This window comes from Romboutsia lituseburensis, from assembly GCF_024723825.1.
Classification (GTDB): domain Bacteria; phylum Bacillota; class Clostridia; order Peptostreptococcales; family Peptostreptococcaceae; genus Romboutsia_F; species Romboutsia_F lituseburensis_A.
In genome coordinates this window covers 3,633,306-3,690,976 of the sequence record NZ_JANQBQ010000001.1, presented here as the reverse complement: position 1 = coordinate 3,690,976, position 57,671 = coordinate 3,633,306, and the positions used below count along the sequence as shown (strand labels likewise).

The 57,671-nt window shown below is 26.2% G+C and carries 57 protein-coding genes and 1 riboswitch (2 of these 58 cut by a window edge); of the genes, 12 read left to right on the top strand and 45 right to left on the bottom strand.

All coding sequences use genetic code 11. The annotated features are described in order from the left end of the window. From NWE74_RS17780 to NWE74_RS17755, 6 genes are all read right to left on the bottom strand, one after another. Window positions 1-715, bottom strand: partial view of a M20 family metallopeptidase gene (locus NWE74_RS17780; protein WP_258244305.1) — the 5' portion only. Its footprint begins 491 nt before the window's first position; only the first 715 of its 1,206 coding nucleotides appear in the window; the start codon lies at window positions 713-715; its stop codon lies off the left edge, out of view. Between the two features lie 31 nt (window positions 716-746). Next, window positions 747-1,559, bottom strand: coding sequence for a MetQ/NlpA family ABC transporter substrate-binding protein (locus NWE74_RS17775; protein WP_258244304.1), 813 nt, complete (start codon window positions 1,557-1,559; stop codon window positions 747-749). Window positions 1,560-1,580: 21 nt separating this feature from the next. After that, window positions 1,581-2,261 carry a methionine ABC transporter permease gene (locus NWE74_RS17770; RefSeq protein WP_258244303.1) on the bottom strand — a complete coding sequence of 227 codons (681 nt, stop codon included), beginning with the start codon at window positions 2,259-2,261 and terminating at the stop codon, window positions 1,581-1,583. After that, window positions 2,221-3,288 carry a methionine ABC transporter ATP-binding protein gene (locus NWE74_RS17765; RefSeq protein WP_258244302.1) on the bottom strand — a complete coding sequence of 356 codons (1,068 nt, stop codon included), beginning with the start codon at window positions 3,286-3,288 and terminating at the stop codon, window positions 2,221-2,223. Before NWE74_RS17765 ends, NWE74_RS17770 begins: the two co-directional genes overlap by 41 nt. Window positions 3,289-3,375: 87 nt before the next feature. Next, window positions 3,376-3,485: riboswitch (SAM riboswitch) on the bottom strand. Between the two features lie 148 nt (window positions 3,486-3,633). Further along, window positions 3,634-6,432: a DEAD/DEAH box helicase gene (locus NWE74_RS17760; RefSeq protein ID WP_258244301.1), complete on the bottom strand. Its 2,799-nt coding sequence runs from the start codon at window positions 6,430-6,432 to the stop codon at window positions 3,634-3,636. Between the two features lie 45 nt (window positions 6,433-6,477). Further along, the gene (locus NWE74_RS17755) at window positions 6,478-7,191 is read right to left on the bottom strand and encodes a cyclic nucleotide-binding domain-containing protein (protein ID WP_258244300.1); all 714 of its coding nucleotides are present in this window, start codon (window positions 7,189-7,191) and stop codon (window positions 6,478-6,480) included. Window positions 7,192-7,314: 123 nt separating this feature from the next. Between NWE74_RS17755 and NWE74_RS17750 the strand changes: the two genes are divergently transcribed. Then, window positions 7,315-7,746, top strand: a complete 432-nt coding sequence (locus tag NWE74_RS17750) for a DMT family transporter (RefSeq protein ID WP_258244299.1) — start codon at window positions 7,315-7,317, stop codon at window positions 7,744-7,746. A 16-nt stretch (window positions 7,747-7,762) separates the two neighbouring features. Next, window positions 7,763-8,233, top strand: coding sequence for a DMT family transporter (locus NWE74_RS17745; protein WP_258244298.1), 471 nt, complete (start codon window positions 7,763-7,765; stop codon window positions 8,231-8,233). A gap of 74 nt (window positions 8,234-8,307) precedes the next feature. Here NWE74_RS17745 and nrdF read toward each other — a convergent pair whose 3' ends face one another. Continuing rightward, entirely contained in the window at window positions 8,308-9,279 is a 972-nt protein-coding gene (gene nrdF, locus NWE74_RS17740) for a class 1b ribonucleoside-diphosphate reductase subunit beta (protein WP_258244297.1), read from the bottom strand. Between the two features lie 12 nt (window positions 9,280-9,291). Further along, window positions 9,292-11,391, bottom strand: a complete 2,100-nt coding sequence (gene nrdE / locus NWE74_RS17735) for a class 1b ribonucleoside-diphosphate reductase subunit alpha (protein WP_258244296.1) — start codon at window positions 11,389-11,391, stop codon at window positions 9,292-9,294. Window positions 11,392-11,640: 249 nt separating this feature from the next. Here nrdE and NWE74_RS17730 point away from each other — a divergent pair, with 249 nt between their 5' ends. Then, window positions 11,641-11,928, top strand: a complete 288-nt coding sequence (locus tag NWE74_RS17730; RefSeq protein ID WP_258244295.1) for a hypothetical protein — start codon at window positions 11,641-11,643, stop codon at window positions 11,926-11,928. A gap of 307 nt (window positions 11,929-12,235) precedes the next feature. On the opposite strand, the gene NWE74_RS17725 is transcribed toward NWE74_RS17730, so the two are convergent. From NWE74_RS17725 to modA, 6 genes are all read right to left on the bottom strand, one after another. Beyond that, window positions 12,236-12,748, bottom strand: coding sequence for a superoxide dismutase family protein (locus NWE74_RS17725; protein ID WP_258244294.1), 513 nt, complete (start codon window positions 12,746-12,748; stop codon window positions 12,236-12,238). 69 nt (window positions 12,749-12,817) lie between these two features. Beyond that, a complete protein-coding gene (locus tag NWE74_RS17720) occupies window positions 12,818-13,285 on the bottom strand; it encodes a threonine/serine exporter family protein (RefSeq protein WP_258244293.1) in 468 nt (155 codons plus the stop codon). Next, a complete protein-coding gene (locus NWE74_RS17715; RefSeq protein ID WP_258244292.1) occupies window positions 13,285-14,073 on the bottom strand; it encodes a threonine/serine ThrE exporter family protein in 789 nt (262 codons plus the stop codon). Before NWE74_RS17715 ends, NWE74_RS17720 begins: the two co-directional genes overlap by 1 nt. Before the next feature lie 220 nt (window positions 14,074-14,293). Then, window positions 14,294-15,349 (bottom strand): sulfate/molybdate ABC transporter ATP-binding protein, encoded by a 1,056-nt coding sequence (locus tag NWE74_RS17710; RefSeq protein ID WP_258244291.1) that lies wholly within the window; start codon window positions 15,347-15,349, stop codon window positions 14,294-14,296. Further along, on the bottom strand, window positions 15,350-16,033 hold the full coding sequence (modB, locus tag NWE74_RS17705) for a molybdate ABC transporter permease subunit (protein WP_258244290.1): 684 nt from the start codon (window positions 16,031-16,033) through the stop codon (window positions 15,350-15,352). A gap of 132 nt (window positions 16,034-16,165) precedes the next feature. Next, a complete protein-coding gene (gene modA / locus NWE74_RS17700) occupies window positions 16,166-16,960 on the bottom strand; it encodes a molybdate ABC transporter substrate-binding protein (RefSeq protein WP_258244289.1) in 795 nt (264 codons plus the stop codon). 276 nt (window positions 16,961-17,236) lie between these two features. On the opposite strand from modA, the gene NWE74_RS17695 reads away from it, so the two are divergent. Next, entirely contained in the window at window positions 17,237-18,157 is a 921-nt protein-coding gene (locus tag NWE74_RS17695) for a helix-turn-helix transcriptional regulator (RefSeq protein ID WP_258244288.1), read from the top strand. Between the two features lie 429 nt (window positions 18,158-18,586). Here the strand turns inward: NWE74_RS17695 and NWE74_RS17690 are convergent, their stop codons facing one another. The 5 genes from NWE74_RS17690 to cooS form a co-directional block, all read right to left on the bottom strand. Further along, window positions 18,587-18,892: an MSCRAMM family protein gene (locus NWE74_RS17690; RefSeq protein ID WP_258244287.1), complete on the bottom strand. Its 306-nt coding sequence runs from the start codon at window positions 18,890-18,892 to the stop codon at window positions 18,587-18,589. Between the two features lie 97 nt (window positions 18,893-18,989). Then, window positions 18,990-19,601 carry an MATE family efflux transporter gene (locus NWE74_RS19235; RefSeq protein WP_330666420.1) on the bottom strand — a complete coding sequence of 204 codons (612 nt, stop codon included), beginning with the start codon at window positions 19,599-19,601 and terminating at the stop codon, window positions 18,990-18,992. 271 nt (window positions 19,602-19,872) lie between these two features. Next, the gene (locus NWE74_RS19230) at window positions 19,873-20,031 is read right to left on the bottom strand and encodes a hypothetical protein (RefSeq protein WP_330666419.1); all 159 of its coding nucleotides are present in this window, start codon (window positions 20,029-20,031) and stop codon (window positions 19,873-19,875) included. A gap of 169 nt (window positions 20,032-20,200) precedes the next feature. Beyond that, window positions 20,201-20,698 (bottom strand): CarD family transcriptional regulator, encoded by a 498-nt coding sequence (locus NWE74_RS17680; protein WP_258244286.1) that lies wholly within the window; start codon window positions 20,696-20,698, stop codon window positions 20,201-20,203. Between the two features lie 312 nt (window positions 20,699-21,010). After that, the gene (cooS, locus tag NWE74_RS17675) at window positions 21,011-22,918 is read right to left on the bottom strand and encodes an anaerobic carbon-monoxide dehydrogenase catalytic subunit (protein WP_258244285.1); all 1,908 of its coding nucleotides are present in this window, start codon (window positions 22,916-22,918) and stop codon (window positions 21,011-21,013) included. 235 nt (window positions 22,919-23,153) lie between these two features. Here cooS and NWE74_RS17670 point away from each other — a divergent pair, with 235 nt between their 5' ends. Continuing rightward, window positions 23,154-24,035, top strand: coding sequence for a LysR family transcriptional regulator (locus NWE74_RS17670; RefSeq protein ID WP_258244284.1), 882 nt, complete (start codon window positions 23,154-23,156; stop codon window positions 24,033-24,035). A gap of 306 nt (window positions 24,036-24,341) precedes the next feature. Here the strand turns inward: NWE74_RS17670 and NWE74_RS17665 are convergent, their stop codons facing one another. The 12 genes from NWE74_RS17665 to NWE74_RS17610 form a co-directional block, all read right to left on the bottom strand. Further along, window positions 24,342-25,250, bottom strand: a complete 909-nt coding sequence (locus NWE74_RS17665) for a sensor histidine kinase (RefSeq protein ID WP_258244283.1) — start codon at window positions 25,248-25,250, stop codon at window positions 24,342-24,344. 21 nt (window positions 25,251-25,271) lie between these two features. Then, the gene (locus NWE74_RS17660) at window positions 25,272-26,051 is read right to left on the bottom strand and encodes an ABC transporter permease subunit (protein WP_258244282.1); all 780 of its coding nucleotides are present in this window, start codon (window positions 26,049-26,051) and stop codon (window positions 25,272-25,274) included. Further along, window positions 26,044-26,964 carry an ATP-binding cassette domain-containing protein gene (locus tag NWE74_RS17655; RefSeq protein WP_258244281.1) on the bottom strand — a complete coding sequence of 307 codons (921 nt, stop codon included), beginning with the start codon at window positions 26,962-26,964 and terminating at the stop codon, window positions 26,044-26,046. Before NWE74_RS17655 ends, NWE74_RS17660 begins: the two co-directional genes overlap by 8 nt. Before the next feature lie 108 nt (window positions 26,965-27,072). Next, window positions 27,073-27,768: a response regulator transcription factor gene (locus tag NWE74_RS17650; protein WP_258244280.1), complete on the bottom strand. Its 696-nt coding sequence runs from the start codon at window positions 27,766-27,768 to the stop codon at window positions 27,073-27,075. A gap of 214 nt (window positions 27,769-27,982) precedes the next feature. Beyond that, the gene (locus tag NWE74_RS17645; protein ID WP_258244279.1) at window positions 27,983-28,696 is read right to left on the bottom strand and encodes a hypothetical protein; all 714 of its coding nucleotides are present in this window, start codon (window positions 28,694-28,696) and stop codon (window positions 27,983-27,985) included. 91 nt (window positions 28,697-28,787) lie between these two features. Next, complete coding sequence (locus NWE74_RS17640) at window positions 28,788-29,558, bottom strand: DeoR/GlpR family DNA-binding transcription regulator (RefSeq protein ID WP_258244278.1); 771 nt, start codon at window positions 29,556-29,558, stop codon at window positions 28,788-28,790. 410 nt (window positions 29,559-29,968) lie between these two features. Beyond that, window positions 29,969-30,898, bottom strand: coding sequence for a 2-dehydropantoate 2-reductase (locus NWE74_RS17635; protein ID WP_258244277.1), 930 nt, complete (start codon window positions 30,896-30,898; stop codon window positions 29,969-29,971). Window positions 30,899-31,231: 333 nt separating this feature from the next. After that, entirely contained in the window at window positions 31,232-31,942 is a 711-nt protein-coding gene (locus tag NWE74_RS17630) for a DUF434 domain-containing protein (protein ID WP_258244276.1), read from the bottom strand. 220 nt (window positions 31,943-32,162) lie between these two features. Continuing rightward, window positions 32,163-33,032 carry a pentapeptide repeat-containing protein gene (locus tag NWE74_RS17625; RefSeq protein ID WP_258244275.1) on the bottom strand — a complete coding sequence of 290 codons (870 nt, stop codon included), beginning with the start codon at window positions 33,030-33,032 and terminating at the stop codon, window positions 32,163-32,165. Window positions 33,033-33,223: 191 nt separating this feature from the next. Next, on the bottom strand, window positions 33,224-33,547 hold the full coding sequence (locus NWE74_RS17620) for a hypothetical protein (protein ID WP_258244274.1): 324 nt from the start codon (window positions 33,545-33,547) through the stop codon (window positions 33,224-33,226). Between the two features lie 151 nt (window positions 33,548-33,698). Continuing rightward, window positions 33,699-34,214, bottom strand: a complete 516-nt coding sequence (locus tag NWE74_RS17615; protein ID WP_258244273.1) for a DNA topology modulation protein — start codon at window positions 34,212-34,214, stop codon at window positions 33,699-33,701. A 71-nt stretch (window positions 34,215-34,285) separates the two neighbouring features. Beyond that, entirely contained in the window at window positions 34,286-35,095 is an 810-nt protein-coding gene (locus NWE74_RS17610; RefSeq protein WP_258244272.1) for a CZB domain-containing protein, read from the bottom strand. Between the two features lie 606 nt (window positions 35,096-35,701). Between NWE74_RS17610 and NWE74_RS17605 the strand changes: the two genes are divergently transcribed. Then, a complete protein-coding gene (locus tag NWE74_RS17605; RefSeq protein WP_258244487.1) occupies window positions 35,702-36,262 on the top strand; it encodes a DUF4179 domain-containing protein in 561 nt (186 codons plus the stop codon). Next, entirely contained in the window at window positions 36,259-36,429 is a 171-nt protein-coding gene (locus NWE74_RS17600) for a hypothetical protein (RefSeq protein ID WP_258244271.1), read from the top strand. Before NWE74_RS17605 ends, NWE74_RS17600 begins: the two co-directional genes overlap by 4 nt. 88 nt (window positions 36,430-36,517) lie before the next feature. Here the strand turns inward: NWE74_RS17600 and NWE74_RS17595 are convergent, their stop codons facing one another. The 6 genes from NWE74_RS17595 to NWE74_RS17570 all read right to left on the bottom strand — a co-directional run bounded on the left by NWE74_RS17595 (window position 36,518) and on the right by NWE74_RS17570 (window position 44,799). Next, on the bottom strand, window positions 36,518-36,763 hold the full coding sequence (locus NWE74_RS17595; RefSeq protein WP_258244270.1) for a hypothetical protein: 246 nt from the start codon (window positions 36,761-36,763) through the stop codon (window positions 36,518-36,520). A gap of 36 nt (window positions 36,764-36,799) precedes the next feature. Continuing rightward, on the bottom strand, window positions 36,800-37,666 hold the full coding sequence (locus NWE74_RS17590; RefSeq protein WP_258244269.1) for a hypothetical protein: 867 nt from the start codon (window positions 37,664-37,666) through the stop codon (window positions 36,800-36,802). Window positions 37,667-37,925: 259 nt separating this feature from the next. Beyond that, window positions 37,926-39,668, bottom strand: coding sequence for a methyl-accepting chemotaxis protein (locus NWE74_RS17585; protein WP_258244268.1), 1,743 nt, complete (start codon window positions 39,666-39,668; stop codon window positions 37,926-37,928). 1,047 nt (window positions 39,669-40,715) lie between these two features. Next, entirely contained in the window at window positions 40,716-41,336 is a 621-nt protein-coding gene (locus NWE74_RS17580) for a hypothetical protein (protein WP_258244267.1), read from the bottom strand. A gap of 260 nt (window positions 41,337-41,596) precedes the next feature. Next, the gene (locus NWE74_RS17575) at window positions 41,597-43,654 is read right to left on the bottom strand and encodes a methyl-accepting chemotaxis protein (RefSeq protein ID WP_258244266.1); all 2,058 of its coding nucleotides are present in this window, start codon (window positions 43,652-43,654) and stop codon (window positions 41,597-41,599) included. Between the two features lie 221 nt (window positions 43,655-43,875). Beyond that, entirely contained in the window at window positions 43,876-44,799 is a 924-nt protein-coding gene (locus tag NWE74_RS17570; RefSeq protein ID WP_258244265.1) for a chemotaxis protein, read from the bottom strand. 310 nt (window positions 44,800-45,109) lie between these two features. Between NWE74_RS17570 and NWE74_RS17565 the strand changes: the two genes are divergently transcribed. Together NWE74_RS17565 and NWE74_RS17560 are read left to right on the top strand one after the other, a co-directional pair. Next, on the top strand, window positions 45,110-47,050 hold the full coding sequence (locus NWE74_RS17565) for an OPT family oligopeptide transporter (RefSeq protein ID WP_258244264.1): 1,941 nt from the start codon (window positions 45,110-45,112) through the stop codon (window positions 47,048-47,050). Further along, window positions 47,043-47,384 (top strand): PqqD family protein, encoded by a 342-nt coding sequence (locus NWE74_RS17560; RefSeq protein WP_258244263.1) that lies wholly within the window; start codon window positions 47,043-47,045, stop codon window positions 47,382-47,384. Before NWE74_RS17565 ends, NWE74_RS17560 begins: the two co-directional genes overlap by 8 nt. Window positions 47,385-47,431: 47 nt before the next feature. Here the strand turns inward: NWE74_RS17560 and NWE74_RS17555 are convergent, their stop codons facing one another. The 4 genes from NWE74_RS17555 to NWE74_RS17540 all read right to left on the bottom strand — a co-directional run bounded on the left by NWE74_RS17555 (window position 47,432) and on the right by NWE74_RS17540 (window position 50,653). After that, window positions 47,432-47,584 carry a DUF4430 domain-containing protein gene (locus tag NWE74_RS17555; protein WP_258244262.1) on the bottom strand — a complete coding sequence of 51 codons (153 nt, stop codon included), beginning with the start codon at window positions 47,582-47,584 and terminating at the stop codon, window positions 47,432-47,434. Between the two features lie 314 nt (window positions 47,585-47,898). Beyond that, complete coding sequence (locus NWE74_RS17550; RefSeq protein ID WP_258244261.1) at window positions 47,899-48,549, bottom strand: response regulator transcription factor; 651 nt, start codon at window positions 48,547-48,549, stop codon at window positions 47,899-47,901. 36 nt (window positions 48,550-48,585) lie between these two features. Continuing rightward, a complete protein-coding gene (locus tag NWE74_RS17545; RefSeq protein WP_258244260.1) occupies window positions 48,586-49,236 on the bottom strand; it encodes a hypothetical protein in 651 nt (216 codons plus the stop codon). Then, window positions 49,226-50,653 (bottom strand): sensor histidine kinase, encoded by a 1,428-nt coding sequence (locus NWE74_RS17540; protein WP_258244259.1) that lies wholly within the window; start codon window positions 50,651-50,653, stop codon window positions 49,226-49,228. Before NWE74_RS17540 ends, NWE74_RS17545 begins: the two co-directional genes overlap by 11 nt. A gap of 175 nt (window positions 50,654-50,828) precedes the next feature. Here NWE74_RS17540 and NWE74_RS17535 point away from each other — a divergent pair, with 175 nt between their 5' ends. Beyond that, a complete protein-coding gene (locus NWE74_RS17535; protein WP_258244258.1) occupies window positions 50,829-51,713 on the top strand; it encodes a C39 family peptidase in 885 nt (294 codons plus the stop codon). A 61-nt stretch (window positions 51,714-51,774) separates the two neighbouring features. On the opposite strand, the gene NWE74_RS17530 is transcribed toward NWE74_RS17535, so the two are convergent. Continuing rightward, window positions 51,775-53,754: a sensor histidine kinase gene (locus tag NWE74_RS17530; protein WP_258244257.1), complete on the bottom strand. Its 1,980-nt coding sequence runs from the start codon at window positions 53,752-53,754 to the stop codon at window positions 51,775-51,777. Window positions 53,755-54,027: 273 nt separating this feature from the next. Here NWE74_RS17530 and NWE74_RS17525 point away from each other — a divergent pair, with 273 nt between their 5' ends. Then, window positions 54,028-54,465, top strand: coding sequence for a hypothetical protein (locus NWE74_RS17525; RefSeq protein WP_258244256.1), 438 nt, complete (start codon window positions 54,028-54,030; stop codon window positions 54,463-54,465). 65 nt (window positions 54,466-54,530) lie between these two features. Here NWE74_RS17525 and feoB read toward each other — a convergent pair whose 3' ends face one another. Continuing rightward, window positions 54,531-56,657 carry a ferrous iron transport protein B gene (feoB, locus tag NWE74_RS17520; protein ID WP_258244255.1) on the bottom strand — a complete coding sequence of 709 codons (2,127 nt, stop codon included), beginning with the start codon at window positions 56,655-56,657 and terminating at the stop codon, window positions 54,531-54,533. Window positions 56,658-56,680: 23 nt separating this feature from the next. Continuing rightward, on the bottom strand, window positions 56,681-56,908 hold the full coding sequence (locus NWE74_RS17515) for a FeoA family protein (RefSeq protein ID WP_092722608.1): 228 nt from the start codon (window positions 56,906-56,908) through the stop codon (window positions 56,681-56,683). Between the two features lie 184 nt (window positions 56,909-57,092). Between NWE74_RS17515 and NWE74_RS17510 the strand changes: the two genes are divergently transcribed. Then, on the top strand, window positions 57,093-57,542 hold the full coding sequence (locus tag NWE74_RS17510; RefSeq protein ID WP_258244254.1) for a metal-dependent transcriptional regulator: 450 nt from the start codon (window positions 57,093-57,095) through the stop codon (window positions 57,540-57,542). 45 nt (window positions 57,543-57,587) lie between these two features. On the opposite strand, the gene NWE74_RS17505 is transcribed toward NWE74_RS17510, so the two are convergent. After that, a protein-coding gene (locus NWE74_RS17505) for an SPL family radical SAM protein (protein WP_258244253.1) crosses the window boundary here: on the bottom strand, window positions 57,588-57,671 show its final stretch. Its footprint extends 810 nt past the window's final position; the window shows 84 of its 894 coding nt (coding positions 811-894); the start codon falls outside the window, past its right edge — the gene reads right to left on this strand; the stop codon is at window positions 57,588-57,590.

Sequence of the window (57,671 nt, the reverse complement as noted above, 5' to 3'; positions counted from 1 at the left end):
CTATATTAGGTGCATCACCTCCATCAGTTATGATTCCATGTATTCTAACATCATCAGTTAAATGCTGTCTTAATGCATTTATTCCGTTAAAAAGCTGTATAACTCCATCTAATGCATTTATTCCTTTTTCTGGGCAACCAGCTGCATGAGCTGATTTTCCTATAAATTCAAACTCAACTGGATCTACTGCTAAGCTAGTTCCTGTAACTGAATTTTCATTTGATGGATGTATCATTAAACATGCATCCACATCTTTAAATAAATTATATTTTACAAAACTTCCTTTAGCACTTCCATTTTTACCACCTTCTTCAGCTGGACACCCGTATACTCTCACTTCCCCACCTACAGTATCCAGTTGAGTTGATAATGCTATTGCTGCTGCACAGCTAGATACTCCAATTATGTTATGTCCACATGCATGCCCTAAAGATGGTAATGCATCATACTCTGCTAAAAAACCTATTACTGGACCTTCCCTAAATTTTGATTTCTTTTTTGCTATAAATCCAGTCTCATGCCCCGCAATATTAATTTCTACATCAAATCCATTTTCTTTTAGTAAAGTTGTTAGTATTTCACATGCAAAATATTCATTATTTCCAACTTCAGGTTTTTCGTGTATCTTATGGCTTATTTTTATATATTCTTGTTTTTGATTTTCTATTTCAAATAATATGTCTCTTTTTATTTTATCTATATTCAAATTTTCCATAATATCCCCTTTACATATATATTTTTAGTATCTAGAATGCAGGTATAGATTCTCCTTTATATCTTTTATTAATAGCTTCTTTTACTTCTTCTGATTGATATACTTTTACTACCTTTTTATAGATTTCATTATTTTTATTTTCTTCTTTAGCTGCTATTAAATTTATATATGGCTTTGAAGTTTCTAGATTTGAATCTTCTATAAATAGTGAATCTTTTGTAGGAGATAATTTTGCATCTACTGCTACTCCACTATTTATTACTGCTACATCTACATCTTGTAAAGATCTCGGAATTTGTGTTGCTGTTAATTCTAATATTTCTAGATTTTTTGGATTGTCTGCTATATCTTTAATTGTTGGTAAAAGACCTACAGTATCTTTTAATTTTATTAATCCTGCATTTTGAAGAAGTATTAATGCTCTTCCTAGATTTGTAGCATCATTTGGAACTGCTATTTTTGAACCTACTTTTAATGCTTCAAGTGATTTTAATTTTCCTGCATATATAGCCATTGGTGCAAATACAGTATCTCCAATTGACACTAATTTTAAATTTCTTTCATTGTTAAAATTATCTAAATATGCATGATGTTGAAATGCATTTATATCTATTTCACCTTCATCAAGTGCTATATTTGGCTTTATATAATCAGAAAAACTAATTATTTCTAAATTAATATCTTCTTTTGCTAACTTTTCTTTTACTAAATCCCAGATTTCATGTTCTTCACCTGTTACACCTAATTTTACAGTTTTTGTATCACTAATAGATGCATTATTACAACCTACTAGGGTACTTACAGATAATATTAATATTAAAAATACTGATAATAATTTTTTCATAACAAATCTCCTTTTATATTCTTAATTATTTAATTTTCTAAGTAAAAAATCTCCAATACTTTGAACTATATTAACTAAAATAAGCAATATTATAACTGTAACTATCATTACACCAGTTTGAAAATATTGATAACCATATCTTATTGCAAAGTCACCAAGACCCCCACCTCCAACAGTTCCTGCCATTGCTGATAAACCAATTAAACTTACTGTTGTAATTGTAATTGCATATATTATTCCACCTATTCCCTCAGGAAGCATTACTCTATATATTATCTCAAAAGGGCTAGATCCCATAGATTGAGCCGCTTCTATTACCCCCTTATCAATATCTAATAGGACAGTTTCTATTTGTCTTGCTACAAAAGGTGTAGATCCAAATACTAATGGTACCAGTGCTCCTTCTGTACCTATAGTTGTTCCAACTATAAATTTGGTAATAGGCATTATTGTTGCTAGTAAAATAATAAATGGTATAGATCTAAAAATATTTATTATTTTGCCTATAAGATTATTTATAACTACATTTTCTAATATTGAGCCTTTCCTAGTAACTACAAGAGTTACTCCTATTGGAAAACCTATTAAAATAGATATTAACCCAGATATAAATACCATATATATAGTTTCAAACAAAGCATTTACCATTTCAGGATATAAATTAACTACATTTGGTAGTAAGTTTGTTATTAAACTTTCCATGTTTTATTACCTCCAACTCTATATTATTTTCTTTAAGATACTTTTCTACATTTAAGATATTTTCAATTTGGCCACTTAACTTAACTACTAAATATCCAATAGGTGTTGATTGAACTATTTCTATATTTCCAAATAATATGCTTGCATCAATTTTAAACTGTCTTGATATTTTTGAAATAAACGCCTGACCTGTATTTTGACCTATAAATACTATTTTTGCTAATAGTTCATCTTCATTAATTTCTTTTAAAAAGTAATCTTTTTCTAGTAGTTCATAAATTTTATTTTCTTGAAATACAGTTGATATAAAGTCCTTTGTTACTTTTGTTTTAGGTCTAGTAAAAATATGAATTAAGTCATTTTGCTCTACGATATAACCATTTTCCATTACTGCGACCTTATCACAAATTTCTTTTACTACATTCATCTCATGTGTAATTATGACTATTGTTAACCCAAGCTTTTGGTTGATATCTTTTAATAACTTAAGTATCGATTGGGTAGTCTGCGGATCAAGTGCTGATGTAGCTTCATCACATAATAAAACCTTTGGGTTATTAGCTAATGCCCTTGCAATTGCAACTCTTTGCTTTTGGCCTCCGCTTAGATGATTTGGATAACTACTTGCTTTATCACTTAATCCTACTAATTCTAAAAGTTCATACACTCTAGTTTTAATTTCTTCTTTACTTAGCCCACTATGTTTTAATGGATATGCTATATTTTTAAAAACTGTTTTTGACTTCATTAGATTAAAGTGCTGAAAAATCATACCGATATTTTTTCTAGCTTCTCTTAATTCCTTTGATGTTAACGATGTAAGCTCTTTATTATCTACAAAGACTTTTCCTGATGTTGGCTCTTCTAATAAATTAATGCAACGTACTAATGTACTTTTTCCAGCGCCACTAAATCCAATAACTCCACAAATCTCACCTTCTTCAACTTCAATGTTTACATTTTTTAATGCCTCTACCTTAATATTTTCTGATGTGTACGTTTTACTTATATTTCTAAGTGATATCAAATTTATTCCCTCCTTATTTTATTAAATAAAAAAATCTTCTTCTCAAGATGAGAAGAAGATTTTAACGTTTATATATTAATATACTTCCCCTCATCTTTCAGAATTTCAAAAAATTCTGTTGGAATTAGCACCACACCAAACATTGGTAGGTTGCTGAGACATCATCGGGCCATTCCCTCAGTCTCTCTTGATAAGGTTTATTATTTAATTTTTATTAATTTTATAAAACAAATTGTATAGTTAATTAATAACATTGTCAACAACTTTTTTAAATTTTTCTAATTTTTAATTTTTGTAAAAAATATTCAATCTTATATTTTAATATATTATTTTTTACATAAATATTTATTTAAATAAATCTAACATTTCTTTTTCAGATAATCCTTTTAAAATATTTCCTTGGGATAAATCATTATTTATTATATCATCAATTAATTCTTTTTTATTTTCTTGAAGTCTTACAATCTTTTCCTCAATAGTACCCTTCGCTATAAGTTTTATAACTTCCACTACTTCTCTTTGCCCATATCTATGTGCTCTATCACTCGCTTGATTTTCTACTGCAGGATTCCACCATGGATCAAAGTGAATTACAGTATTTGCTGAAGTTAGATTTAGTCCAGTTCCCCCTGCTTTTAAGGATATTAAAAATACTTTTTTTTCTTTACTTTTATTAAATTCATCAACTAATTTTAATCTTTCTTCAGCTTTAGTTTGACCATCTAAATATAAATATTTTATATTATTTTTATCCAATCTTTCACCTATATTTTCAAGAACAGTTGTAAATTGAGAAAAGACTAAGATTTTATTATTTATTCGAATATAATCCCTTATAATTTCTAAGCAAGTCTCTATTTTAGCACTTTTTCCACTATAGTCATCTATTACTATACTTGGATCTAAGCAAAGTTGTCTTAATTTTGTCAGATAAGAAAATACCGTTATTTTATTATTTTGCTCTTCTAGTTTTTTCTTTGTATAATCTGCATATATTGCATATACCTTTTTTTGATCTCTATTCAATTCAACTAAAAATTCCTTTTCTATCTTATCAGGAAGCTCTTTTATAACTTGTTTTTTTGTTCTTCTTAGTATAAACGGTTTTATCATTTTTTTCAGATTTTCTAATTGACTTTCGTCTTTAATAAATATAGCATCGAATTTTCTTAGACTATACAAATACCCTGGCATTATAAAATCAAATATAGACCAAAGTTCCAATAAATTATTTTCTATTGGAGTTCCAGTAAGAGCAAATTTACTATGTGCATTTATAGATTTTACAGCATCTGTACTTATTGCAGTTGGGTTTTTTATATTTTGAGCTTCATCTATTATGCAATAATCGAAATTTATTTCTTCATATTTTTCAATATCATTTCTTAAAGATCCATATGTAGTTAAAATCACATCATAAGAATCTATATTGCTTATTATTTTTTCCCTTTCTTTTTTACCACCATGAGCTACTACGATTTTTAAGCTAGGAGCAAATTTTTCAAATTCTTTTTTCCAATTATATACAACTGATGTTGGAGTTATTATTAAACTTTTTTTATCCTTTTCTGATAATAAAAATGTTATAGTTTGCAATGTTTTACCTAATCCCATTTCATCAGCTAGTATCCCTCCAAACCCACATTTTTCTAATGTTTTAAACCAATTTAGACCATCTATTTGATAATCTCTAAGGGTTGCGTTTAAGTCTTTTGGAATTTCTGTTTTTTGCTCATCAAGTTTTTTTATCTTACCTGCAATTTCTCTTATTTTTTCTATACCCTCTATATAAGGTAATTTTTTATTAGTCATTAAATTTTCAATATATAATGCCTTGTTTGTATTTATCTGCATACGATTAAAATCACTAGTAAAACCTAAACTCTCCATCAATTTAAATGTATCTTTGGTTTCTTGCTCTTCTAAATTTATAAAGTTTCCATTTCCCAATTTATAAAACCTTTTGTCGTCTTTGAAAGCTTTTATTATATTTTTATATTCTTTTTCATTAACTCCATCTATTTTAAAATTAAACTCTAAATAATGGTTTATTTCTTCACCTAATCCTATTCTTATAGAACTTGAACCATATATTTTTTTTGCTTTTAACTTATCAGAATAATAAACTTCTCCTATATTTTTAAGTCTATTTATCTCAACTGTTAAAAAATCATATAACTGTTCATCATTTCCTGTAAATACATATTTATTATTGTCTTTTTCAAAATAGTATGTATAAAGTCTATATATTGCTTCTTCTTCTTTTTGCTCATTTTTAACTATAAATTTACCTTCATTTTCACCTTCATAGTTAAACTTAATATTACATGTTATTTTATCTTCTTCTAAATCAAAATAATATCTAACTAATAATTTTTCACTTATATTTTCTTCTATATTTTCATCAATAATTACATTATTAGTTATCTTTTCAAGCTTTGGAACTACATTTGTTAAAACTTCACTTACTTCTTCTGACTTAAAAGATATTTCATTATATTTTTCTAGTACAGTATATAATTTCTTATAATATATTCCATTTTCTCCACTTAATAAATATATATCTCCATTATAAAATACTACATCACCCCTTTGAGATATAGGAACTGGTAACTTATTCTCACTTTTTAGTAAAACTTTATTATTATCCATTTCTAAGGTTATACTTATAGGCAAATCTCCCTTAATTATTTTTGGAGTATAGTACAAGTTTCTATATTTAAATTCAAAGTCTTTATACTCAAGAGCTTCTATTAGTCTTTTTACTGATGCCCCATTTAAATACATTGATTGCTGTTCTCTTAACGACGATGTATAAGAAAGACTCATTCCATATTCTTCTATAATCTCAACTATTTTTTCTTCATCATATCCAAAATAGTTGTTTGATATATTGTACATAAAATCCGGTCCATATATTATATCCTGAGCGTTTAACCTAGCTTTGGAAAAGTCTCTAAGATTTTTTAATTTATACATATTATCTATTCCTATATAAAAATCACATCTTATGCTATCTTCTCCTATAAGTTCTAAACTCACGTCTAACTTTACTTCTTGTTTTGGCTTACTTTTAAAATAATTTAAAAAATCTTTATTTATAAAGTTCATTATCTCACCTGTTTTCATTATGCTAAATATCATTATATCATTAAAAACACCTTAACCAATTTAGGAAGTTAGTTTATTTTATAAAAATCTAGAATTTTGATATAAATCCCCTGCTAACTCTTTTAAAAGTTCTTTGTCAATTATTGAGTATCCATACTTATCTTTTTCTAAAACACCTTTTTTACATAGCCCATTAAAAGTTCTTAATAAATGTCTATAACTACTCCCTAGTAGTTCTGCTAAGTTAACTAAGTTATCTCCAAAGTCTATATAGTATTTTGAACTTTTTTTATTAAATACAGAAGATGTTTCATTTATATAGCTTGCTAGTCTATTTTCTAAGGGGTAAAGCAAATTTACAGAACTGTTCATAGTTATTACAGAAAGCTTCTCTGCTAGACTCTCACTTATAAATTTCAAAAAATTCATATCTTTAGTTAGCTCATTTCTTGCTTTATTCATTGGGATAGCTAAGCAGTAGCAATCACTTAGCGCTTGTATAGTTCCAGTTGTAACTTGATTCTTTACTAATTCTAAATCTCCAATTAATTGAGGAGGCTTATAAAAACTTAGTAGTAAACTTCTCCCGTTTGGTAATGTTTTAAATACTTTAGCTTTACCTGTTATTAAAACTGCAAAATAACTTATATCTTCATCCTCTGTACATAAATACTCATTTCTTTCAAATTTAAACACTTTCATATCATTTTTCATATTTTCACTAAAAATCTCTTTTATATTTAATTCATTATAATAACTTTCTATAAGAAATTGATCATTTATTATTTCCACTTTTTAAACCCCTTTCACTTTTTACTATATAATTTTTATTTTATATGTGCACATGACATATGTCATTCTTTTTATTAATTTTTTATGGTAATTTATTAATTATTAAAAGAAAATAATGAGGGGGTGTTAAATATAAATTATTTTATATCTATATTTACAGGAGTTTTGCTTTCTATAATGTTATACCTAAATGGATCAGTTGGAGAAGCCGCTGGAAATTATGCTTCTAGTGTAATAATTCATATTATAGGTCTTATTGGTATTATTTTAGTACTTTTAGTTACAAAATCTAAATTAAAAAATATTAAAGGTATACCATTGTATATGTTTTCAGGAGGGCTTATAGGAGTTTTAACTGTTGTATTTAGCAACATAAGTTTTTCTAACTTAGGGGTTTCCCTAACAGTATCTGTCTGCTTACTTGGACAATTAATTACATCTATAATTATAGACCACTTTGGATTTTTTAATTTACCTATAAGCAAATTTAATAAAAAAAAGATATTAGGTATTTCTGCTATCATTATTGGTATATGTGTAATGACAATTAAATAAGGAGGGAGTTGTTATTATGTTTTATATAATTATTGCTATTTTATCAGGTGTTACAATTGTTACTGCGAGAGTTATTAATTATGTCTTAGCTGATAAGATAGGCATGTATCAAAGTACCTTTTTTAATTATGTACTTGGATTAATAGGCTCTATTTTTTTACTAATTGTAAGTGGTGAAACATTCAAATTATTTAGTGTTGATTCTTATACTGCCTCATGGTTTACTTATACAGGAGGAATTGTTGGCGTTTTCGTTGTTACTTTATCTTCATATTTATCTGCTAAAGTATCTGCTTTTTACTTAACCCTTTTACTATTTATTGGCCAATTATTTACTGGTATTTTTATAGATTATTTATTTAGTGGGCAATTATCGGCTTATCAATTAATTGGAGGATTTTTAGTAATTTTAGGACTTGGATATAATCTATTTATAGATAAGGTAAAATCTGAAAAATCTACAGAAGTTTTAGATAATAATGTTTAACAATATAAATATAAAAATAAAGAATCACACAAAACGATTCTTTATTTTTATAGCTTTTTTAACTATATATCAATTTAGACTATAAAGTCTTCATCTTCTAATTCTTCATAAATTCCTTTTTGATATCCGTTACCTTTAGTTGAAAAAAAATCATGATTTTTGGTTTCTGTACTTAATCCATTTAAAACTATTGGATTTATATCATTCACTTCATAAAATTCTTCAAACCCTAGATTTTCTAAAGCTCTATTAGCATTATATTTTAAAAAGTTAATAACTTCATCTTCTAGTCTACTTTCTTTATATATGCATTTAGTATATTCTATCTCATTTTCCATAAGATTATTTAAAATAGTATACATGCGATTCTTTAATTTTAATTTGTCACTCTCATTAAAATTATTATATATTTCTTGCGCTAAAAGTCCTATATATTTTCCATGTAGAGATTCATCTCTAAGTATAAGTGATATTATTTCCCCACTAGCAACCATTTTTCCTTGACCCGCCAAGTATAGAGGGTAGAAAAATCCTGAATAAAATAAAAAGCTTTCTAAAAATACACTAGTAACCATTGATAAATACAAACTTTTTTCATCTTCGGTACTTTCATATTGTGCTAAAATAAGTTCAGCCTTTTTCTGTAATGTAGGCTCAGTTTCAATCCATTTAAATAACTCATCTATTTCACTGTTTGATAGAAGAGTCATAAATATAGATGAATAACTTTTAGCATGAATTTCTTCCATTGTTCCCATAAATGATAAAACAGCTTTTCTTTGAAGATTATCAGTTAAACTCATCATAGAAGGTATTCCATTATTACCTTGTTTTGTATCTAACAATGTTAATCCTGCTAATACTTTTTTATATAGTTCTTTTTCTTTTAGGCTTAATTCATTCCAAACAAAAATATCTTTAGAAATAGATATTTCTTCTGGTAACCAAAACTGTTTTACATTTTGTTCCCAGAAGGCTTGTGTAAAATTATCGTCTTCTTTATTCCAGTTAACAGCCTTATGTATTTTATTTAATGCAAATGTCATGAATCTTTCCTCCTATACTGAACATACTAAGCACTCATTATTTTCTCTAGTCATTTTAGTTCTTGTGTAATATAAACTTTTAACACCTTTTTTATATCCATATATATATAACTTAGCTATATCCCTAGTCGTTTTATCATCTGTAACAAATAACGTTGTAGATATTCCTTGATCAATATGTTCTTGCACAGTTGATACTATATCTATAACCTTTCTCATATCCATTCTATACGCTGATTGATAGTACAACATGTTTTCATTAGTTAAAAATGGCATTGGATAAATAGTAGTTGAATCTCCATAAGTCCTTACTTCAACAACATCTGTAATAGGCATTATACTTGATGTTGCATTTTGTACATAACTAATACTTTGAGTTGGTGCTATTGCTGTCAAATAGGCATTATATATACCATTTACTTTTACTTTATCTAATAAATTAGACCAATCTTTTCTTGTAGGTATGTATATTCCTTCAAATAATTTTTTCACTTTATCGTACTTTGGTAAATAAGAATTTGTATAATACTTTGACAATACCTCACTATCTTTACCCTTAGCATATTCTGATTTTTCGAATCCTTCAAATGTCTTATTTTTTTCTATTGCTATTTTCATAGATGACTTAATTGCATAATATCTAATCATTGCAAAAAATACATTACAAAAATCTATTGCTTCATCACTTGTATATAATATATCTTCCCTTACTAGGTACCCATGTAAATTCATTGCACCTAGGCCTATAGAATGTGATTTTTCATTTCCTATCTTTACAGTTGGAACTTGTTTTATATCTGTATTATCCGATACAAATGATAGAGCATATATTGCTGTTTCAACTGTATTTTCTATATCTTTATTATCCATAACATTTGCTATATTTAATGAACCTAAGTTGCAACTTATATCTTGCCCCCAAATATTTTCACCAGTATATCCTTCTATTTGTGAAGATTTTTGATACTGTAGAATTTCACAACATAAGTTAGACATTTTTATATTTCCAACATCTTTTAATAAATGCTCTCTGTTAGCTGTATCTATAAATAACACATAAGGATATCCACTTTCTTGTTGCATTTGAGCTATTTTAGTTAACATCTTTCTTGGATTTATTGTTTTCTTTTTTATATCATTATCTTGTGATAATTTATCATACCAATAATCCATACTTATATCATCTAAATTAACTTTATATTTTTTATATACTGAGTTAGGATAAAATGCATAAGCTTCTTCATTTTTTTCTGCAAGTTCCATAAATTTATCAGGTATAATAGCTCCTAAAGATAAACTAGCTAACCTAATTTTTTCATCTGCATTTATCTTTTTAGTATCTAAAAAGTTTTCAAAGTCAGGATGAAAAACTGATAAATATACAGCACCAGAACCTTGTCTTGCACCCATTTGGTTAAAGTAACTAAAAGATTGTTCTAACATCTTTGCAACACCTATAACTCCACCTGCAACGCCCTCTATATCTTTTATAGACTCACCTTTAGCTCTAAGTTTTGATAAATTTAAAGCTACTCCTCCACCTATTTTAGATAAATGATTTGCTGAAGATACTGCATAAGATATACCTTCTGTGCTATCTTCTACTGATAGTAAGAAGCACGACACCATTTCTCCAGCTCTCTTTCTTCCTGCATTCAAAAATGTCGGTGTTGCTGGTTGGAATTCTTGTTTTACTAATTTATCAGCTAAACTTAACGCTCTATTTTCATCTCCATTACCCAGTGCTAAAGATACTATTAACACTTTGTCATTATAACTTTCCAATATTTCTTTACCATCATTACTTTTTAGGGCATAGTTTTGATAAAACTTATTTGCACTCATATATGATTGAAATTTAAAATTATGCTTTTCTATAATTTTATATAATTGTTTGATAAAGTCTATATTATATTTATCTATTATATCCTTAGAATAATATTCTTTATTTATTAAGTAATCTAGTTTTTCTTCTATGCTACTAAACTGCTTTAACCTAGGGTATATATATTCTTTTATATATACCTCTAGTGCTTCTTTGTCCTTTTCTAATTGATACTTACCTTTAGCATCTTTTATAATAACTTGATTGTTAAGTTCTACCCAGTTCATCTTTATCACCTTTATCCAAAATATATAATCTATTTTTTAAAATAAAATCACAATATATAGATATCAATTTTATTTTAAACACCACATATTGTATATACACAAATATTCAAATATTTAAACTATTAATTTTTTATTTTACAAAATAAAATTTCATACAGCTAAACTATTATATATTAACGGAATAATTTATTTTATAAGGGTTAAAATATACCTAAATGACTTATTCTTAAAATGTAAAAGGAGTCTAAAATGAAAAAAATATATGTACTAATATCTATTTTATTAATTTCATTTATTATACAAAATCCCCCTATAGTCTTTGCAGAGCAATCATCTTCGGTTCCTCCAATGCTACAAAATTTAAAGGGTAAAGAAGAATTAGTTGGTTATTTTAATAAAATTAAAAGAATTAGATCAAATATAAATGCTATCGATATAAATACAGTTACAGCAAAAAATAAAGCAATTGAAATAAAAAATCAAATAAATTTTTATTTAACTCAAATATCAGAACTTGAAAATTCAATGTCAAACTAAAAAAACAGTATAGTAACTCTGAATCAAATTTGTTGGTTATAGAACAGATCAAATTATTACTAGATACTTATAAAATGAGTTTAAATCAACAATTATCATTATTAAATGCACTTTTAAATAATAATATGGATGCCTCTAAGCTTTTTTATTCTGACTATTTAACTTATATATACTATTATTTAAATCTTGGAGATCAAATGATGTCTTATATAAATATCTTCTATAATCTATAATATTTTAAAAATAAAAAATACTCATATAATATGAGTATTTTTTACGTTTAATGAATAAGCTAAAGTCATATATTTTATTGTTTATAGTGATATATAACCCCACAAGCCCATCTAGATCCTGAATTTCCTGCAGGCTGTGAAGTAAAATCATCATATCCTTCATGAAGTATAAAGGATTTACCTATAACCTCATTTACCGTAAATCTATTAGTAAACACTGAAAGTATACCTATCCCATCAGAAGATAATATTGGAGGTAAGTCCCCTGCATGCATAGGATGAGAAACGTTGGTAGGATTATAATGAGATTTTGCTCCTGCAAATGGATTTTTTTCGTTTCCAACAGAACAATCTCCTACTTCATGAATATGGAATCCATGGAATGAACTAGACTCATTATTTATATTAGGAATCCCTGTTATATATGCTTTTATATATACTCCTTCATCTAACTGATATAGATATATTGTTCCTTTTATACACGGAGCTAAAAGACCACCTTTTATTTGAGCATATGCATCTGGCTTAGATTGATTGTATTCAGAAAAAATTTTCTGTATATCATAATTCAGACAAGATTTATCCATAATATACCCCCTTATAATATAATTAATCTCTCTATTTATATTCTATGATTCACACTAAAAAGTGTTATTCTATGAAGCCTTTCTAACTTCTACTTTTTCTCTCAAGTTTTTATAATATGTTCTAAATAAAGAAGAAACAACAATAACTCCAAGAGCAATGGATCCACTTGATAGTAAAACATTAGTACCTGTTGTAAGAGCTAAATGGAAATCACCTTCCATAAGATAATACATTGTATTATATAACCCAATACCTGGAATTAACGTTATTATACCTGGAACAACAAATAATATAGTAGGCTTTTTAATTTTCCTTGCTAATATTTCACAAATTAATGCTGCAACAGATGCTGCTATAAAGTTAGAACTAATCATATCAAAATTAATTCTCATTAAAAGTATATATATAGTCCATGATGTCATTCCCACAGCGCCAGATACATATAAAGTTTTTTTAGGCGAATTTAAAAATACTGCGAAACCAACTGCTGCTAGATATGAAAATATTATGTGTATATAAATTGGCATCCAAATCATTATAGCATTCCTCCCCATTTAACATATATATTCATTGCCATACCAACACCTACTGCAATTCCAGTTGCAATAATACCTGCATCAATTGCTCGTCCAACCCCTGACATTAACTCTCCAGATACTAAATCTCTTATAGCTTTTATAAATGGTACTCCTGGCAAAAGTGGCATTATAGAACCTACAATTAACATCTTCGGAGTTTCTAATATTCCAAGTTCTACAAGACCTACACCACAAAACCCTATTATTAATGATGAAACCATAGTTGCAAAAACTGGTATATTACTTACTTGCTTAACTTTATCATATATAATCATTGCCATTACTGATGTTATAAGAGTAAGCATAAATGTTATTAGATTATCTCCTCCAACTAGCACCGCAAAGCTAGAGGAACCTATAGCCGTCCATATATTTATAGCAATTTGTGAGTGAGGTGGTTTCTCCTCTAAGTTTTTTAACTCTTCTATTGCATCATCAATTGACATATCTATTTCACTAACAAATTTTCTTGAAAAATCATTTAATAAATCAATCTTATTTAAGTTTATGCATCTGTTTTCTATTACTTTCATAAACGTATATCCATCAAATCGATCATCTGATACTATTATTGTGTTTGGCGCCATAAATACATTTATATGATAAAATCCTCTTGATTTACAAATTCGTTTTACTGTATCATCTACTCTAAAAGTTTCTGCTCCATTAGTGAGCATTAATTGGCCTATAAATGTAGCTAATCTCAAAACATCTTTTTTATATTTATGGTTATGTTTTTCTTCCATAAGCTCCCCCTAACTTAATTATTATTTTAGTCAGAAATAAATTATATCATCTCAACTCAAATGTATAAAGTTTATTTTTATTAAAAGCATAAAAAATGATATATTTAAATTATTTTTAAATTTAACCTATCATAACTTTTACCATATAAAAACACTCATATCAAAAATTGATATGAGCGTTTTTAATTATATTATTACTTCATTATAATTTTACATCTACCTAAAAGCAAAATAAATGCTGCTGCGGAAATCTAACTAATATCGAATGTTCTTTTTTTACTCTCGATTCTTTTTTTTCTACTTCTATTTGAATCTGTGTATAATCATCATTTGCAATGTAATATGTATAGCTAAATGGATTTTCAACTTTATGATTTATTTTAAATTTAAATACATTATCTATATCATTATATAAATTTATATTTTCTTCTGTTATGACTTCTATATTGTGTGTTCTTATCCCTATATACTGAATATCTTCTTCTATAGGTATATTAAGTGTACAATTACATCCCCAATCTAATGCATGGACGATATTCGCTCCTATTTTTTTCGCTATAGAAATATTTTTACACCCTGTTATTTTAGCTTCAACTAATGAGCTCGGCATTTCAAATAGTTCATTTTTATTTCTTTTAGATTTCCCAACCCCTTTATCGTAAACAACAATATCATCACATACTCTATACGCTTCATCTATATCATGAGTTACAAATATAACCTCGCCTTTGTAATCTTTTAATATATTTGTTAACTCTTTTTCCATATTAATTCTCAAATGATGGTCTAGAGCAGAAAATGGTTCATCTAAAAGCAATATATCAGGTGATGTAGCTAAAGCTCTAGCTAACGCAACCCTCTGCTGTTGACCACCTGATAGTTGCCATGGATATCTTTTTTCTAGTCCATTTAAACATAGCCTATCTATATACTCTCTAGATATCTTATTCCTTTCTTCTTTATTAAAAGATGATAGAGATAACTCTATATTTTGAGTTACTGTCATATGAGGAAATAAAGCATAATTTTGAAATAAAAATCCTACCTTTCTTTCTTGAGTTGATAAATTTATTTTTTTATCAGAATCAAATAAAACTCTATCATTTAATATTATTTTCCCTTTAGTAGGCTTTTCTAATCCTGCTATACATTTTAATGTCATACTTTTTCCAGACCCTGATTCGCCTAAAAATCCTAATATTTTCTCCTTTGACTCTAACTTTACATTTAAGTTAAATGATGATAAATCTTTTTCTATATCTATATATAAGCTCATCTATTTCCACCTTTTCCCTATAATTCTTTGCTGAACCTCTGACCAATAATTAAGTATTAAAATCATACATATAGATATAAATGTTATGATTAAAACCCACATTATAGCTTTTGTCATATCTCCACCTTCTACCGCAAAAAATATTGCTACAGGCATAGTCTGTGTTCTTCCAGGAATGTTTCCAGCTATCATTAATGTTGCTCCAAATTCTCCAAGCGCTCTAGCAAATGATAGTACAATACCTGCTATAATCCCTGGCCAAGCTAGAGGAATAGCTATTTTATAAAATATTTTCCACTCACTAAGACCTAATGTTCTTGCAGCACTTATCATATTAACATCTATTTGTTCAAAAGCTGCTCTTGAGGTTCTATACATCATAGGAAATGCCACTACTATTGCAGATATTACAGTAGCCCACCAACTAAATATAATGGTTACATCAAATTGCAATAGAAACTTACCTACTACTCCATTTTTACCAACTACCAACAAAAGAAAAAATCCTACAACAGTAGGAGGAAGAACTAATGGCAAAGTGAGTAGGCCATCTATTAAGCCCTTATATTTTCCTTTATAGTTTGACATAAAGTAAGATGCTATAATTCCTATAACAAACGTTATAAACGTTGCTAAAAAAGCTGTTTTCAAAGATATTATCAACGGTGACCAATCAACATTCACATTAACTCCTCCACAAATATTATATATATTAATTTAAAACCTTAAATTTTCACGATATAGTGACTTATAATTTTTAATAATAATTACAAAATCCATCATTAAAACTATTTGAGTTGTTTTAATATCTATTATCTATTTTGCATTTTTGTATCCAAAATCTTTTAATATATCTTGTCCTTTATCACTAAGTAAAAATTCCTCAAACTTTTTAGCTTCATCAACTTCTTTACTATCTTTTATAACTGCTATTGGATATATTATTGGGCTATGCGTATCTTCCTTTGTCGTTTCTATTATTTTTATATCTTTAGAGTTTAATGCATCACTATAATATACAAATCCAACTTCAGCATTTTTAGATTGAGTCCAAGCTAAAACTTCTTTTACATCTTTTGCAAATACTAACTTATCATTAACTAAATTCTTTATATTTAAATTTGTTAATACTTCATCTGCATATTTACCCGCTGGCACACTTTCTGGTTCTCCTACAGCTACATGCTTAACTTTATCTGTATTTAAATCATCTATATTTTTTATATCAATATCTTTATTTGCAATAAGTACTAAATCATTTTTAACTAAATCTTTATATGTATCTTCTAATAATAAATTTTCATCATTTAATGTATCCATTTGTTTTTTACCTGCTGAAATAAATACATCACAAGGTGCACCTTGCTCTATTTGTTTTTGTAATGATCCTGAAGAACCATAGTTTATTATTAATTTTATATTTTTATTATCTTTACTGTACTCTTCTTCTATTTTAGCCATAGCTTCTTTTAAACTTGCTGCAGCTGATATATTAAGTTCTACTTTAGAAGTGTGTTTATTATCTTGTGATTCAACTTTAGACTTGCTACATCCTACTAAAGATAATGTTAAGGACAATATTACTCCCCATATTACAAATATTTTTTTCATACCCCTACCTCCAATATTATTTTAATTCTTTAATACTACGGTTTTTAGTTTTTATTTTTGTCATACTTTATGCTTGGGATTCAAATTAGATTAGATTAAATACATTTTGTTATGTTTCGTAATGTTTTGTAATGTTTTGTTTATTTTCATTATATATTCTTTAATTTTTAATCGCAATCGTTTTTTATATATAATTATAAAATAATTATTTAGTATATTTTTTTACATATATACATTTTAAATGATAAAATAATTTATAAGGGGGGGGATATTTTTATGAGTTCACTAACATCATTAACACCTGTTGAGGTAGCTGGATTATTAAAAATAACTAAAAATACTGTATATGAATTGATAAAAAGGGGTGAATTACCAGCCTATAAAGTTTGTAATAAAATTAGGGTTGATATTAAAGATGTTGAGTATTATATAAATTCTCAAAAAAATACTACTATATCTTCTCCAATTGCTAATGTTACTAGTAATACTAAACAAGATATTATTATAAGTGGACAGGATGTTCTTTTAGATATATTAGGAAACTATATTGAAAAAAAGATAAAATCGATAAAAATATTACGTTTACATATTGGTAGCTACAATGGATTATTTAACTTATATAATAATCAAGTTTCTATATCATCATGTCATCTATGGGATGGCGAAACTGACAGCTACAATACACCTTTTGTAAAAAAGCTATTGCCTGGGATACCATGCATTCTAATAAATTTAGCCTATAGAAAACAAGGATTTTATGTGCAAAGAGGAAATCCTAAAAATATAAATACTTGGAATGATTTAATAAATCCTAAGATAACTTTAGTTAATAGAGAAAAAGGATCTGGTACACGTATATTATTAGACGAAAAGCTTAAATCATTAAATATTTATCCTAAAAATATATTAGGGTATGATTATGAAGAATCATCTCATCTTAGTGTTGCTAGTGCAGTATCTAGAGGAAAAGCAGATGTCGGGTTAGGTAATGAAAATGCTTCTTTGCAAGTTAGTAATATTGACTTTATTCCTCTACAAAAAGAGCGCTATGATTTAGTTATAAAAAAGGATTCCTTATCAAATCCTGTTTATCAAGAAATTATAAATATAATTAAATCTGATGACTTCAAGTCAGAGTTAGAAGGTATTGGAGGTTATGATTTAAGAGATACAGGCAAAATAATTGATGAATGTTAATAGTGTATAACCTTTAACGTATAATATATTGTAAAAATTATAAAAAATGCATTTAAAATATAATCTTTATATATTTTAAATGCATTTTTATTTCATATTTTTAATTAATATTATTTTTTCTAGGAATATTGATTATAATAAGCGCCATAATAGATGATACAAATAATATAACATAGAGTAAAATTCCACTGTCAGAAGTTTTAGGATTACTTGATTCTCCTTTAACTGATTCTTTTGATTGATTATTAGACTTTTTTATATTATTTTGATTACTATTTTTATCTTTAGTTATATCTTTTACTATTACATTATTTTTATTATTCGAAGTTTTATTTTCATCTAATTCCGGTTTATTTATTTCTACATCTGGAGTTTTATTTTCTTCTACTGTTGGCTTGTTTGCTTCCCCACCTGGAGTCTTATTTTCTTCTACCTTTGGCTTATATTTGTTTCTCTGCTTGAAGAGTTACTACCACTGCCTCCCGATGGATACTTTTCTTGTATTTTATTACTAACAGTTTTAGTTAATATTTCTTCATTATTTTCTATTTTAAAATCATAAAAATTTGAATCAATTGCATATCCTATAGGAGCCTTAATTTCTCTGTAATAATAACTTCCATAATTTATATTATTAAATATAGCTTTTCCATTCTCATCAGTTTTAGATCTTGCTATTTCTTTTTTATTTTTATCAAATATTGCAAATTCTGCACCTTGTAATACTTTAGTCATTTATCTAATTTTAAATTTCATTAAAATTCATATGATTCACTATGATGTATATTTAAATAAAAAAAGATAATATCATAAATTTATGATATTACCTTTTTTATTTATCTTTTTTAAATTCATTAATTAAAAATATACAAACTATAGTCATTGCACCTAAATCAGCAATAGGTTGAGCTGCCCAGACGCCATTCAATCCATATAGCTTAGGAACAATAGAAATAACGGGGATAAGAATTATTACTTGTCTTAATAAGCTTAATAACATCGATATCTTTGCACTTCCAATAGATTGAAAATACATAGAACCTAAAATTGAGATACCTATCGCTGGTAATGCAAATGTATAAATTTTTATACCATCAATAGCAAGTTCTAAAAGTTCACTGTTATTAGTAAATATGCCAATTAGTTCCTGTGGGAATAGTCTTATAATAATAAAGCCAAATATTAAAATAGTAGTTCCAGATATCAAAAATATTATTAATGCTTTTTTGATATGTTCATACTCTTTAGCTCCATAGTTATAAGCAATGATAGTTTGCATACCTTGGCTCATTCCAAATACAGGCATTAAAAAAATTAAATATATAGATGTTATAGTAGTCATTGCACCTATTGCCAAGTCTCCACCATATATTTTTAAAACTCTATTAGTTACTAAGTGTATAGAACCAGCCGCAAGTTCCATAAAGAATGGAGTAAGTGACATTAACACTATAGCCTTTAAAAATTTCTTTTTTAATTTTATATTTTTTATCTTAAGTTTTAGGTTGGATCTCCCTAAAGTAAAATAATAAGTTGACCAAACACAAATTAAGCACTATTCATTGCAAACCCTAGTAAGTTAAACCAACATCCACTAAATATTATTCCCATATAATCTCTTGCGTATTTTATGGTTTCGCTACTTGCTCCAAACATATAAAGTATATCATCTAAAAAATTAATCCTACTATCATTATAGCTATAGCTACGTCTATTTATAATTCAACTGTGCTTCCTAATATCTTTTCAACCTCTTCTCTCTTGCCTTCTCCAAGTTTTAAAGAAGCTACCATCATAGCCATTATTGCAGGTATTGAATATTTTAATAGTAGCCTTTCTACCTTATCTTCTTTTAAATCACCTTTAATCTCCATAAATATTTTTTTATAAATTAATTTTTCTAAATTTCCCCACTAAATCTATCATATTTTTCAACTTAAATTTAATAAAAATATGTATAATCAATATGGTTATTCGATAATTTCAATTGTTAAATTTAATAGTAAATAAAAATATTTATTAATTTAATTTTTTTGTAATTATTTATTTTGGCATATTACTTGTAATATACGAATAAACATCATTAGGAGAAATATCCAAGATAATTGCAAATTCTTCATTTAATAATCTTTCAGCATCTTTCATAAAATCAAGATCTACTTGATAAGTTTTTTTACCTATTGATTGTAAGTATTCTTTATTTAAATAAATACATCTAATTAATTTTATTAACTCATTACAATCTCCACTCTTAAGCATTTCTTGGAATTGTGCTTTTCTTATTTTTTCATCTTCTTCCCATAAAATATTATTATTAGGAATGTCATTTATTATTGAAATAACTTCATCTTTAGATAGCACTCTTCTCATTGAAATTTTGATATTATCTACAGGAATTTTTATAATTGTATTATCTGAATATACAGGAGTTAATACGTAATACTCTTTTTTCATATTATTTATAAACTTTTCATTCGTTATATCAACAATTTTACATACTCCAGTCATACCATACATTACATAATCATTTACCTTAAACATCTAAAAGTTCACCATCCTTTATAATTTTAAATTTTGACTTTATTTAATAGTATATGCAATTACCCTATACGTTAATTTAAAGTTATTTTTTCCAACTAAGTTATTTAATATTAATCGTACATATAATATATAAGTTTTTATTGAAATAATATAGTTTTCTTAAGCATAAAAAAATAGTTTTGACAACTGGGCTTACGTTATCAAAACTACTCGCTGTATAATTATTTTAACATACTATAAACCATAAATGTAAGTAAAAGATTCATTATACTTTTATTATAATTTTAATTCAATTATTATATATTTTTATGCTTAATATAAATTTGTTTTTTCAGTTATAATTTTTTCAAAATAAGAACGTTTCTGCTCTATATCATTAATTATAATGGCTGCTAACTCATTCGGGTCTTCATTTATAGTAAACGTTGCTCCAACTTCTTTTTTAAGCCCTTTAGTTAGTATTTCAACTGCCTTTTTAGAACCTGTAACAGGAGGTGTTATACCTAAATATGTATCTATACCGGATGCTACAACATAAGTCCCTATAGCTACAGCTTTTTCAGACATCCATTCTGGAGCTATTCCTACTGCAGGTATATCACACATGTCAACATCTAAATATTTTGCACATTCTGAAACTATATCTACTATACGACTTATATCAACACAAGATCCCATATGAAGAACAGGTGGTATATCTACTAACTCACAAACTGTAGCTAATCCTTTACCACATAGTGATTTTGCGCTTTTATCCATTAAACCAAACTTAGCTGCTGCTTGTGCCCCACACCCTGTTGAAACTACTAATATATCATTTTTTATTAATTCCTTTATGATTGTTACGTGATTTTTATTTGTAACACTTTTAGCATTATTACACCCAACTACTGCTGCTACACCTCTTATTACCCCTGATTTTAAACAATCTATTAAAGGCTTTACAGTGCCTGTTTTGTCTATTTGAGAATTTACAACTCTATCTAATTGAGATAATATAGCATCTATACTATATCCTACGGTTGCAGATGACTTAAATTCAGGTATTAATACTTTTTCAGGTTTTCTATTTTTAAAATTAATTACTGCTTCTTTAACTATTTTTTTTGCATCTTTATACGCGTTTTCTTCGCTAAATTGCATATATGTTGATCCTGTTATTTTTGCCTTTGGAGATGTTGTTATAAATTTTGTATGATAGCAATCTGCCACATATGCTAGAGCTGGGAATATACATTGAACGTCAACTATCATAGCTTCTACAGCACCTGTTACTAATGCAAGTTCTTGCTGATGAAAATCTCCAGCTATTTTCACTCCATGTCTCATTGTAATTTCATTACCTGTGCAACACATTCCAGATAAATTTATTCCCTCTGCACCCATCTTTTTAGCTAGTGCTAATAATTCAGGATCTTCAGCCGCTAAAACTATCATTTCAGATAATGTTGGCTCATGACCATGTAGTATTATATTTACTTTACTTTCTTCTAAAACACCCAAATTAGCTTCCGTTTGCGTTGGTACTGGAGTACCAAACATTATATCACTAAATCTAGTTCCTATCATAGACCCTTGCCATCCATCTGCCATAGATGTTCTTAAAGATAAATTTATTAAACTATCTATATCAGCACTACATCCTACATGAGTAGAGTGCATTACTGTAGCTATTTCTCTATCTATTGCTCTTGGTTCTATACCAATATTTTTCCATATTTCTTGTCTAACTTTTGGAGCATTTTTTAGAAATATTGAAACACCATGTGGTTTTCCAAACTCCATTAATCCTATTTCAGCAACTTCATGAGCTATATCATATATATCTCTAGATTCAGTCTGTACATCCCAATCATTAGCAAGTTCTATTAATTTTTTCTCATCTCTTATTTTATAGTTTCCATCTCTACTACTTAATGCTAAGGTATGAGCTATATCTCTGGCATGATCAGAGTGAGCAGCAGTTCCACCAGCTACCATCCTAGCGAAGTTTCTACCTACTATAGTATGTTCATCTGCTCCACAAAGTCCTCTTGGAGTTTTTGGAGAGATTCTACATGGTCCCATACCACAAATTCTGCAACAAGTTCCTTGAAGGCCAAATCCACACTGTAATTTAAATCCATTTTTTCTATCATACATAGTTTCTACGCCATCTCTTTCAGCCTTTTCAATTAATATCTGGCTGTTTAAATCAATAGTCATTAGTTTTTTATCCATATTCTATTCCCCTTTATATTCAATTTAATGACCTATGATGCAGTTTAAATTTTGTCTATATATTTTTTGATAATATGTTCTTCACTTTGAATTGTATCAAATCTACTTTATTTTGGATAACAATGGTTTGTTGTATAATTGACAACTAATAGTAGTGATTTATTTTGTTTTTATATATTAAAAATAGAGCTATAATATCAATTATAAGTATATTTTTAACAAGAGGGGGATTATTGTGGATATCAAGACACTCAAGTATTTTTTGCAGATATGCAAAGATGGTAGTTTTTCTAAAGCATCTAAAAATCTTTATATTTCTCAACAAGGACTAAGTAAAGCTATAAGCAATTTAGAAAAAGAACTTAATGTTCCATTATTCAATAGAAATTCAAGCGGAAATGAGTTAACTAAGTATGGGGAGTATTTACAAAACAAAGCTGTTTCAATAGTTTATCAATTCGATATTTTAGACAAAGGAATAAAAAGTATGATTGAAGAAAATAAAGTTCACTTAAAAATAGGTGTTTCTTTTGGTGTTTTAAATGCTTTATCTATTGATATAATCAATGAATTTAGCAGTCTATACCCAGATATAGTGCTAAATATTAAAGAATATACAGATTTTAAATGCGAAGAGGCTGTTTTAAATAATAAAGTAGATTTAGGATTTGCTATTTCATATTTTGATGAAAGTTTATTTAATTCTCAATTTGTAAAATCAGAAAAACTATATGCTATTGTTAATAAAAATCATCATTTATGTAACCTAAAAGAAATGAAATTTGAAGACTTGAAAGATGAAAAAATAATAATAAATAGTAATCACTCAAAGTTGCGTCATAATTTTTTAATTAAATGTCTAGAAAATAAGTTTGACCCTAATATTTATATAGAAAGCGATGAAATGATTCTTATTCATGACTTGAGTAAACGTAATGAAGGTGTTGGAATTAGTATTGATTTTGCTCACACTCCAACTTGTAAAATAAGTTACATTCCTTTTGAAGATCCTACATTTACTTGGAATATAAGCATTATTACTAAAAAGAATAAGATTATAGATTCCAATTTGCAAGCATTTATTGATTATATTTTAGAAAAAACTAAAACAAATTAATTTTATTGTACATTAAACTAAAGGCCTTTAAGTTTAAGTAATTCTTACACCTCTTATTATAGGCAATTCTAATAGGTGTTTTACTGTAAAAAGCAAGCTGCATACAAAAGGATATGAATCCGTATGTATTATAAATATGATTTGTTGGGGTTCATATTTATATTTTAATTGTAACAAATGCTCTAATAAATGAAAAACACTTATTAGTTGTTAAATATACAACTAATAGGGATATAAATTTTTCAATAAAAAACACTTTAATTAATTATTTATTAAAGTGTTTTTTATTATAGGTAATATAATTTTCTATATATCCTCTAATTTAAATTTAATTTTAAATTCTATCCAGCCTTTATCTATATCTAGTTTAATTTCACCGTTCATTAATTCAACTAAAAGTTTTGTTATAGTAAGTCCAAGACCTGAGCTTTGATTGCTTCTTGAAACATTTTTCATATAAAATCTATCAAACAAAAACTTACCGTCTTCATTCTGTAAATTATCTGTATCATTAGCAAAAACTAAAATAACTTCTTTTCCTACTATTTCTAAAGATATTTTAAATCTACTCTTACCATACTTAATAGCATTTTGAATTAAATTAGCAAATACTCTTTCTATAGCATTTTTATCCAATTTAATATATATAGGTTTTTGTTCTAAACTTATATCAACATGAACACCTTTAGATTCAAAATCATTATAATATACCAGTACCTGCTCTCTAAGAATCATATTGATATCTATAATTTCTAAATCAAGATTATATTCATTATTTTCTAATCTAGATAAATCGTAAAAAACTTGGATTAAATTTTGTAAGCCCTTAGCTCTTCTTTCTACTACCGAAATATAGGCTTTCTTTTCCTCTTCAGAAGCATTTTCATCATTCATAAGCTCTAGATAACCTCTAATGGATGTTAATGGTGTTCTTAAGTCATGAGATATATTTTCTATTTCTTTTTTTATTTCTTCTTCTCTTCTTATAAATTTAATTTTCTCAAGTTGAGCTTTTTCTAAATATTTATTTATTTCACTTAATAATCTCTCAAAATTTTTATCTGGATGCTTGAATATCATCTTACGATTACTTTCTATATTTGCACAAATCTCATTAAGATTTTTTGTTGCATCATTAATATTTTTAGAAAGCAAGAAAAAGCGTGCAGAAAAATACACGCTTGGTATTAACAAAATAATTAAAATCCATTCCATTGTCTGCACACTCCTTTTAATCTATTTAATCTCCCTCTTTTTAAATAATACAAGTCCTAGTGTATAAAATATTATAGTTCCTATAATACCTACTATAAAGCATTTTATAAATACATCTTGATTGTTCCAACTCATAAATACACTTACACTTCCTTTATGATAAGTATACGTACTCATAATATTAATTGGCATACAACTAGCTATTTTATCAAAAGCTACGATTTTTCTTCCTAGCATTGATAAAATTTTAGGTACTACCATCATTATTATTATCCAAGTAGTCCATACTGATATTTCATTTTCCAATATAAAATATAGACAATGTGCCAAAATAACACCAACTAAAAATAACGGAATACATGCTACTATAGCTCTAATTAAGTAATTAAAATGTAAAATACCACTATCTTCAAGCATAATATATGCACTTATAATATATGACGCACTAATTAATACTAAATTTATTGTGCCTATAACAATTTCCACTAAAAATTTACTAAAGTATATTTGGCTTCTTGAAATTCCATAAGAAATAGAATTTTTAAGCGTATTATGTTTAAACTCTTGACTGCACATTAATGAAACAAATAATAAACATATTATCATTATAGGAGTCATAGATGCATAGAAACTACTGAATGAAAAAGCTGTATTTGCATATCTAAAACTAGCATCATTATTTCCAAATGTACCTAAAACTATATTTAAAAAGCATGCAAATGCCATAAATCCAAATAAAAATATATAATTACCTTTTGAGTTTATATTTCTATAAAATTCACTTTTTATATAATTAAGCATTTTCAACCACCCCAATCAAAGACATATAATAATTTTCAAGGTTTATACTTTTTTCATCTAATGCAAGTAAACCTATTTTATTAGAAATTGTAAGTTCGCTTATTTCCTCAGGTGATCTATTAATATCAAATACCTGTATTATATTATCTGCTAAAACTTTAAGCTCTTTATACCCTAATTTTTGTTCTAAAAGTGCAGATAATTTATTAGCATCAGTTGCTTTTACTTCTAAAAAACTTTGACATTTTTTCTCAAGCTCTTTAGCTGATAGCTCCTCCACTAATCTACCTTTATTTAAAAAACCATAACAAGTTGCAATATTTGCTAGTTCAGTTAATATATGACTTGAAATTAAAATGGTAATGTTTTTTTCTTTATTTAATTTCAATAATAAATTTCTAATATCAATAATTCCTGATGGATCTAATCCATTAATAGGCTCATCAAGTATTAATAAATCTGGCTCATTCATCATTGCAAGTGCTAGTCCTAATCTTTGCTTCATCCCTAAAGATAAATCTTCAAATCTTTTCTTCTTTGCATCATATAATCCTACTTCTTTAAGTACTTTATCGATTTTCTCTTTACTTGGAATACCTCTTTGCAAGCGATAATACTCCATGTTCTTAAAAACTGTAAGTTTTGGGTAAAAACTTGGTGTTTCTATAATTGCACCTGTTCTTTTTCTAACAAAACTTAAATCTTTTTCTGATGATTTAGAAAATAATTCAAAACTTCCGTTACTTAGTTGAGACTGACCAGTCAATATTTTAAGTAATGTGGTTTTACCTGCACCATTATTTCCTACTAAACCATATATATCACCTTGATTTACAGTGATGCCTACATCTACTAAGGCATCACAGTTTTTATATGATTTTGATAACTTATATGTCTTTATAACTTCCTTCATTTTAATCTCCCTTCTTATTTTTTTGTTATTAATAAAACTTACAATAACAATTATATTTAAAAATTTTTAATAAAGATTTAAGAAAGTTTAAAGAAAGTTTAAAGATTTTTATTTATTGTTTAATTTAAATCCAATTCCCCAAACTGTTTTTATATATTCTTCATCTTTTTCGATATTTTTAATTTTCTTTCTAATATTACTTATGTGTACATTTACAGAATTATCTTCTCCATAATATCCATTTTTCCATACCTGTTCATATAACGATTCCCTTGAATATACTTTATTTGGATTTTTAAGTAAAATACACAATATGTCAAATTCATGTCCCGTTAAATATATCTCTCGCCCATTAACTTTAACTTGTCTTGCATCTTCATATAATAATAAGCTTTTAAATTTATGTACTTTGTTTTCTTTTTGCTTATCTCCAAATTTTTTATATCTTCTTATATGAGAATTCACCCTTGCTAAAATTTCTTCAGATTCAAATGGCTTTGTAACATAATCATCTGCCCCTATATTTAAAACTTTAATTTTATCTTCAAGAGATGTTTTTGCTGATATCACAATTATTGGGATTTCTTTTTGTTTTCTTATATTAGCTATTAATTCCTCTCCTGTTATTCCAGGTAACATTAAATCAAGTAAAATTATATCAAATTCTGATATAGATAATTGTAAACCTGCTTCACTTCCTGAAAAAGCCTGCGTTACTTTATACTCATGTTTTTTCAAAGTTTTTGCTAGCAGATTATTTATATCAACATCATCTTCTATTATTAAAATGTGTTCTTTATTCATAATCCCCTCCATAAATCATACATTATTTTTCATTTTTATAATAACATAGTTTATAACTTAAATATAAAAATCTTCTATGTTTTTACCTATAAACTTAATCAAATAAATTCTCTCTGTAAACTTTTATCTCTATTAATTCATGCAAAAAGGATGCTTAAATAAAGGCATCCTTTTTGGTGTATTACAATATATAAAAATACTTTTGTTTAAATATTTATTTATATTTCTTTCTTTCATCATAGCTTGATAGAAAAACACCTTTGCTTAATATATTTAGCTTGGAATTTAATATATCTATTACAGTTTGAATTACTCCTATAGTATCAAAATTTACAGTTCCAACTATTCTTTGTTCTATCAAAAGCTCATAATATGAGTTATAAATTTCTTTTATTGGATATATTCCTATTGGAGCGTCTACATAAGGATTTATTGACGTATTTACAGTTTTATTAGGAGTGTATATAGAATCTAGATAATCTTTAGGTCTCTTGGATATATCTATTAAATATTTACTTTTCCCACAGTTAACAGAAACCTTATAATTATCTTTAAACTTCGATGTACAAGGATTGCTATTATTAAAATTCTCGTGATTAAATATATCTACTAATGTTCCATTTTCATACGTATAAATAACCCCTATTTCAAAACCTCCACTACCTCCATATCCTCCTCTTACCATAATCTCAGATTTCTTATCTCCTGTAAAATCCGCTGTAAAAAGTTGTATATTATATCCACTATAGGGAAATTTAATGCTAATTGGCTCAGAATTTTCTCTATTTAATACTAACTCAACATTATCTAAGTAATTACTATCTTCATATGGATACGCTCCTAATAATATTACTTTATCATTAGAGTGTTCACCTGTTACATTTGCTTCTTTAGTATCAACTACAGTCTGCTTACTTTTATCATTCATAGCTTTTCTCCCTAAAAATATGTCTTAATAATATATGTATGATATTTATTAGGATGTAGTTAATATCTTTTCATAATTATCTAATCTATTTTTATTTAGAAATAATTAGTTCTAAATCACACTCTCTTAACTTTTCTAATATATTTATATCAAATATTTCACTTGTAATTAATCCTGTCAAATCGCCCAACCCTGCAAATGTATAATTCCCGTCTCTATTAAATTTATTGATTTCACTTAGAATATAACAACTCTTGCTTGCTTTTAGTATAGCTTGTTTTGTGATACCATCTTCTACCTCACATGTAGATACACTATTATCATATACATCAATACCTGCTACTCCTAAAAAAGAAATATCAAATTTAAATCTACTTATTAAATCTATAGAAAATGCGCCTAAGAATCCATCCTTATGTTTATTAAACGTTCCACCTATAAATATTAGCTTTATATTACAATCAGTTGCAAATAACTGCATAATTTCTATCATATTTGTAACTACTGTTACAGGTAAATCCTTCTCTAATATTATTTTTGCTAATTCAATATTTATAGTAGATAAACCTAAGAAAATAGTATCATCCTCTTTTATTAATGATACTGCTTTTTGTGCTATTTTTTTCTTTTCTTCTAAATATACGCTTTTTCTAGAATCTAAATGAACATTATGAACATTTGTTCTAAGAAAAACAGCACCACCATATGTACGCTTTAAAAGCCCTCGTTTCTCAAGCGCTGTTAAATCTTTTCTAATGCAATCCTCCGTTACATTAAATTCTTCACTCAATTCTTTAACTTTTACCTTTCCATTTTGATTTAACTTTGAGATTATCTTATCATGCCTTTCTTCAACAAACATAATACCCTCCTTATATTTAGATTTATCATTATCTATATTTCATAAATTAAATTGTAAAGTTTTTTATAAGTTGTTTAAAATTTTTATAAATAAATTAATCTAAACCTAAATTTCAGCAATATTTTATTATTATTAACATTATTAAATAATATCATATAATATGTTTTATATACCTATTAAGCTTAATTTTTTATTATTTTTTATTATTTGTATATATTTTTTATTGTTTTTTATTATTTTTTATTGATTTTATATTTTAATAATAATATAATAGTAAATATATAAGACAGCGTTATAAGATAATACTTAGCGTTATGTTTTATATGTATTTATTTTCTATTAGTTTATTACTTCTAAAAAAGCTATTGGAAAATATCCAATAGCTTTTTATTATTATTTATTTTAATTTTTTAACTAATAATTAACTCTTCTTTTCCATGAATAAGATTAGTAATTAAATCATTATATAAAGTATCTATATTAAACTCTTTACCCTTTTTAGATATATATCCATTTATATAATCAATCTCTGTATAACGTCCATTTTGAATTAAATCTTGGTGCATTGAAGGATAATGCTCACCAGCTTTACTTGGATCATAAGTACTTTCTACTAATCTTGCTACTTCCTCAACATCCAACTTTACGCCAAATTCATTAGCGACATCACTAAATTCTTTTATTATACTTCTAATTATTCTAGGGGCTTGTTTTAGTTTACCAAACTGTTTTATATTACAGTCTAAAATAGTACAGCTACTATTTATAGCTCCATTTACACATGCTTTTCGCCATATTGATAATAATACATTTTCGCTATATATGGCATTAAGCCCTGCATCATTAAATATGTCGCAAACTTGTCTTGCACATTCTTTCATTTCAGGATCAATGTTTTGTATTTCTAAATTTCCACCACCAGAAAGTTCAACATGACCTGGACCTTTTAAAGAAGCCGTCCATAAAGTAACTCCCATAAAAATATTTTTATTATCAACATATTTTTCAATAGTTTCATTATGTCCTAATCCATTTAATAAACATAAGACCTTTGTATCTCTTCCTAAAATACCTCTTATAGACTCCAACATAAACTCTAATCCCATTGACTTAGTGAATAAAATAACTAAATCAGGTGTTTCTGTAGACATTTCAGGTAAAACAGCTGGTATTTTTACCTTTTTTATTAATCCGTTGTCATTAACAATTAAACCTTTTTTATTTATAGATTCTACATGTTCGTTCCATGCATCAATTAAAATAACTTCATTTCCTGCTTCATGTAACATATATCCAAAACGTGAACCCATTGCTCCGGCTCCAACAATTGAAATTTTCATTCCTTACCAACGCTCCTCTCCAGTCAATATAAATATGTCCTCAGTAAGTTTAAATTTTTAATAGTAACATTACTTATTCGTTTTTGTATACAATTAAATAAGCAATGTTACTATATCATAAACTTGATAAAAATTACAAATATTAATAACAAGCTACAAATTAATAAAAAATACCTTTATCTAAATTTAACTTTAACTAAAGGTATTTTTTTATTAATTTTCTATATTTTTTATAATTTTATTAAGATAAAGTATTAGAATTTTTAATTTCTAATTCATAAAATATATATTAAGTATTTTTAAGTTTATTGTAAATATTTGTAAAATGATAACTTAGTTAAAATCTATAACATTAGCATCTTTTATATATTCTTCTATTATAGATTTACTAAGATTAAAGTAACTTATACATTTGTCTATTATTGCTGCATCACTACTAACGACTCTATCTAAATTTTCTAAGATAATATCTGCATTATTAACTAACTCAACCTCGATATCCATTTTCCAGTTTTCAGCTAACTCTAATATTTTATATTTTAAATTCCTAGAGTTAGAAACTGGTGAATCTAAATAAAATTTTACTGAGCTACAACTATATTTTTCTAGAAAAATACCAATCAAATTTATAGCTTCTTCTGTTTTGTCTATAATTTTATATGTACCTCTAAGACCAGCTAAATCTCTAATATTATCATCACTACCCCTAATTAAAGTTCCTTTAGATAAGGCTACCTCTATTGTTATTATTAAGTTAAATCCATCTATATGTATAGTTCCTTGACTTATTTTATTTATAAGAAGTCTTTTAGATTTTCTTATATTATTTTTTTCATAAGGGCTTACAGACCTTTTTATTGCATCTCTTTGTCTATTAGTAAATTGATATTTATTTGATACAAAGTTTACTAAAGGATCTATTTTGTAATCTCGATTTAATAACCACTCTATTTCTTCTTTTGCTTTTTTTAACTTTTTTAATTCTTTATCATAAAATAATTTTTTATCATTTATATCATATCCTCTTTTTGCTGCTTTACTCATATAATATACCCTCCTTATTAATTTATAGATTTCCCTTATGTAGTTATTTCTAATAGTTTAATTTAATAGCAAATCCTATCAAAACTGACGTTAAAAGTGTTTTTATCTACATTTTCATTTTAAAAACCTATTTTAATTTCCCAGGTAATTGTTCTGTTGTCTAATCCTATACTTTTATTTACTTGTAATAATAGATATATTATATAAAAAATATTTTAATTTATTTTTCAATTTCCCAGTATGATGGTCTTTCTAACGATTTTGGTAATTTCGTTTTATAATTACCTCTTGCTGTATTTATTTGAGATTGAGTAAGGAATATAGCATCTTCAAGATTAGATCCTCTAATATCTGCATCTCTTAGGTCTGCACCTATTAGATTTGCCCCTTTTAAATCTGTATTTTTCATATTTGATGCTATAAGTAATGCACCTGCAAAATTTGCACCTATCAAATTAGTATCTGTAAGATTAGTGCCTATGAAATCATATCCTAACTTTAAATTTTTTTTGTCTTTTGAATTATTTATTTTATACTGCGCTATCTTATCTTTTACAATTTCATTTGTCATTCTTAAAATAGAGTTAACTTTTGTTCTATATTTTTCAATATCTATATTCATTATAGAATTTGCATCAAGTTTTGTAAGTTGGTCTATTTCTTGAATTCTACTATTTAGTTCATCTTTTATATTTTTATTTGAGACAAATGTTAATGCATCACCTAAATACCATAACATTTCATGAAGTTGTCTCGTAATTACAAATACTTCAAACATCTGATTTTGTAAATCTTTAAATTCTCTCCAATCTTTACCTTTAAATGTTAATTGTGCTACTTTTTGCCCTGCTCCAAAACAATCATATGCAGTACATCCTTTTAAACCTTTTTTTCTAAGATTTTTATGCTCTGAACAAGTAAAACCTGATTGTAAATTAATACAAGGAGTACCTACTTTTTTATCATTTGGAAAACCATCTGTTTTAGAAAAATATAGTGCAACACAGCAAAGTCCAAAACATTTTTCACAGTTAATTTTTAGCTCTTTTAGTGTTTCATTATTATCTGTATCTCTAATAGTTTTTCTCATATATATTTCTCCCCTAGTATCTTTAATTTAAGCCATGAAAATTAATTATTTTCCAATAAAATATTAATCTAATTTTTATTTCAACTGATTATTATTATATTACTACTTTAAAATTCATACAAATTTTTCATACAAATAAAAGGATGAATTTCTTTTATTTTTTAGAAATTCATCCTTTTTATATAAAAAACTTAATTAGTATTGCTACTATACTTATATGCACCTATAAGTGACTGTAAAAGATAAAGGTTGAGTTCTACTGTCATAATTAAAGCCACTAATAATCCTATATTTTCATAAAATACTATCCCTATTATACTTGTGAAAAGTAAACCTACACCATAGGTTATATTAATTTTAGCCCATGTATTTGATCTAAAATATGATATAAATTTTTCTGTAGTTTTTATATTAAACGAGAATTTTACTTTTAAGGCTTTATTTACTTCAATTTGTATCAATCCTAAAGCTATTAACACTACTCCCCAAATTAATATACTGAAAAATAAATCCATCCTAAAATCCCCCCTTTAATATTTGTTTAGCTTTATATTTTCCTATATAAATATTATTTATATCCTATCTATATTTTATACATTCTATACCAGTTGCTAATATACCTTTCGTAGGTATTTTTAATTTAATTAGGTATTTTTTTCTGGGATATTATAAAGAATTAATTTCTTTTCTTAAAAAAGAACTTACTTCTTTTGGATTTTTTAAAACTACTATTTTATCTTTAAATTCATTTTCTATTTTTTTATAATCTTTTACTTTTTTAATAGTTCTACCGCCATAAAGAATCCACCAAATAAACTCTAAATCAAATTTTTCTATGCATCCATTTGCCATATCTTCACGAGTTGTATTTTTATACTTTAGATATCTATTAAATGCGCGATAAATACAAATTCTTCGTGGAAATTTAAGAAATATTATTCTATCAGCTTGCTTTAATCTTTCTCTTTGAAAAAAAGCACTATAGTTTCCATCAATTACCCACGAATTATTTTTCATAAATTGTTTTACTATTTTACATCCATCTGATTTATCACGTTCAACCCAATTAGGTAAAAAATTTATTGTATCTAGAAATAAAACAGGTATGTCATAATATATTGAGAGTTCTTTTGCAAGTGTAGATTTTCCACTTCCACTATATCCAATTATAGCAATTTTCATATTAAACCTCCTATTTATTTGTATCTTACACTATTTTATTGTAAATATAAAATTACGCTCTAGTTTTGCATTTACTTATATAATTCAAATAACTGGTTTTCATCAATTAAGAATACATGATCATCAATACGTTTTGTTGTTCCAATTGCAGAAATATATTTCGGACGATTAATCATAAAATTAGTTTCTGAAGTTTCATTTTCTATAAAATAATCTACTGTTAAAATCTCATCTACTGCAAGGCCTATTAATTTGTTTTTATTCATAATCACTACAACCATATCATGATAATGATTCTTAAAAATATTTTTAGTATCATCTAATAATTCAAGCACTTTAGACATGTATTGTTTTTCTGCTTTATCAAGTAATTCTTCTAAGTGTTTTTTTCTAGTTTCTTCATTATGTTCCTTCTTACATTTTTCAACTTCTATTGCTATTTCATGGAGTAATGTATGTGGTGAATTTATCTTCTTCATATGAAAATTAATGCTTTGTATATCTGTAGAGAAATTATCATACCACTTTCCAAATGCACATTGATGAGGGTCTGTTGTTAATGTAAATTTCCTATTTTCATCAACTGAATTTTTTAACTCATTTACCCAACGAATATGATCATCCTTTCTATTGTCTATCATCCCCTTAAAATCTTCATATTCCTCATTAGATGACTTGCATCCAAATAGATTCCTCATACTAATTATAGATACTATTTCATCCCTTAGTTTCATAATTCCTAGTTCACAGTCACCTTTTTTTTGTATAGGAGTTATATCATTTGGAAGTTCAGTTAAGGTAACTGTAACATTACTATCAATTGCATATAGATTATTAGCTACTCTAAATATAACATGAGGTAATACTTCTTCATTTATCATAATTAAAATTCCTTTCATACAGCTATATGAATACCTATTAATATCATATACAGTATAAGTATTCATAATTGCCTTTGGTTTTATATTCTATTTAAATTAATTAATCTACTAAATTATACCAAATAATTTAGAAAACAAACTACTATAAATTTCATTAAAATAAACTTTTACTTTATATAAATAAATGCTACAAAATAAATCACTCTAAAATAAAACCATTCAGGCCTAATCCATTTTAAACCAAAAATAAATATGCTAATGTAACATTGATAAATTAATTTAATATAAAAAATCTAATAAATTTGAAGAACAATATCTTGATGAAAATATAACTGACTTTTCATACTCAGCTATTGAAGAAAGATTAGATTTATATGATGCAATTGATTTATTAGATGAAAAATATAGAACTCCAACAATATTACAATATTTTTATGGCCTAACCATTCAACAAATATCAGAAGCCACAAAACTAAAGAAAATACTGTGAAAACAAATATAATGAGAGCTAAGAAAAAAATCTATGATATTTTAATGGAGGAAAATTATGAGTAAGTTTGATAATATAAAAATTCCTAAAAATATAAAAGAAGAAATAAAAAAACTATAAAAAAAGCTAGTCATCTAAAATCAAAAAATAAAAATAAGTTTTTAAAATTTATAACTTTAATAATTCTATCAATCTGTATTTTTGCTTGTGAATTAAATTATTCTATAGCTGAAGGGACAACCAATTTACATAACTTTATTAAAGGTATTACCTTAAATCCTAAAGAAGATTATTCTAATTATACACAATGTATTAATTTAACTGAAACATTAGGAAATATTGATATTACTATTAATGAAATTGTCTATGATGGACATAAAATTTATTTTATGTATATGGTTAAGTTTAAGAATATGCTGTTGCGCCAAACAAATAACGGATTTTACAAAGACAAACTCGATCTAGAATCTAGTTTAATAATAAAAAACGGAACTGCTACTGAGAAATGTAATACCATTACTGGATATATAGATGATTATACATATAAGGCTATGAAACCTTATGATTTAAATTTTAAAGGAAAAAAATCACCTAATGCACTTGAGGCTAATTTATTAGTAGATATAATATATATAAACGAATCTAATTCTAATACAATGTATAAAAGGTCCATTTGATTTCAAATTTAAAGAATACTGAAACTACTATAAGATTTAATAAAATCTATGACAGTATTGTAGCTGAAAATAAATTTAACCTAGGATATTATAGTAAAAATGACTATATCATAATACGTTTTATTGATTTTAAAAATCAAGAAGATGAAAATATAACTGAGTTTTAAATTTTTCTGAATAATCAGTTACAGTAAATATAAAAGCTATCTCAAAATATATATTTCGAGATAGCCACTTTAAATAGTTTCAATATAATTAATCAAGCATTCTTTTTACAAATCTATATCCAATCATTGATATTATAAAGGTTACTAGTGATATAAATATCACACCACTTGTTTCTGTAATTGTAACGGTAGAACTTTGCCCATTATCTTCAATCATTTCAGTTAATGTTGATATATGTTTAAATTTAATAGTTAAATATAATATTGTACCTATAAAAATAGATAATAACAGTGATGTCAGTATATGTTTTCCTAAGCTCCAGTTATTAAACATTTAAGATCACATCCTTCTATTTATAGACTTTTTAATTTACTTAATTGAATCATTAAATAATTCTTTTTGAAACTCTTTATTATTAATATATGTTATAATTCCTGTATGTAATTTTTCTTGTTCATTCAGTAAATGTTTATCCATAGTTGTTTTTATTGTTCCACTTTCCTTATCATTATAAAATACTTCTAAAATTTTATTTTTATCTTTTAGATATTTGACCATAAGTGTTTCATCATTATTTTCAAATATATACTCTTTTATATTTAAATTTATAGGTGAATTTAAGCTTTCTTGGTATTCTTGTGAAGATGCTTTATCACCTATTAAGCTACTAATTTCTACTATATCTATACTGTTGTTTTTAGCTATATTATTAGCGATTTTATTATATATTTTATCCCATTTTCCTTTATCATGTTGTAGTTTATTAGAAATATATTGATGAGTTTTTATATTATCACTTATTAGAGTAAACATAAAATCATCTTTACTAGAATTTTCTTTATTTTTTAGTTCAGACTCCCTATCTTGATAGGAGATTGTAACTTCATTATTATTTTTCTTTATAGAATACAAAGGCTGAATTTGCTCTTTATTATTAAAATTTGAATGTATAATAACTAACTTTTCATTTCTATTTATAAATACATATGGTTGCTGGACATAATCACTTCCATCTATATTTTCGCCCTCCATTCTAAATGCTTTATCTTTTGTATATTCATATCCTTGTAATAATTGTTTTAAATATTTGTTGTCTATCTCTTCATTTTTCAAATTTTTTTCAACAATTTTAAAATATGCATCCTTTAAGGACTCTGCTTTTTCTGCCCTTGATTGTGAACATCCAACTAAAAATATGATTGCTATGGATGTCACAAGTAAAATTATTCTTTTCATATCTTCTTCTCCCTCTTTACAATGTGAATATAATTGTATGTCCAAATATATATTACCACTAAATTAAGTTTTTGTTATAAATATATTTTAATATATAAAAAATTTTATATTAAATACTTCTTATATATTTTTATTTTTTATATACATAATTTGTATTATGTATACTATTATAAAATTATGTGCTTACTAATTCCCATTTATTATTTTATTTCACACAAAAAACCTCTTACTTATTTATAAGTAAGAGGCTTTTATTTTATTAATTTAATCCAAAAAATTCTTTATCGTCATATTCAAAATTAAATTTTTCTAGTGATTTATTTCCACCTTTTAATTTAAAATGAGCCATGAGTGATTTTAAAATCTGAGCTTGTCCACTTAATTCTTCGCTACTTGCTGCACTCTCTTGCGCCGCATGAGAACTTGTTTGAACTACTTCTGAAATTTGATCAACACCTAATCTTACTTGAGCTATAGCTGTTGCTTGTTCTTCATTTGCCTTAGTTATTTCATTAACTACAGCTGATGTTCTATTCGCAGTTTTAACTATTTTATTTAATGACTGTGCAGTATTTTCTAAAATTAAATTTCCATTTTCAACTGCTTTAATAGAATTTTCTATAAGATCTGATGTGTTTTTTGCTGCCTCAGCTGATTTTGCTGCTAAATTTCTTACCTCATCTGCGACTACTGCAAATCCTTTACCTGCACTTCCTGCTCTTGCTGCTTCCACAGCTGCATTAAGTGCTAATATATTTGTTTGGAATGCTATATCATCTATTGTTTTTATTATTCTTCCTATTTCACTTGATGTAAATGATATTTCATCCATTGCTTTTATCATTTCTTTCATTTGTTCATTACCATCTCTAACTTGGCGTCCTGCATTTAATGTTAATGCATTTGCCTTCTTAGCATTTTCAGCAGTATTATTTATTTTTTCAGATATATCTATAATAGTTGATGATAATTCTTCTATGGCACTAGCTTGTTCTGTTGATCCTTGAGATAACATTTGTGACCCATTTGCAACTTGCTCAGATGCAGATTGAACTTCCTCTGATGATGCATTTATTTGTGCCATTGTTTCACTTAAATCATTAATAATTTTATTTATAGATGTTTCTATATTTTTAAACACACCTATATATTCTGCTTCAGGCTCTACATCAAAATTACCTGATGCTACTTCACCTAAGATCCTAACTGTATCATGTATTATTGCATTTACTTTTTCACTCATCAATCTCATGCTGTCTGCTAATTTTCCAAGCTCATCTTCTGATGTATATTCTATGTTAACATCAAAGTCACCAGCTGACATTTGATTTGCGCATTGCTCTAATTCTTCAATTGGATTTTTTAGTATCTTTCCTATATAAATACACATAGCAACACCAGCTGCTATTACAGATATACCTATTGCAACAGATATTATCCACGCTCTTTTTGCCTTAGCTTTTAAATCTGTATTTTTTTCTTTTATAAGACCTTGTGTATATTCATAAAGTTTTTCTGCCTCATTTAGACACTTACTACTTACAGTTGCATATTGACCATTGTTGCTAGCTATCATTTCAGATGCTTCTTGGCGCTTTCCAGATTCTATAAGTGTAAAAACTTGCATACTTTGATTTTTAAGTTCATTTATAGATCTTTCTATATTATTTGCCAACTGATTTACTGTTTCTTCATCTTTGAAATCATTTCTAATAGTATTTACTTTTTTATACATTTCATCTAGATCTTTATTAACAAAACTTTTTAACTCTACTGGATTTGTTGAAAGAATCCCTTTAGTTATATTTTTTTCAACAGAAACTATATCTTTTTTTATTTGCATAGATAACACGGTTAGTTCATTTGATTGTTCAGAAAAGCTAGTACTTGCCTTTACCCCTTTTCTTAATTTCGCTAAGGAATTAGCACCTGCAAATACTGACATCAATATAAGAATTAAAAATGCTACACCTAGTTTTTTCCCCACTTTCCAATTTTTCATGTCTCTTTCTCCTAACTATTTCTTTATTGTGCTTTTGTTTAATATACCCTTACTTTTACTGCTTATAAATTAGTATTTTATAGGATTATATATTTTTATCTAATACTACCTAATTTTAGATTTTTATAAAATAACCTTTATAGTTATTAAACTGCTCAATATACTATAGATGTGTATAAAATACTTTATCAAAATGATAATTTTTCTAACCTTATTGTATTTACCATTTATTTTCAATTTTAAACAATATTTTATAAATTTTTATTTAAGTACGTAATAAATATATTAAACTTTTTTAAATAGTAAAATTGGCATAAAAAAATAGTTATACAATATATAACTATAATTTTAATATTTTTTGTATTTAGATTTTATTTTCTTATTAATAATATCATTTAAGTGAAACTATTGCTATAAAAATTGCATTTTATATAAATAATGTTTTTTAATGTAGATTTTGTAGAAAATAACTACCTATTATATTTATAAGCACAAAAAATTACAGGTTTAATTGATAATTCCAAGCTAAATTAAAAATTTTTTTCCATCTTACTACTATTAATATAAATTTTATGTGTAATAATTGTATACTTTAATTTAAATTTAAATTAGATATTTTTTATAATTTGTATTAATAAACAATAAAAAATATATTTTATGTAAATAATATTTTTTATTATAGACACTAAAAAAATTATATTGTATACTTTATACATAGACAACAAGAAATGACACAATATGATATGGACATTAAGTATCAGACACTTTGAGTAAGATATTTTAATTTTATCTTACCTATAAAAATTTAACTCTTTAATATAAAATATATAAAATTACTTAATTATCCCCTTTTATAATTAGTATTTTTATAATCCCCAAACCTCTTGAAAGACTGCATCGGAAGCAGTCTTTTTTTGCTTATTATAGATACAATTTAGCACATGTTCTAACAAATTTTCTTAATCTTTAAAAATAAATATTACAACATTAATAAATACTATAAAATTTATAATCCTTATCTCGAACTTTTTATTACCTCAATAGTAATTAAATATATATATCTACTATATAATATTTTCCGTCTTTTTCTTGTACTACGACTTCTTTATCTTCTTCATGTATTTCTTTATTATCTCCTGTTAATTTAAATTTGACTTTCATAAAATCAAGTTTGTTTTTTTTATCATGTTCAGCTATTATTTCAGTCTTTATATCTATATCAGGTTTTTTATTAGAGTAAAGCTCTTTTAAATTTGTAATTTTTTCATCTAGAACATAATTTATAAGCCCTTCATCTTCTATCTTTGCTGACATTTTTATAAATTCTTCATACTTTTCATCTCCAGGTTCGCCTGGAGTATTTTTCTTATAAAATTGATAGTTGCTGTTTAATTCTATAAGCTCTCTAGCTAAATAGTCGCCCCTATCATTAAAGTAATTAAGCGCTTTAATATTATTTAAATCTGGACTAAAACATTTTTTAGCAGTCTTTGCATCAAAGCTATATAATGCATTTATATAACTCACTATAACACCTTCTTTAGATGAATTTTGATTATTAAATATATATTTTGGAACCATTTTACCTCCAAATTCAACTACAAATCCTAATAGAACACACAATAAACATATTATTATTATTTTTAAAAAATTTAATAGTTTTTTCATTTTATAATTGCTCCTTAAATTATAACTTCAAGATTATTATAATATAGACATAAAAAAAACTTTGTCTAACAATGTCTAAACCTTAAAATAATATATATTTTTAATCATTTGTTTTTGAAATATTTTTTTCATCTATACATCATATAATTAATTCTCTAGTAAACAAAATAAGGTAGATAAGAATTAGAATTCTTATCTACCTTATTTAATAAATATTAATAGTTTTGTTTAAAATTTTACGTTATATTAATATATTAATGCTACTCATTACCAAAAAAATTTTCAGTATCAAAATAGTTATTCATATTTTTTAGTTTAAACTTATCTATAAGATCTTTTAACATCTGCGCTTGGCTTGATAATTCTTCACTCGCAGCAGCACTTTCTTCTGCGGTTGCTGAATTTGTTTGTACAACTACAGAAATTTGTTCTACTCCAACATTCACTTGGCTTATATGTTGTGCTTGTTCATTACTTGCATCTGCTATTTTTTGTATAACTTCAGCAGATTGTTGAGCTCCTTCTACAACATCATCTAACGATTTTGCAGTTTCAGATACTATTTGTGTTCCATTTTCTATTGCAATAAGAGCCTTTTCTATTAATTCTGCTGTATCTTTAGCACTTTCTGCTGACTTTGCTGCTAAGTTCCTAACTTCATCTGCAACTACTGCAAATCCTTTACCAGCAGATCCTGCACGTGCAGCTTCTACCGCTGCGTTAAGTGCTAATATATTTGTTTGGAATGCTATATCATCTATATTTTTTATTATATTTCCTATTTCATTTGATGTTTGACTAATCTCATTCATAGCAACTATCATCTCTTGCATTTTAGTTTTTCCTAAACTAGTTGCATCACTTGATTTAATAGATATTTCTTTAGCTCTAGCTGCATTTTGTGCAGTTTTGTTTATGTGTTGTGAAACTTCATTTATAGTTGCAGAAAGTTCTTGTACTGAACTCGCTTGTTCCGTTGCTCCTTGAGAAAGCACTTGCGCTCCTTCAGATACTTGGTCTGATCCTATTGCTACTTGTTCTCCTGCCATATGTATTTGTGATAAAGTGTCGTTTAAGCTTTCTATTATTTTGTTACTAGCTACTAGCATTGGGGTAAAGTCTTTTGCAAACAACTCTTCTGTCTCTTCACTGTTCATATCTATATCTAAGTTTCCATTACTAATTTCAGTAAGTAAATATATCAATGTATTTATCATATTTCTAAGATCTGTTACTATTTTATTAGTAGCATCTGAAACTAGTCCAATTTCATAGTTAATATTTGCACTAGGAATATCTGAATCTAAATCACCTTCTGCTAATTTTTCTAATCTTTCACTACATTCTTTAAGTGGATTTCCTATTATATTAGCAAATCTTCTACCTATTATAAATGCAGCAACTATAAATACTGCTCCTAGTATAATAGTTATTCCTATTGATGCATAAAGTTCTCCAAAGAAATCATTTTTTTGAACCATTATACCTAATCCCCAGCCATTGGTATATTTTATTGGTGTATATCCTAATAGCCAGCTTTTACCTTCTGCTTTGAAATGAGAATTTCCAGTTTCTCCACTAATAAGTTTTGTATCTACTTCTGCATATGGTATAAAATCAGGATTTGTTTTTGATAATTCTATAACATTTTCTTTTCCTACTAGGCTATTATCTTCATCTGCTATTGTAGTACCTTTGTTATTTATAAGATATGCGTAGCTATTACTACTTACAGTAATATTTTCAACTATTTCATTTAAGAAGTTTTCATTTGGAACAAAATAAACTACACCAACTATTTTGCTTCCAGATACTCCATTTTCCCAAATTGGTGCCGAAGCTACAAATGTAGTTTTACTTGTAACTTTACTTATAGTTGGTTCACTTATATACTCTTTACCAGCTATAGATGCTTTAAAATAATCTCTATCTGAATAATCATTATTATCAAAATAACTAACTCCATTTATATCTAAAATATTTCCTCTTTCAAATCCATATAATTTCACTTGATTTTCAATTATACTTTTCTTTTCTTCAATAGTCGCTTTAGGATCTGATAGTTCTTTCATAAATCCAGTTTGAACTGCTGCATGTTGAATGACTCTAATTTTCTCCGAAACATTTTCTGATGCTTGATGTGTAGTTTCCATAATAGTTTTACTTAGAACATTATTTGCTGTTTTGTAGTTTAAAAAACTTGTAGTTGCTCCTAAAAGTATACAGCAAATAACTACCATTGAAACTATTATAAAAGTAAGTTGAGCTTTAATACTTTTTTTATTATTTTTGTCTTTTAGCTTGAATTTTAATTTCATTGCTATTCAACCTCCTTTGTTTACATAATTTTTAAAATAGAAATATAATTTAATTTCTTTTTCATGCTAATGAAACATTTTATAACTTTATTTTAAAACTGATTCTCTTAAGTTAAATTAGAGTTCAGAATAAAAACAATAAATTATAATATAAAAAATCTAGCTTAGATAATATAATACATTTTATGTAAAAATATTTATCAAGCTAGATTATATAAAATCTATCTAACTAATCTGTCTATTATGCTAACAAGATTAGCTATCTCTGGCTTAGTTATTTGCTCATCTGCACCAAGTTCTTTTCCTTTAATGTATATTTCTTCGCTTATTAATGATGAGAATAAAATTAATGGTATATCTTTTAATATACTGTCTTCCTTAACTAACTTAGTTAATCTATGACCATCCATTAATGGCATTTCAATATCTGAAACTATACATGAAACATGATTTAAAATTGGGTCACCACTAATTTTAGCTTCTGATAAATAATTCCATGCTTCTTGTCCATTATCTGTTTTAATAGTATTTTTATATCCTGCTCTATGTAAGCAATCAACTATCATTTTAGAAAGTAGCATTGAATCCTCAACGATTAATACTGGCTTATGAGAATCTTGACGTTTCCCTAACATATCTATTTCATCGTACTGTATACTAGATTCTGGGCTTATTTCAGCTATTATCTTTTCAAAGTCCAATATAGTTACTAGTCTATCTTTATACTGAGCAATACCTGTAGCAACACCTTCATCTCCACCATATATTATTCTATCTGGCTTTCTAATTTCTTCCCATGAAACTCTACCTATACCAACAACATTCTCTACATGAAATGCAAAACTTAACTTGTTGAAATGAGTAACTATGAAAATATCATGAGTCCCTTCACCGGTTCTTGGTATGTTTAGATACTTAGCTAAATCTATTACCGTAATTATTTCATCTCTAGGTTTAAATACACCCTCCACTACTGCATGAGAATTTGGCATTTTCTTTACCTCTTGAGCCATAAGTATCTCACGGACTTTTGCTACATTTATACCAAATGACTCTCCTGCAATCATAAACTCCATTATTTCAAGTTCATTAGTTCCTGATTCTAAAAGTATTTTTGTCTGACTTGTGCTTTCTGCAAATCCCATAATCAACCTCCTATAATATTTAAGTTTCATAATTTAAAATCTATATTTTTATAATACGTCAAAAAGTTCAAAAACTATAATAATTGTTTACATTAAATTTCATTTTTTATCAAATTTTTCTTTTTTACTTTAATTTAATGTCTATAGCGAATTTTGCTGTATCCAGTATTGTTAAGTGTATTTTTTGTGTTTTATAAGTTTATTTGTGTTTTTTTATAATATTTTCTCTAACGATTTTACCTATTTTTAACAATTTGTTCTATAAAATAATGCTACAATTATACTAACTAAATAAAAAGGGGGCATTAGTATGAGCAATAAGGATAGCGCAGCTATCAACAACAAAAAATTACCTAAAGGTGCTTATGGGGGAGTCTCTGGAAAAGATTATGTACCTTATGTAACAGACAAATCTAAAACAGGTGGAAATGCTGCTGTACTTATAATAGGTCTTGTATTAGCATCTGTTTTTGCAGCATCTACGGCATATTCTGGTATGAAAGCTGGTCTTACTGTTGCTGCAGGTATTCCTGGTGCAATTATAGGTTCTGCGTTTGTTGCTGCTTTTGCAAAGCAAAAAGGTATCCTTGGTAAAAACTTAATTCAAGGTATGTCAAGTGGTGGAGAATCTGTTGCTAGTGGTTTAATCTTCGTGTTACCTTCTGTTATCTTGATTGGTAGCGATTTTACGTTTTTTGAAGGTTTACTAGTTGGTGTTGGTGGTGTTCTATTTGGTATTGGTGCAGCATCACTTGTTCATAATTACTTAATTGTTGAAGAACATGGTAAACTTGTTTATCCTGAGTCAATGGCTATATCTGAAACTTTAGTTGCTTCAGACACTGGTGGTGACTCTATCAAGTACATGGGAATAGGTTTTGGAATAGGTGGAATTATAACTGTTATAACTAGTTCATTCTTGAATTTAACTAATAATGTAATGAGCTTTGTAGGAAGTAAAGGGTATAAATGGAAGTTTGATATGGAAGTTAACCCATTGCTTTTAGGAATAGGTTTTATAGTTGGTCTCGAAGTTGCTTTAACAATGTTTGCTGGTTCTATATTATCAAGTTTTGGTATAACTCCTTTAATAGGATACTTCACTGATATGGCAAAAGACGGTGTTATGGTATGGAATAATCCTTCTATGCAAATAAATGAAATGACTGTTCAAGCAATATCTAGTAGTTATGTTAAATATATAGGCGCTGGTATGATGTTATTCGGTGGTATAATAGGTGCTATAAAACTTATACCAACAATAATAGCTTCTGTTAAGGAAACTACTAAGGCTAAAGGTACTGGTGGAGAAGGCTCATCTATGCAAATAATGATATTATTAGGTGGAGCCATTGTAGGATTTATAGCTGCATTTATAATATCTGGTAATATAGCTATGGCTATAATAGGTGCTATACTATCACTTTTATTATCTTTATTGTTTGTTATAGTTGCTGGACGTTTAACTGGTACTATAGGTACATCTAACCTTCCTGTTTCTGGTATGACTATAGCGTCTTTAGTTATAGTTACATTAGTATTCGTTATAATGGGATGGAAAGGTCAAGCTGATAATAAATCATTACTTTTATTTGGTTCTTTCATAGTTGTTGCTATAGCAATAGCTGGAGGATACTGCCAATCTCAAAAAGTTACATACATAATAGGTGGTAACAAAAACGAAATGCAACGTTACTTTACTTTAGCTAGTATAGTTGGTGTTGTTGTCGTTGTTGGTACTATGTTAATTCTTTCTGAACAACTTAAAATAACTGGTGATAACCCACCATTTGCACTACCTCAAGCTAACTTAATGTCAACGCTTACTTCAGGTATAATGTCTGGTGATTTACCATGGGTTATGATTTTAGTTGGTATATTTATGGGTCTTGTTTTATACTTCCTAAATCTACCTATAATGACTGTTGCAATAGGTTTCTATTTACCAATAGCAACAACTTCTATAATATTAGTTGGTGCATTAATAAGAGTATTAGTTGAAAGAACTGCTAAAACTGATAAAGAAAAAGAAGTTAAAGTTGCAAATGGTATAAGTTTATCTTCAGGTCTTGTTGCTGGTGGTTCTATATTAGGGCTTATAGGAATAGTATGCCAAGTTACAGGTGTTGTTGGAGGAAATACTCCAAGTGGATTCGCTGCTGGTAATGGAATGGCAGTAGTTTTACTTGCTGCTTTAGTAATCCTTACAATTATTCCAATTATGAACTCTAAGGTAAAAGAACATGACTAATGATGATGTATTAAATTTGATTTTTAAGATTTCAGACGAAATTAAATTTGAAGTTAATGAAAATCAAATTGTAACTGTGTTAGAAAAACAAGATCATTTTATACAAAGATTTTTTAGAAGGTTGAAATTTAAAATACCTATGTATAAAAGAACTGAACTTGATAAGTACGGTAGCTTTGTATTCTTACAAATTGATGGAGAGAAAACAGTTGAGGAAATAGGTTCAAAACTAGAGCTTAAATATGGTGAAGAATCACATCCTCTTTATGAAAGATTATTACTATTTTTAAATCATATTGAAATCAATTGTAATTACATTAATAGAATAAATTAAATAATAAATAAAAGTGGATACCTAAATAGGTATCCACTTTTTATGTTTTATAAAAATGATTTTCTCTCAAATTTTATTTTATCACCATCTTTTATAGAAAGTTCATTTACTCCTACCTGTGCGTCTTTATCATTTATGTAAACATGCCAGTAATCAGATTTACTATCTTTTAAATTAATTCCATCTACTTGTATAAGCATATTATTTTAAACTAAGTATCCATCTTCATTTGAGATAACTTCACCTAAAAATTTTTATCTGTTTTTATTTCATAACTTTTGTCTACCTTATCTGATTTAGAAATAACTTCTATCTATATAGTCTTGCTACCGTCTATTATATCTTTATTCTTAATAGCATTTAATCCACTAAATGCTATTAAAAGTACTAAAATAGCTACAACGGATAGTACAATTTTTTTGTTCATTTAAATTTTTTACCTATACAATATTTCATTGATTTTTATTAATGTTAAATTCATTATATCATATAGATTTGAGCATTAATATAAATATTAATGCTCAAATCTATATCCAACTTTAAATATAGTCTTGATATTATTTTTTAATTTTAATTTTTCTCTTAATCTTTGTACATGTATATCAATAGTTCTTGTCTCACCTATATAATCAAATCCCCATACTTTATCTAATATTTGTTCTCTAGATAGTGCTATATTTTTATTCTTTATGAATAATGCTAATAGTTCAAACTCTTTTAAAGTTAATTCTATTATATCTCCATCTAATTTAACTATTCTTTTATCTAAGTCTATTTCTATATTATTTATTTTTATTATATTTTCATTTTTATTATATCTTCTGGCTACTGCCTCAATACGTGCTAGCAATTCAATACTTTCAAATGGCTTTACTATATAATCATCAGCACCTAATTTTAATCCTTTTACTCTATCTGCTACTGAACTTTTCGCTGTAATAAATATAACAGGAACATCTTTTTTCTTTATATGTTCGATAAGTTCAAATCCATCTATCTTAGGTAACATTACATCTAAAAGGACTGCATCTACATTATTTTTATCAAATATCTCTTTAGCTTCTTCCCCGTCTTGGGCAACCATAACATCATACCCTGCTATAGTTAAGTTTATGTCAATTAAATCTCTTATTGCTAAATCATCTTCTACTACTAGTATTCTCATTACTTCCTCCAGTGATTAACTCTACATTAAAATTTATTATTTTAAAATTTCTATAGAATTTACATTTTCAACTTTTCTAAAATATATTATTTTTTCATCTTTATAATTTATATCTATTTCATACAAATATGAATTATCATATTTATCATTAACTATTAATACTGTCCCATAATTATCGCTATAATTTAAATAAACACTCATATTATCTATATTTAAATTTAGTGATTTTAACAATGGAGTCATTATATCCTTTGCTTTATTTATGTTTATTGCTTCATAATTTTTTTTATATACTTCATCAAAATTAAAATCTTCAACTACTATTGATTTTATATCTCCATTATCAGCTAGTATATTACAGTAATATTTTTGCTCCTTATTATTATCAATCCACATTATATACCATTCATAGCCTTCTTCTGACTCATACAAATCTATAGTCTCAGATATTTGATCTCTATCTAAGTTTACACCAAATCCATCTTTTAATACAGATAAACCTCTAGAAATAGCTTCTTCTCTAGTTGTATAATTTACGTTTTCTAATTCTTTTGTTTCCTCTTTTAATACATATTTTTCTGAGTACAATACATTATTATTATATTTTTCAAAATGAATATTAGTTATAAATATTAAAAATATCAATAATATAGATATTAATCCCACTATTTTAAAATTAATTTTCATCTTTTATATTCTCCATATCTAATATTAATGTAACTGTTGTTCCTTTATCTAACTCACTTTCTATATCAAATTCTATATTGTTAGATATACAAATTTCTTGACATATAGCAAGACCTAGACCTAAATTTTTACTTACTTTAGCTCTTGATTTATCTACCATATAAAATGGTTCTAGTACTTTATCTAAATCTTCTTTTGAAATCCCAAATCCTTCATCTACTATTTTCATTTCATATTTAGTATTATTATAAATTTTACCTACTATATTTATTTTGGAATTATTCTCTGACGCTTTTATTGAATTATTTAAAATATTCGTAATCAATAATATTGTAAGTTGCTTATCTCCATATACCATGGCATTTTCTAAATTTACTACTATATTCATATATTTATTCTTTAATTTATATTCTATCGACTTAATAGCATCTGAAATTATATCTTTGACAAAATTTATCTCATTTTGATTTTTAACTTGTTTATTTCTAATCATTATTAGTTTTATAAGAGATGTACTTAGATTTTCTAGACGTCTACCTTGAGAATTTATATAATCTAAAGATTTTAATCTTATTTCTTCACTTATATTACCTTTCAATAGCAAATCAGAATATCCTATAATAGATGTAATTGGAGTCTTCATTTCATGAGTCAAATTATCTATGAACCTTTGTTTTTGCTCATTCATAATATTTAACTCTTTTATTTTATCCTCTATTTCTTGCATCATTTTATTAAAGTTCTTAGATAATATACCAATTTCATCATTATTATATTCTTTTGCCCTTTTGCTATAGTCTCCCTTAGTTATACTGTTTGACACATTTATCAAGTCAATTATAGGGTTAGTTATATTTTTAGATATAATATACATTCCTATAGCTAAAAGAATTGTAACTACTAAACTTAATAGTATAAATAGTTCATAATTCTGACTTCTTTCTTCACTTATAAAATTTATATCTTTAGTTATTATAAGCTTATAGCTCTCAGAATCTACTTTAAATATTGATCCAATAAACAATAATCTTTTACCCTCTACTTCTCTAATTATAAACTTACATTCATTTATACTTGCTTTTTGAACTTCTTCCCTATAAGAATTTATCCCTAAATTTTTAGCATTTAAAATACTATTATTTTTATTATCAAAAATTTCTATATTTTCAACTCCAGAAATATCTCCATATATATAATTTTTTATCACACTTAGCAATATATCAGGAGAATGTCTAGATAGTAAATCAGCATTTAAATATATTGAATTTCTAATACTTTTGTATTCATTTATATAAGATACTATTGTATTTTCTAAATTTCTATTGTATATATTTTCTATTATTACTACACCTGCTCCATTAAACAGTATAATAAACAATATTATTGAGTAAAGAAATATCTTTTTCCATATTTTCATAACTACACCTACTTTCAACTGATATTTATGATACCATATTATTTATTTTTTAGTACATTATAAACCTATCTTAATTATAATATTTTACAACTTTGATACATCTATGTAACAATTATTAATTATCTTATTTCTATAATGTTATTTGTCATAAATAATCTAAAAGGATGGTTTTGAAATGAATTTTGTCAAAAATAAACATAGAAGAAACAAAGATTTAAGAAAAAATATATTATTTGCATTCATGATACTACTTTTGATATTTATTGTTTTCTTTAAAACAATTTTTATAAACGCTAAAAATAAAGAAACAGAAGTTGAAGTTCTTGCATTAAAGAACCAGGAATTACTGCAGTCAACAGATCCTATTATTAAAGATCTTGTTGATAAGTCAAAACAAAATAAAAAAGTTAATTTAATTTTAAATAATATTGATAAATACCCTGAGGAATTACTAAAGTTGGCAAGCAAAAATTCTGAAACAGTAGATTTTGTAGCCGACTATAGTAAATATCTATCATCTACAAAAAGTAACTCTATCTCAGTTGAATCTGATTATAAATCTGGTAAAATACCTTTATTTTCACAGTGGGATGAAAGATGGGGCTATGAAAAATATGGAGATGACTATTTAGCTATAGACGGATGTGCACCTACTTCTTTAGCTATGGTAGCTGTTGGACTTACTGGAAATACTACTATAAATCCTAAAGTAGTTGCTGATTATGCTTACGCTAATAATTTTTATATTAAAGGTGTGGGGTCTAGTTGGAACCTTATTTCTCAAGGGGTTAAATACTTCGGTTTAAAAAGCGAAGAGCTTCCATTAACAAAGTCTGCCATAATCTCAACTCTAAAAGATAAAAAACCTATAATTTTAACAGTTAAGCCTGGAACGTTCACTTCAACAGGTCATTTTCTTGTACTTACTGGTTTGACATCTGATGGTAAAATTAAAATAAATGATCCTAATAGTAAGATAAATTCTAAAAAAACATGGGATGTTGATGTATTTTTAAAAGAAACTAAAAATTTATGGAAGATAAGTCTTCTAAAAACTTAGGCATACGTCAAAACACTTCTAAAATTTAATAAAATTAAGTTCTAGAAGTGTTTTTATTAGTTTAACTTACTATTTCATAAATATCAGATAATTCAAGTTCTACACTTGATTTATCTATATCATAAAATTTTATATCCTGATTTTTAAAAATCTCATTAGGTAATACAATTTCAAATGTACTTCCCATATTTAAATTACTAAATACATTTATCTGGCCATTATGTAAGTCTATTATAGATTTACTTATGCTAAGTCCTACACCAACCCCTTCATTCATACGAGTTAAAGACTTGTCCACTTGAACAAATTTTTCAAATATAAGCTTTTTGACATTATCTGATATTCCAATCCCCTCATCTTTTACTCTTATATATACTTTATCTTTTTTTGATATTAAATTTACATAAATATTTTTATTTTTAGTTGAAAATTTTATAGCATTTGACAACAAATTTAGCAATACCCTTTCTATAAGCTTAGGATCACATTTTATAATATGTTCTTCTTCATTAGTATCAAATTCAATATTTATAGATTTAAGTTCTGCATATTTTACAACATCTAAAGTAACATTCTCAACAATAGATACTATATCGTAATTTCCAAATTTAGCTTTTAATATTTGAGCATCAATTTTTAGTACATCCATTACATTATTTATTAATCTTAACATCCTCTTACAATTTATCCTTAGAGATTTTTGATATTTTTGATATGATTGTTTAAATTCTTTATCATCTTTTAAACTAACTTTATCTAATAATTGGACTGTTGAGTAAAATATATTTAATGGCGTTCTAAGCTCATGAGATAGATTATATATAAACTGATTTTTTTCTTTATCATAAACCTTTAATTTCTCTAATTCTAACTCTGTACTTATTTCATCCGAAATATCCATGTAACTAACAACTATATCACTTTTATCTTCAAGTGTATTAATACGCTGTACTGTACAATCTATAGTCTTATATCCAAATACATTTTTTATTATACCTCTCCAAGTCCCATTTTCATTTAATAAATTTAATATATTGTAACTTTCATCAATATATCTTAATTTTTGCTTTAAACTTGATTCAATATTTTTAATATCAATATCATTTGAACTAAAATAATACTCTTTTATTTTTTTATTTGCATATTTTATATTTAAATCTTCATCACATATAAACATAAAGCTATGTTTATTATTATCCACTAAATTATAAAACACACTTAAATTTTCATTTAGCAATTTAGTTTTATATATATATATGTATAGTTCACAAAATACTCCTGCTATAACTATTAAAGAACTAATATATGTTATAGATACTGAAGTTAATTTTACATAAAATGATACTATATTAATACCATATATAGCATATACTGCTTTTAAAGCTAGCATAAATAAACTTGAACCTAATACTACAAATACATACTCACCTTTTTTTATACCTGTAGCAAACAAACTTATAAAGCTTATTATATAAATTATGAATAAAAATATATTATATCCTATAAAAAAAGTACTAGTTTCATCTAATCCACTAGAATTTAATATATTTTCTAAAAAACCAAATATTATTGAATAGATTATTACAAATACTATAGTTTCTTTTTTATTGTTCATTATAATATTTCTAAACTTATTATTTGGTGAAATTGTCAGTATAATTATAAAAACTCTAAGCAATGAAGTTGATATTGTAATATAACTTGAAATATAAAACTCTGTATCATAAAAACTAAAATAGTCAATATGACCTAAAGCAATTCCAACAGCTAATCCTAAATACATTAATGAAATAATAAATATACTGTCTTGTTTTAATCTATTATATGCCATTATACAACTACCAAAAGCTAAAGATGCTAAAATAGTATTGAAAAATCTAATAAAATATAATGTAGACTGTAAATGTGGTAAATTAGTCGATTTATTACAAAATATTTTTCCAATTAAAAGGGTAGATATTAGTAATACTACTGCTATTATATATTTTAGCATTTTATTTTCTTTTTCTATCAAATGCTTATTACTTAAAACTCTTATCACAATATATTCCCCCTATTTGTTACATACAGTAACATAAGTTTACATTTATTATAGCACTAAAAATATAAACATACGTTTACTATATTGTTACCAATAAATGTATATTAATTTTTATACCCATATTTGTTATTTTTTCTAATATTTAATTAATTTAATAACATTTTTATTAAAAATAACTATAAAATTTACAATAAATTCCAAACCTTTAAACTTATTGTAAATTTTATTCAAAGATCTCTATGTTATAATTAAATAAGTATAAAGGGGGGTTTTATGAAAAAAACTACAAAATATATCTTAATATTATTTTTATTGATATTATTAGGATCTTTAACATATTCTTTTAATCTATTGAAACCTAAAGCTCTATTGAATAAAAATGAGAAAACAACAACTAGTATAAATTTTCTAGATATATGTGTTGATAAAAACAAAAGACAAATTACTAATCCTATCGAAATTGAAAGTTTTAGAGTAAAAAAAGAAATCTATAATAAATTAAAGCATATTAAACTGATAAAAAGTTTTGATAAGTCTATTAACTCATACATATATCTTATAGATATAATCAATTACGCAAACCAATCAATTCCAGTTTCACATATAAAATGTTCTGAAAAGCTATTTAGTACTAATAAATATGGTTATCACTTAATAAACTCTAAAGATATATACGAAGAAATTATTAATTTAATTGAAGATAGTGTATAAATATATTGATGCATATTTTAATTTAAAATAAGCCTAGCTTTGCAATTTACAAAGCTAGGTCTATTTTAAGCTAATCCTAAAAATCTAAATATAGTTGTTGTTAAAAAACATACTATAAATGCAATTGTAGTTGGTAATATAAACCCTACAAAAGTCCACTTTGCACTTCCTGTTTCCTTTCTAATAGTAAGTAAGGTAGTTGTGCAAGGCCAGTGAAGTAAGCTAAATAACATAACATTTAGCGCAGTTAAGTAAGTCCATCCATTGTCTCTTAAAACTTGACCAAGCTCTACAAAGTTATCAAGTTCTATCATAGATCCAGTGGCTAAGTAAGACATTAATAGTATCGGAATAACTATTTCATTTGCAGGAAATCCTAATATAAATGCCATTAAAATAAATCCATCAAGTCCAATACATTTTGCTATAGGATCAAGTACTCCCGCTACATAAGCTAATACACTTATATCTCCTATATATACATTTGCAAATATCCAAGTTATAATTCCTGCAGGCGCAGCAACAGTAATAGCTCTTCCAAGCACAAACATGGTTCTATCTATTATAGAGGTATATAATACTCTACCAAACTTAGGTGTTCTATATGGTGGCAATTCTAAAGTAAAAGTAGAAGGTACTCCTTTTAATAAAGTTTTAGATAGCATATAAGATACAAGTAATGTTACAATTACTCCAAGTATTATAACTAAAGTTATACAAAGAGATGTTATAATATTTGCTGAAAATGTTGAGCTTATAGTTGATGTGAAAAATATAGTCGCTATAGCTATTAAGGTTGGAAACCTACCGTTGCATGGTACAAAGTTATTTGTTAGAATAGCAACCAATCGCTCTCTAGGTGAATCTATAATTCTGCACCCTATAACACCTGCTGCATTGCAGCCAAATCCCATACACATAGTAAGACATTGTTTCCCATGGCAACATGCTTTTTTAAATAAATGATCTAAATTAAAAGCAACTCGAGGAAGATATCCAAAGTCCTCCATAAGTGTGAATAAAGGAAAAAATATAGCCATAGGTGGAAGCATTACAGCGACAACCCAAGCTAAGCATCTATACATTCCATAAGTTAACATTTCATTTAACCAAACTGGAGCATGTAAAGCTTGTAATACATTATATATATGTGGTTCTATTAAAAATAAAGCACTAGATAACATTTGAGAAGGGTAATTAGCACCTTGAATAGTTATCCATAACACTACGCCTAAGCATAAAAGCATTAATGGTAATCCAAAAATTTTTGAAGTAATTACTTTATCTATTTTTTCATCTCGTTTAAATTTATTTTTATCTTTTATGTGTACACACAAATCATACATTTCTTTTGCATACTGATAATTTATATTGCTAATTTCATCCCTCATTGAAAGCTTATTTATATTTTCAGGAAGCTTCGATTTTATTTCATCTATGGACTTTCTATAATCCCCATCTATATATGAATCCATAGAGTCATATATACTATTATCTCCATCTATTAGTCTAAGCCCTAACCATCTTGATTTAATATAAGGTATTGCAATCTTTAAGTCAGATTCTATTATTTTTAAATTTCTCTCTATATCCTCATTATATATTATTGTTTTGTTATTATATGAGTATTTATCGTCCATTACAATATCTAATGTATTTAAAAGAGTATCAATACCAATATTATTTCTAGCAGCTGTCAATACCACTGGTATTCCTAGTTCATCTTCTAATATATCTTTATCTATAAATATTCCTTTCTTTTTAGCTTCATCAATTAAATTAATGCATAATATAACATTATCTGTAAGTTCCATTACTTGAAAAACTAAGTTAAGGTTTCTCTCTAATGAAGTAGCATCTGTAACAACTATAACTGCATCTGGTTTACCAAAACAAACAAAGTCTCTAGCAACTATCTCTTCCTGAGATGCTGCAAACAAAGAATAAGTACCTGGCAAGTCTATTAGTGCATAATTTTTATTATTATAGTTAAAATCTCCCCTAGCACTGCAAACAGTCTTTCCTGGCCAATTTCCAGTATGTTGTTTAAGTCCTGTTAAAGTGTTAAATACCGTACTTTTACCTGTATTTGGATTTCCACAAAGTGCTACAACATACTGATTGTCTTTTCTTTCTATATCAAATATGTCTTTCATTGCCTTTATCTTTGTTGAATCATGTGTTAATCCCATTAAAATCTCCCCCTATTCTTACCTTAGATGTATGAAACTATTATTTTTTCTCCCTCTTCTTTTCTTAAAGCTATCATAGTTCCTCTAATATTATATATAGTCAAATTATCTTTAGGACCTCGTCTTATAACATCGATTTTCGCTCCTTTAGTAAGCCCTAAAGCTAACATTCTTTCTCTAATGTATCCATTTGATAAAAGTTCTTCTACTTTTACAGTGGTTCCAGTTTTTACATTGACTAATTTCTCCATGACAATACCTCCTTGATGATATTTAAAGTTAGCCTAAACTAACTTTTTATAATAAATCATATGTTTGTCTGCATATATTTGTTACACAGAGAATAAATATATTTTAAAATTTATAAGATTATATTTATTTTTCGTATAAATATTTTTATGTATTAAACTATTAAAATTTTTATGGAGGATTTAAATGAATCAATATTACACATTTAATGAATATATAAAAGACCATGAATTAACGCCTAGCGAAGAAGATTATGTAGAAATGATTTATAGATTGTATCTTGAAGATCATGATATAAAAGTTGCAAAGCTAGCTAAATCTTTAAATGTCAAAACACCTTCTGCAAGTAATATGGTTAAAAGATTGCAAAATAAAGAATTATTAATTCATGAAAACTATGGTAAATTAAAATTAACTTCCAGAGGTGAATTTATTGGAAAAACACTTTTACTGAGACATAATGCTATTGAAGAATTTTTAAGAATAATTGGTGTGAGTAGTAACTTACATGAAGAGACCGAAAAAATAGAACATACAATAAGCCATGAAACTTTAAATAATATTATAAAATTAGTTAGTTTTTTTAATGAAAACAGTGACATTTTAAATAAATATAATAACTATAAAACACTTTAACAATATTATAAAATAGCATATGTATATGCATATGCTATTTTATAATTAAAACCAACTTATTTGAGCTTTTTCATAATTAGCCTTATAATCTTTTATAATATCTTCCATCTTATATAGTAAATTGTATTT

What these genes read in the sequence shown, in the direction of transcription:
- NWE74_RS17615 (WP_258244273.1), bottom strand. Translation starts at nt 34,214, where the DNA reads ATGAAAATTGCTATAATTGGATATAGTGGAAGTGGAAAATCTACACTT.
- NWE74_RS17650 (WP_258244280.1), bottom strand. Translation starts at nt 27,768, where the DNA reads ATGAATAAAGAACACATTTTAATAATAGAAGATGATGTTGATATAAAT.
- nrdE (WP_258244296.1), bottom strand. Translation starts at nt 11,391, where the DNA reads ATGAACTGGGTAGAACTTAACAATCAAGTTATTATAAAAGATGCTAAA.
- NWE74_RS17585 (WP_258244268.1), bottom strand. Translation starts at nt 39,668, where the DNA reads ATGAAAAATTGGAAAGTGGGGAAAAAACTAGGTGTAGCATTTTTAATT.
- NWE74_RS17710 (WP_258244291.1), bottom strand. Translation starts at nt 15,349, where the DNA reads ATGAGCTTATATATAGATATAGAAAAAGATTTATCATCATTTAACTTA.
- NWE74_RS17550 (WP_258244261.1), bottom strand. Translation starts at nt 48,549, where the DNA reads ATGAGAATACTAGTAGTAGAAGATGATTTAGCAATAAGAGATTTAATT.
- NWE74_RS17725 (WP_258244294.1), bottom strand. Translation starts at nt 12,748, where the DNA reads ATGGATAAATCTTGTCTGAATTATGATATACAGAAAATTTTTTCTGAA.
- NWE74_RS17560 (WP_258244263.1), top strand. Translation starts at nt 47,043, where the DNA reads ATGACTAATGATGATGTATTAAATTTGATTTTTAAGATTTCAGACGAA.
- NWE74_RS17580 (WP_258244267.1), bottom strand. Translation starts at nt 41,336, where the DNA reads ATGAAAAAACTATTAAATTTTTTAAAAATAATAATAATATGTTTATTG.
- NWE74_RS17680 (WP_258244286.1), bottom strand. Translation starts at nt 20,698, where the DNA reads ATGTTTAAGGTAAATGATTATGTAATGTATGGTATGACTGGAGTATGT.
- NWE74_RS17545 (WP_258244260.1), bottom strand. Translation starts at nt 49,236, where the DNA reads ATGAAAATTAATTTTAAAATAGTGGGATTAATATCTATATTATTGATA.
- NWE74_RS19230 (WP_330666419.1), bottom strand. Translation starts at nt 20,031, where the DNA reads ATGGAGATTAAAGGTGATTTAAAAGAAGATAAGGTAGAAAGGCTACTA.
- NWE74_RS17625 (WP_258244275.1), bottom strand. Translation starts at nt 33,032, where the DNA reads ATGAGAAAAACTATTAGAGATACAGATAATAATGAAACACTAAAAGAG.
- NWE74_RS17645 (WP_258244279.1), bottom strand. Translation starts at nt 28,696, where the DNA reads ATGAATGATAAAAGTAAGCAGACTGTAGTTGATACTAAAGAAGCAAAT.
- NWE74_RS17640 (WP_258244278.1), bottom strand. Translation starts at nt 29,558, where the DNA reads ATGTTTGTTGAAGAAAGGCATGATAAGATAATCTCAAAGTTAAATCAA.
- NWE74_RS17510 (WP_258244254.1), top strand. Translation starts at nt 57,093, where the DNA reads ATGAATCAATATTACACATTTAATGAATATATAAAAGACCATGAATTA.
- modA (WP_258244289.1), bottom strand. Translation starts at nt 16,960, where the DNA reads ATGAAAAAAATATTTGTAATATGGGGAGTAATATTGTCCTTAACATTA.
- nrdF (WP_258244297.1), bottom strand. Translation starts at nt 9,279, where the DNA reads ATGACATTTGCATTAAATAAAATACATAAGGCTGTTAACTGGAATAAA.
- NWE74_RS17720 (WP_258244293.1), bottom strand. Translation starts at nt 13,285, where the DNA reads ATGATTTGGATGCCAATTTATATACACATAATATTTTCATATCTAGCA.
- NWE74_RS17770 (WP_258244303.1), bottom strand. Translation starts at nt 2,261, where the DNA reads ATGGAAAGTTTAATAACAAACTTACTACCAAATGTAGTTAATTTATAT.
- NWE74_RS17760 (WP_258244301.1), bottom strand. Translation starts at nt 6,432, where the DNA reads ATGATATTTAGCATAATGAAAACAGGTGAGATAATGAACTTTATAAAT.
- NWE74_RS17515 (WP_092722608.1), bottom strand. Translation starts at nt 56,908, where the DNA reads ATGGAGAAATTAGTCAATGTAAAAACTGGAACCACTGTAAAAGTAGAA.
- NWE74_RS17690 (WP_258244287.1), bottom strand. Translation starts at nt 18,892, where the DNA reads ATGACTAAAGTATTACAAGGTGCAGAATTTGCAATATTTGATAAAAAT.
- NWE74_RS19235 (WP_330666420.1), bottom strand. Translation starts at nt 19,601, where the DNA reads ATGTCACTTACTCCATTCTTTATGGAACTTGCGGCTGGTTCTATACAC.
- NWE74_RS17775 (WP_258244304.1), bottom strand. Translation starts at nt 1,559, where the DNA reads ATGAAAAAATTATTATCAGTATTTTTAATATTAATATTATCTGTAAGT.
- NWE74_RS17565 (WP_258244264.1), top strand. Translation starts at nt 45,110, where the DNA reads ATGAGCAATAAGGATAGCGCAGCTATCAACAACAAAAAATTACCTAAA.
- NWE74_RS17570 (WP_258244265.1), bottom strand. Translation starts at nt 44,799, where the DNA reads ATGGGATTTGCAGAAAGCACAAGTCAGACAAAAATACTTTTAGAATCA.
- NWE74_RS17535 (WP_258244258.1), top strand. Translation starts at nt 50,829, where the DNA reads ATGAATTTTGTCAAAAATAAACATAGAAGAAACAAAGATTTAAGAAAA.
- NWE74_RS17620 (WP_258244274.1), bottom strand. Translation starts at nt 33,547, where the DNA reads ATGGATTTATTTTTCAGTATATTAATTTGGGGAGTAGTGTTAATAGCT.
- cooS (WP_258244285.1), bottom strand. Translation starts at nt 22,918, where the DNA reads ATGGATAAAAAACTAATGACTATTGATTTAAACAGCCAGATATTAATT.
- NWE74_RS17695 (WP_258244288.1), top strand. Translation starts at nt 17,237, where the DNA reads ATGAGTTCACTAACATCATTAACACCTGTTGAGGTAGCTGGATTATTA.
- NWE74_RS17665 (WP_258244283.1), bottom strand. Translation starts at nt 25,250, where the DNA reads ATGGAATGGATTTTAATTATTTTGTTAATACCAAGCGTGTATTTTTCT.
- NWE74_RS17660 (WP_258244282.1), bottom strand. Translation starts at nt 26,051, where the DNA reads ATGCTTAATTATATAAAAAGTGAATTTTATAGAAATATAAACTCAAAA.
- NWE74_RS17555 (WP_258244262.1), bottom strand. Translation starts at nt 47,584, where the DNA reads ATGCTTATACAAGTAGATGGAATTAATTTAAAAGATAGTAAATCTGAT.
- NWE74_RS17715 (WP_258244292.1), bottom strand. Translation starts at nt 14,073, where the DNA reads ATGGAAGAAAAACATAACCATAAATATAAAAAAGATGTTTTGAGATTA.
- NWE74_RS17575 (WP_258244266.1), bottom strand. Translation starts at nt 43,654, where the DNA reads ATGAAATTAAAATTCAAGCTAAAAGACAAAAATAATAAAAAAAGTATT.
- NWE74_RS17730 (WP_258244295.1), top strand. Translation starts at nt 11,641, where the DNA reads ATGAAAAAAATATATGTACTAATATCTATTTTATTAATTTCATTTATT.
- feoB (WP_258244255.1), bottom strand. Translation starts at nt 56,657, where the DNA reads ATGGGATTAACACATGATTCAACAAAGATAAAGGCAATGAAAGACATA.
- NWE74_RS17525 (WP_258244256.1), top strand. Translation starts at nt 54,028, where the DNA reads ATGAAAAAAACTACAAAATATATCTTAATATTATTTTTATTGATATTA.
- NWE74_RS17635 (WP_258244277.1), bottom strand. Translation starts at nt 30,898, where the DNA reads ATGAAAATTTCAATTGTTGGAGCCGGAGCAATGGGTTCACGTTTTGGA.
- NWE74_RS17655 (WP_258244281.1), bottom strand. Translation starts at nt 26,964, where the DNA reads ATGAAGGAAGTTATAAAGACATATAAGTTATCAAAATCATATAAAAAC.
- NWE74_RS17745 (WP_258244298.1), top strand. Translation starts at nt 7,763, where the DNA reads ATGTTTTATATAATTATTGCTATTTTATCAGGTGTTACAATTGTTACT.
- NWE74_RS17610 (WP_258244272.1), bottom strand. Translation starts at nt 35,095, where the DNA reads ATGATAAATGAAGAAGTATTACCTCATGTTATATTTAGAGTAGCTAAT.
- NWE74_RS17590 (WP_258244269.1), bottom strand. Translation starts at nt 37,666, where the DNA reads ATGAAAAGAATAATTTTACTTGTGACATCCATAGCAATCATATTTTTA.
- NWE74_RS17630 (WP_258244276.1), bottom strand. Translation starts at nt 31,942, where the DNA reads ATGAGTAAAGCAGCAAAAAGAGGATATGATATAAATGATAAAAAATTA.
- NWE74_RS17595 (WP_258244270.1), bottom strand. Translation starts at nt 36,763, where the DNA reads ATGTTTAATAACTGGAGCTTAGGAAAACATATACTGACATCACTGTTA.
- NWE74_RS17540 (WP_258244259.1), bottom strand. Translation starts at nt 50,653, where the DNA reads ATGAAAATATGGAAAAAGATATTTCTTTACTCAATAATATTGTTTATT.